Source organism: Dietzia timorensis (assembly GCF_001659785.1).
GTDB lineage: Bacteria > Actinomycetota > Actinomycetes > Mycobacteriales > Mycobacteriaceae > Dietzia > Dietzia timorensis.
In genome coordinates this window covers 1,035,664-1,093,334 of record NZ_CP015961.1, presented here as the reverse complement: position 1 = coordinate 1,093,334, position 57,671 = coordinate 1,035,664, and the positions used below count along the sequence as shown (strand labels likewise).

Below are 57,671 nucleotides of genomic sequence, written 5' to 3'. Positions count from 1 at the left end.
CCATTCGTACGCCCGGTTGATCGCGGTGCCGTAGCCGAGGTTTCCGCCTGTGGGGTAGAACTCGACGTGGTCGTGCGACTCGGCTGCCCGTTGCGGCGAATCGTCGGTCGAGCCGTTGTCGGCGCAGACGACGACCGTCTCGCGCGAGGTCGCTTTTCCGATCGAGTCGATCAGCGCCTCCAGGTGTTTGCCTGGAGAAAAAGTCACGGTAATCACTGCAAGGCGTGGCGTCACGCTTGCCACCATAAAGGGCGGATACCTTATCCTTGGTATTTCACGTTGATCGCCGGGCAATCACACGGCTAGGTCGGCCACGCTCAAGCAAGAAGGAACAGATTCGTCTATGGCACTGTCACGATCCGCCAAAACGATCGGCCGCGGGGCCGCCGCAGTCGCGGCGGTGGTATCCCTGACGGTCACCGGAGTCGGCTGGACGATGGTGCGCAGCCTCGAATCCTCGATCGCCGAGGACAGCTCGCTGAGCTTCCACGGAGACGGCGAGGACGGCGCGGTCGACATCCTTCTCGTGGGCTCCGATACCCGTACCGACGCGCAGGGCAACCCCTTGTCCGAGGAGGATCTGCAGCTGCTGCGTACGGGCGACGAGGCCACGGACAACACGGACACGATCCTGCTCGTGCGCATCCCCAACGACGGATCCTCGGCGACCGTGCTGTCGATCCCGCGCGATACCTACATCAACAACCCCGACCTCGGTCCGACGAAGATCAACGGCGTCTACGGGCAGTCGAAGAACCAAGTACTCGTCGACGGCGGCATCGGTGACGATCCCGAGGAGATGACCGTCAACGACGCCGGAGAGGAGATCATCGACGACTCGAAGGCGGACGACGATCTGCGCCGCGAGGCGATCTCGGCCGGGCGCCAGACGTTGGTCGATTCGGTCCAGGACCTCACCGGCGTGCAGGTCGACCACTACGCGGAGATCGGGCTGCTCGGTTTCGTCCTCCTCACCGACGCCGTCGGCGGCGTCGAGGTGTGCCTCAACGAGCCGGTCGACGAGCCGCTCTCGGGCGCGAATTTCCCCGCCGGGCCGCAGACCATCTCCGGATCGGACGCGCTGAGTTTCGTGCGCCAGCGCCACGACCTGCCCGCGGGCGACCTCGACCGCATCGTCCGCCAGCAGGTGTACATGTCTCAGCTCGCGAGCCGCATCCTGTCCACGGGCACGCTTACCGACCCGGGCAAGCTGCAAGCGCTCAACAGCGCGGTGTCCCGCTCGCTCGTCATCGACCAGAACTGGGATGTCATCGATTTCGCGGTGCAGCTCCAGAACATCTCGGGCGATGACGTGAGCTTCGAGACGATCCCGGTGACCGCCATCGACGCCACCGGCGCCTACGGCGAGTCCGTGGTGACCGTCGACAAGAACGAGGTCCATCGCTTCGTCGCCGGGTTCGGCGGGGTCGACGCCGCGGCCGCCGCGTCCGAGGAGGCGAAGGCCGCCGGGCTCGATGTCGACCCCGGCCAGGTCACGGTCGATGTCGTCAACGCGACGTGGATGGACGGTCTCGCCGACGACGTGCAGCAGGCACTCACCGGTGGGGGCTACGTGCCGGGCGAGCTGCTCAGCGAGCCCGAGTCGGCCACCACGAGCCAGGTCTTCGCAGCGTCGGCGACCTCGGACGAGGCGGAACAGGTCTCCGAGGCACTCGGCGGGCTGCCGATCCAATCGGACTTCAGTCTGCCCCCGGGTGCCGTGCGCGTCGTCATCGCCGAGGATTACACCGGACCGCGCGCCTCGATGGGCGCCGAGGGCGAGCAGGCCGGCGCCGAAGGCGAGGCCCCCGAGGGCGAGAACCCCGATTGGGTCCAGGCCTCCGGCAGCGAGCTCCCGCCGGAGATCGCCGAGCGGCCGAAGTTCGACGCGACCCAGAACGTCCCCTGCGTGAACTAGCGTGTTGCACCTACGCGGGCCGACGGCCGACGTCCGCTAGCGTCCGGCGTCGGTTACCATCGCGTCCATGACGTTTACCGACGATCTCCTCGCCCCGCGCATGGCCGCGGACCCGGCCGCGCCGCTCATCACCCACTACGACGCGGCGGAGGATTCGCGCATCGAATTATCGGTCGTGACGTCGCTGAACTGGGCCGCCAAGATCGCCGGATTCCTCCGCGACGGTATCGGCGCGCTCCCCGGTGACGAGGTCGCGATCGACCTGTCACCGCATTGGCTGGCCGCCGCCATCCCGCTGGGCATCTGGTGGGCCGGGTGCAGCGTGCGACTCGCCGGCTCCGCCGCAGAACAATCCACCCATGACGGCGGAGATGCCGATTCCGAACCGGTCGCCACGATTTGCACGATCGATAGGCTGGGTGCCCACGACGACGCCGACGAACTCTACGTCGCCGGGCTCGACGCGTTCGCGATGGCCCCGCTCGATCTGCCGCCGGGGGTCTCCTCGCTCGTGTCCGAGGCGCGGATCTTCCCCGATTCCTTCGCGCCGTCCCCCGGGGCCGGGGCGCAGCGGCCGCTGAGCTGGATCGACACCTCCGCCGTCATCCAGCGACCTGGTCGGGTGTTGAGCGTGGACCCGGGCACGGCCGAGATGGTCGAGACGGTGGTGGGAACCTTCGCCGCGGGCGGCTCGCTGGTTCTTGCAACGGGTGGTCCGACAGACGACGCCGCCCGGACGTCGTGGCTGGACGACATCCGGGCGGCGGAGAAAGTCGACGACTAAGCGCCGACGGTGACCGGCAGGGGCCTACTTGCCGATGACCTGGCGTGCCATGACCATGCGGCAGATCTGGTTGGTGCCCTCGTAGATCTGCGTGATCTTCGCATCGCGCATCATGCGCTCGACCGGGAAGTCACGGGTGTAGCCTGCGCCGCCGAAGAGCTGAACGGCGTCGGTCGTGACCTGCATGGCCACATCGGAGGCGAAGGTCTTCGACGCGGCAGCCATGAAGCCGAGCTTCTGATTTCCGGGGGCGAAGCCGCGCTCGGCGTTCGCGGCGGCGGTGTAGACCATAAGGCGCGCGGCCTCGATCTTCATCGCCATGTCGGCGAGCATGAACTGGGTGTTCTGGAAGTCCGAGATGGACTGGCCGAACTGCTTGCGGTCCTTGGTGTACTCGATCGCCGCGTCGAGCGCGCCCTGCGCGATACCCAGGGCCTGCGCACCGATGGTCGGACGCGTGTGGTCGAGGGTGCGAAGCGCCGTTTTGAAACCGGTGCCCTCTTCGCCGAGAATGCGGTCACCGGGGATACGGACATCCTCGAAGTAGAGCTCCGCCGTGGGAGAGCCCTTGATGCCGAGCTTCTTCTCGGTCTTGGACACGCCGAAGCCCTCGTCGTCCTTGTTGACGAGGAATGCGGAGATGCCGCTGGCACCCTTCTCGGGATCGGTGACCGCCATGACGGTGTACCAGGTAGATATGCCGCCGTTGGTGATCCATGCCTTGTTGCCGTTGAGGATCCAGTCGTCGCCGTCCTTACGGGCACGGGTGCGCATCGAGCCGGCGTCGGAGCCCGCCTCACGCTCGGACAGCGCGTAAGAGGCCATCTTGCCCTCGGCGATCTCGGGCAGAACCTGCTTCTTCAGGTCCTCGCCGCCATTGAGGATGAGGCCCATCGTTCCGAGCTTGTTCACCGCCGGGATGAGGGAGGAGGAACCGCAGACGCGGGCAACTTCCTCGATGACGATGCACGTGGCGACCGAGTCGGCGCCCTGTCCCCCGTATTCCTCGGGAACGTGGACGGCGTTGAAGCCGGAGGCGTTGAGCGCGTCGAGCGCCTCCTGCGGGAATCGCTCCTGTTCGTCGACGTCCGCGGCGTGCGGCGCGATTTCCTTTTCGGCCAGCGCGCGAATCGCCTCGCGGAGCGCTTCGTGCTCCTCGGCCGGCTGATAGAGATCGAAATCCGGGTTACCAGACACTCTGGTTCCTCCTAATCGAGTTAATGTTCGTTACCTCATGCTAACCGGTGCTCAGCCCAGTAGGCGAAGGCGCAGCGCCTCGTCTTTCTCGTGGACCTTCTGCTCGAGGTCACTCTGGAACGCGCGCATGCTGCGCTGCAATTCGGGGTCCGACGCCGCGAGGATTCGCACGGCGAGAAGTCCCGCGTTGTTCGCGCCGCCGATGGACACGGTCGCCACCGGCACGCCGGCAGGCATCTGCACGATCGACAGCAGCGAGTCCATTCCGTCGAGTTTGGCCAGCGGAACGGGAACGCCGATCACGGGCAGCGGCGTCGCCGCGGCGACCATTCCGGGCAGATGCGCGGCACCGCCGGCGCCTGCGATGATGACCTGCACTCCGCGATCCGCGGCGGTCTCTGCGTAGTCGAGCATCTTCCGGGGCGTGCGGTGCGCGGAGACGACCCCGACCTCGAAGGGCACGTCGAACTCGAGCAACGCCTGTGCCGCGTCTTCCATGACCGGCCAATCCGAATCGCTGCCCATGATGAGCCCCACCCGTGGCCTACGCGCGTTCGGGTCGCGTTCGACCAGCGACTGCTGGCTGAGTTCCTGATGGCTGTTGCTCACAACTGCTCCTTAGCTCGTGCGGGTGAATTCGCCGGCGGGCGCGCCCTCGTGCGGGTCCCAGCCATCGGCCCATGTCGCGGTGGCGAGCCAGTACGAGGCGAGATCGGCGACCGCGCGGGTTTCGCCGAGGGTCTCCGAGCTCACATCGCTTCCCACGACGTTGACGTGGCCGAGTTTGCGGCCCGGCCGCTCTTCCTTGCCGTAGAGGTGCACCTTGACGTGCGGGAAGCGGGCGCCCAGTTGGTGGACGCGCTCGTCCATGCTCATCGCCGGGGTCTGGTCGGCGCCGAGCACGTTGGCCATCACCGTGAGCGGGACGAGCGGGAGCGTTGAACCGAGCGGATAGTCGAGCACGGCGCGCAGGTGCTGCTCGAACTGCGAGGTGATCGCGCCGTCCTGCGTCCAGTGCCCCGAGTTGTGGGGGCGCATGGCGAGCTCGTTGACGAGGATCCCGGGAGTGCCGTCCTGGCCGACGTACTCGAAGAGCTCGACGGCGAGCACCCCGGTCACGCCGAGCTCCCCGGCGATGGTGAGCGCGAGCGCGTGTGCCTGCGTCCGCAGCTCGTCGGTGAGTTCCGGCGCGGGTGCGATGACCGTGTGGCAGATGCCGCCCTGCTGGATGGTCTCCACGACCGGCCACACAGCTCCCTGCCCGAACGGCGAGCGGGCGACGAGAGCGGAGAGCTCGCGGCGCCAGAACACCCGCTGCTCGACCATGAGCGGCACCCCCGCCGCGAGCTGTTCGCTGGTGATCGCGTGGGCGTCCTCCACGCTGGTGAGCATCCACACGCCCTTGCCGTCGTAGCCGCCGCGGCGCGCCTTCAGCACTGCGGTGCCACCGTTCTCGGTGAGGAAGCGGACGGCATCTTCGGGGGACTCCACGGGTGCGAACGCCGGGACCGGCGCTCCGAGCTCGGCGAGACGAGTGCGCATGACGAGCTTGTCCTGCGCGTGCAGCAGCGCCTGCGGCGGCGGTTGCACGTTGACGCCGGACGCCACGAGCTCGGCCAGGTGTTCCTGGGGCACGTGCTCGTGGTCGAAGGTGACGACGTCGCACCCGGCGGCGAACCGCTGCACGTCTTCGAGTGAGTCGAACGAACCGAGTATGACGTCCGGAGTCGACTGCGCCGAGGACTCGCTCTCGGAGGCGGCGAGTACGCGCAGCGACTGCCCCAGTGCGAGCGCGGCGGGCTGGGTCATCCGCGCGAGCTGGCCTCCGCCGATCATTCCCACGACCGGCATCCCCAGGGGATTACGGCGGGCGGCGGACGACTGTGCGGGGGCGTTGGCGGGATCGCTGGAGGAAGTCACGCCGCCCATTTTCGCACGTTCGACCGTCCGCGTGCCGCCACTACCCCGCACGGGCTAACGCATCGGCCTGCGCGCGGGAGCGACGAGCTGATAGAGCACCTCGTGTACTGCGGAAACGCTGGGCAGGTTGGGGAACTCGAAATAGTCGCCGGTCGCCGTTTCGACGATCAATGTGCCCGTCCCGAAGACCCTGTCCGACACCGTGTGCCTGTACTGGACCGCATTGACCCGTCCGAGCGGCATCTCGAAACGATTCTTGCTCACGATTCCCGACCGTCCGACGAGGCGTTGATCGGTGACGAGGAAGACCTGGCTTCGCCAACGCATCCACGGCACGACCGTGAACCGAAGAACGACGAGGAGATAGAGGACCGCGATGGCGACGATGATGGGGGTGAACGTATCCCCGCCGTCATACGTGGGCGCTTGTAGCTCGGCGAAGCCTCCGGCAAGTCCGGCGATTCCCGCCCCGATGACGGCGACGAGGGAAGGGCGCACGAGGCCGCGCCAATGCGGCCTCGTCTCGATGAGGACGTGTTCCGGCGGGCGGTCCGGTCTGAAGGGAAGACGCATCGCGCCCCTAATAACCGCTGCCGCGCCGCACGTGGTGCACGTCGCCCGCCGCGACGACGAACGGCTCTTCGCCCTCGCCGGTGTCGACGACGAGCTGGCCGGAACGGTCGATCCTGGTGGCATTGCCCGTCTTGGTCTCGCCGCCGGGAAGCTCTACCCGTACGTCTTGCCCCACAGTGGAGCAGGCGTCGATGTACTCGTAATACAGCTCGTCGGAGATGACCGATCCCGAACCTCGCTCGCATGCTCGCCACTGATCGTGGCGCACGGCGAGCGCGCGCAATAGCTCCTTCGCCACGACGAGCCGGTCCGCGGGGTCCAGGCCCTGCTTCGCACGCTCGAGATCGATCGAGGTCGCGTGTGGCACCGGCAGCTCCTCGGCACGCAGCGAGACGTTGAGCCCGACGCCGACGACGATCGCGGGCAGCGACATCGAATACACGCCTTCGGCGGGGACCGTCGTCATCTCCACGAGGATGCCGGCGATCTTTCGTGCCTCGGCGCCGTCTTCGACCATGACGTCGTTCGGCCACTTCAGCGACGCCTCGAGCCCCGCGCTGCCCGCGAGCGCATCGCGCACCGCGAGACCGGTGACAAGCGGCAGCCAGCCGAAGAGATCGGGGTGGATCGCCCCCGGGCGAATGAGCACCGACAGCGCGACCTGACTACCGGCCGGGGCCGTCCATTCACGCCCGGAGCGGCCGCGCCCGGCACTCTGGAACTCGGCGATGAGTGCCGATCGGTCCCCGTCTCCGGTCGTTGCGTATTCGAGTAGCGCGGCATTGGTGGACCCGATCTCCTCCACCACCCGGACTTCCGAGTAGTCGGCGAGCGGACCGTCGACGAGAGCCGAACGGAGCTCGGCTTCGCGCAGCGGGGGTCTGGAGATGTCGTTGAACACGCTCCCAGCCTAGTGCTCCTCGGCGACACTCGGAGTGCGATACCGTGCCCCGGAGTGTTCCATTGTGGATCCCTGCCCTTCCGGGCGCGGCGAACGCGGCCCCAACTGGGATTACAGAAAGATAACATTGCCTTGCCGAAGGATTATCGGGCCGAACGTAGAGGTTCGTCTCCACGCCGACGGCGTCAACCGATAGAGTCGACAACATGACGATTGCCTCACAACCGGATGAGGGTGGCAAGGACGCCCCCATTGACATCCACACGACAGCCGGAAAACTGGCGGACCTTCGGCGCCGACTCGACGAGGCCCATGCCCCGATGGGGCAGGCCGCGGTCGACAAGGTCCACGACAAGGGCCTGTTGACGGCCCGCGAGCGGATCGAGAATCTACTCGATCCCGGCTCTTTCGTGGAGATAGACGCGTTGGCCAAGCACCGTTCGCAGAACTTCGGTCTCGCCGAGCGGCGTCCGACCGGCGACGGGGTGGTCACCGGTTACGGCACTATCGACGGCCGCGAGGTGTGCGTGTTCTCGCAGGACGCATCCGTATTCGGTGGCGCACTCGGCGAGGTGTACGGCGAGAAGATCGTCAAGGTCATGGACCTCGCGCTCAAGACCGGCCGGCCGATGATCGGCATCAACCACGGCGCCGGTGCCCGCATCCAGGAGGGCGTGGTCTCCCTCGGCCTCTACGGAGAGATCTTCCACCGCAACGTCCAGTCCTCGGGAGTGATCCCGCAGGTGTCCATCATCATGGGCCCCTCCGCCGGTGGCCACGTCTACTCCCCTGCACTCACCGACTTCACCGTGATGGTCGACGGCACGTCGAACATGTTCGTCACGGGTCCGGACGTCATCAAGACCGTGACCGGGGAACAGGTCACGCAGGAAGAGCTCGGTGGTGCCGCAACGCACATGGCGAAGTCCGGAGTTTCCCACTACACGGCCGAAGACGAACAGGACGCCCTCGACTTCGTGCGTGACCTGCTCGGCTACCTTCCGTCGAACAATCGCGCAGAGGCTCCTCGCTACGATGCCTTCGTGCACGAGGGCACGATCGAGGACGGACTCACCGAGTCCGACCTCGAGCTCGACACCCTCGTCCCGGACTCGTCTAACGCGCCGTACGACATGCACACCGTCATCGACCACATCGTCGACGACGAGGAGTTTCTCGAGATCCAGTCCGGGTACGCCCAGAATGTCGTCGTCGGTTTCGGTCGCGTCGAAGGGCGCTCCATCGGCATCGTCGCCAACCAGCCGACCCAGTACGCGGGCTGCCTCGACATCAAGGCCGCAGAGAAGGCCGCGCGTTTCGTTCGCACCTGCGACGCATTCAACGTTCCCATCGTCACCCTCGTCGACGTGCCCGGCTTCCTGCCCGGCACCGACCAGGAGTTCAACGGCATCATCCGCCGTGGCGCGAAGCTGCTCTACGCCTACGGCGAGGCGACAGTCGGCAAGATCACCGTCATCACGCGCAAGGCCTACGGCGGCGCGTACGACGTGATGGGTTCCAAGCACATGGGTGCCGACGTCAACCTCGCATGGCCGACCGCCGAGATCGCCGTGATGGGCGCCTCCGGCGCCGTCGGGTTCGTGTACCGCAAGCAGCTCAAGGACGCAGAGGCCGCCGGAGAGGACGTCGCCGCCAAGCGCCTCGAGCTCCAGCAGGAGTACGAGGACACCCTGGTCAACCCCTACGTCGCGGCAGAGCGAGGCTACATCGACGCCGTCATCCCGCCGTCACACACTCGCCTCCAGATCGCCCAGGGCCTGCGCCTGCTCGACCGGAAGGTCGTGCCGGTTCCGGCGCGCAAGCACGGGAACATTCCGCTGTGAGCGCGGCGCAGAACTCCCCGCAGCAGCAGGGCCAGGGCGCGGCCTCGCCGTACTTCGAGATCGTGGGCGGCAATCCGACCGCAGAGCAGGTCGGAATCCTCAGCGCCGTGTTCGCGCTCGCCGAGGGCAATGCAGCCGTCGCCGCGCGCAACCCCTCGCCCGGCACCCGTAACGACTGGGGTCTGGCCGCCGAAAAGACCCGTGGCGTGTTCTGGAATTCCACGTCCTCGTTCCTCGACTCGAAGCTGCTCTGACCCGCGCCACATGACCACCGTTTTCGTACTCGCCTCCGCGTCCCCTTCTCGCCTGGGCCTTCTGCGCTCCGGCGGGATTTCGCCGCGTGTGATCCCGTCCGCGCTGGACGAGGATCAGATCGTCTCGCAACTGCCCGCGGACCTTCCCGAGGAGCAGGTAGTCACCGAACTCGCCAGCGCAAAGGCGCATGCGGTCGCCTCCGAGCACGCGACCGCCGTCGCCCGGGAGACCGGCGCCGAGCGCATCTACGTACTCGGCTGCGACTCGATGCTCCTCGCCGACGGCGAATTACTCGGCAAGCCGCACACGGTGGAGCGCGCATGGGAACGGTGGCAGTCGATTCGGGGCAGGTCCGCGCACCTCATCACCGGACACGCGCTGGCGGAGGTCGCCATCGACGGGCCCGGACCACACGCCAATACCGGCGTCGGGCGAGTCATCACCGAATGGTCGACGACCACGGTGCACTTCGGCACGCCCTCCGACCGAGACCTGCGCGCCTACCTGGAGACCGGGGAGCCGCTCGAGTGCGCCGGCGCCTTTACGCTGGAGGCGAAGGGCGCGTGGTTCATCGACGCGATCGAGGGCGACCCCTCGGGCGTGATAGGCGTGTCACTGCCGTTGCTGCGCCGCATGCTGGACCGCGTCGGGGTCTCGGTGTCCGAGCTCTGGAATTCAGAGCACTCGGGCGCGGCTGCCACGAGCGGGCAGCCACCTCCGCCGTCATGACTTTCTCGAAAACCATCGCGCCGGTCGCGATACAAGTAACACTCAAACCTTTTACACTTTCCACGACCATTCAAAGCCAGGAGATTTAACGTGCCGTCCCACGCAAGCAAAACCATCAGCAAGGTCTTGGTCGCCAACCGCGGTGAGATTGCGGTGCGCGTAGTACGCGCCTGCAAGGACGCGGGACTGGCTAGCGTCGCCGTGTACGCCGAGCCGGATGCGAATGCGCCGTTCGTGCAGATCGCCGACGAGGCCTTCGCTCTCGGGGGCCAGACCTCGGCCGAGTCGTACCTGGTGATCGACAAGATCATCGACGCCGCGAAGAAATCCGGCGCGGACGCGATCCACCCCGGCTACGGCTTCCTGTCGGAGAACGCCGACTTCGCGCAGGCAGTGATCGACGCGGGAATCATCTGGATCGGCCCGCCGCCGTCCGCGATTCGCGACCTCGGCGACAAGGTCACCGCCCGCCACATCGCCGAGCGCGCCAACGCGCCGATGGCCGCCGGCACGAAGGACCCGGTATCGGGCGCCGACGAGGTCGTCGAGTTCGCCAAGCAGTACGGCGTGCCCGTCGCGATCAAGGCCGCGTTCGGCGGCGGCGGTCGCGGCATGAAGGTCGCCCACACGATCGAGGAAATCCCGGACCTGTACGAGTCCGCCACGCGTGAGGCGGTCGCCGCGTTCGGCCGCGGCGAGTGCTTCGTCGAGCAGTACCTCGACAAGGCCCGCCACGTCGAGGCCCAGGTTATCGCCGACCAGCACGGCAACGTGATCGTCGCGGGTACGCGCGACTGCTCGCTGCAGCGCCGCTTCCAGAAGCTCGTCGAGGAGGCCCCGGCCCCGTTCCTCACCGATGACCAGCGCAGCCGCATCCACGAGTCGGCGAAGGCGATCTGCCGCGAGGCCGGTTACTACGGCGCGGGTACGGTCGAGTACCTCGTCCAGGGCGACACGGTCTCGTTCCTCGAGGTCAATACCCGCCTCCAGGTCGAGCACCCCGTCACCGAGGAGACCGCGGGCATCGACCTCGTGCTCCAGCAGTTCAAGATCGCCGAGGGCGAGGAGCTCGAGTTCACCGAGGATCCGACCCCGCGCGGCCACGCCTTCGAGTTCCGCATCAACGGCGAGGATGCCGGCCGCGGCTTCCTCCCCGCCCCCGGCAAGATCACGACTTATGTAGAGCCCGCGGGCCCGGGCGTGCGCATGGACTCCGGCGTGCGCGAGGGCGACGAGATCGGCGGCCAGTTCGACTCGATGCTCGCCAAGCTCATCGTGTGGGGAGAGACCCGCGACGCCGCGCTCGCCCGCGCCGCACGCGCGCTCGACGAGTACAAGGTCGAGGGCCTGGCGACGGTCATCCCATTCCACCGCCACATCGTCTCCAACCCTGCGTTCCAGGGCGATGGAAAGTCGTTCGACGTCTACACCAAGTGGATCGAGACCGATTGGAACAACGAGATCGAGCCGTTCTCCGGCGGCGCCCCCGCCGGTGACGACGAGCAGGTAGAGCGCAAGTCCGTGGTCGTCGAGGTCGACGGGCGCCGCGTCGAGGTGACCCTGCCGGGAGACCTCGCCTTCGGTGGCGCGGCCGGCGGAAACATCCGCAAGAAGGCCAAGTCCCGCACCCGCAAGGCCGCTGCCGGCGCCTCGGCCTCCGGCGACGCCGTGACCGCGCCGATGCAGGGCACCGTCGTCAAGGTCGCCGTCGAAGAGGGCCAGGAGGTTGCTGCCGGTGACCTCGTCGCCGTGCTCGAGGCGATGAAGATGGAAAACCCCGTCACCGCCCACAAGGACGGCAAGGTCGAATCCATCTCCGTCGAGGCGGGCGCGGCCGTCTCCCAGGGAACCGCGATCTGCGAGATCAAGTAACCCGGCAAGCGAACCCACGCGCGCAGGCGCCGCGGGCAGGGCCTCACCGCCTCGCCCCCGGCGCCTGCCGCCATTTACCCCACGCACGAATTGAGGCGACGTTGGAACCGATCGAAGTAAACGCGGGCGGCTTCTACCTGCGCGCGCTACGTGTCGACGACAGGATCGACGATACTGCGGCGACCGGTGAGATTCTCGGCCTCACCCCGGAACGAGCGCTCGCGCGCATCGACGAATTCACGCGCGGCTGGGCCGAGGAAACCGAGCTGTCCTGGGCCGTGTGCGCACAGACCGACGTCACGTGCCTGGCGATCATCACCTATGACGTCGGACGCGACGATCTCACCCTGGCCGCCTCCCCCGCCCACGCAGAACCGGACGAGGAATTCGCCGGCCCCTTCGCGGCGATCGAACGATTCGTCGTCGCTACTTACCGGCAGGATGAATAGACGACTCGACGAGCGAGGTGCGTGCCTCCGGGGCGCTGCGCAGTAGCGCGTCGGCCTCGTTGTCGTCGGCAGAGGACTGCGACATCAATTCCGCCACCACGCGCTCGCGGTACAACTGCGCCTCGGCGTCGACCTTTTCCTGCGACCAGCCGAGCTCGGCTCCCATGATCTCGGCGACCCGCTGCGCGCTCTCCGAGCCGCGGTGCGAGTACTCCATCGACACGCGGGTGCGGCGCACGAGGACGTCCTCGACATGCAGAGCGCCCTCTCTGGCGGCGGCGTAGGCGACCTCCGCTTCGAGATACTTTTCCGCGCCGATCAATGGCGCGGCCAGCTGGGGGCGCTCGTCAGCGAGTTTCATGATCTCGCCGGCGAGCGAGCCGTAGCGATCGAGCAACCTGCGTACGACGTCCTCTCCCACCTCCCACTGGCTCGCGAGCAGCGGGATCCGGTTGACGAGCGCGCGGTATCCGCCGGCCCCGAGAAGGGGCAGCTCCGCCGTCACACTCGAGCCGACGTCCTTGCCGACGAATTCGGTGATCGCATCGACGGCATCGGCCGCCATGACCCTGTAGGTGGTGTACTTGCCGCCCGCGACGACGATCATCCCGGGCGCGACCGGCAGCACGGCGTGCTCGCGGGAGAGCTTCGTGGTCGAATCGGAGGTCCCGGACAGCAGCGGGCGCAGCCCCGCGTACACGCCCTGGATGTCGTCGCGGGTGATGGGTTCGGCGAGCACGTTATTGACATGCCCGAGGATGTATTCGATGTCGGCGCTGGTCGCGGCCGGATGAGCGAGATCGAGTTTCCAGTCGGTATCGGTCGTGCCGATAATCCAGTGCGCGCCCCACGGGATGATGAACAACACCGATTTCTCGGTGCGGAGGATGAGCGCGGCCGAGGAGTCGATCTTCTCGCGGGCGACGACGATATGAACGCCCTTCGACGCCCGCACCCGCAGCCCGGAATCGGACCCGGCGAGCGTCTGGAGCTGGTCGGTCCACACTCCCGTCGCATTGATGACCGCGCCCGCACGGGTTTCGATCTCGTCGCCGGTCTCGGTGTCGCGAAGCCGCACTCCACGCACCCGCTCCCCCTCGCGCAAGAACCCGACGACCTCGGTCGAATTGCGCACGATCGCGCCGTAGTGCGCGGCGGTGCGCGCGAGTGTCAGCGTGTGGCGGGCGTCGTCGACCAGCGTGTCCCAGTAGCGGATCCCGCCGACGAGCACGCCGTCGCGCAGGCCCGGCGCGACGCGCATCGCACCGGCCTTGCTGTAGTGCTTCTGCGCGGGGACGCTCTTGGCACCGCCCATGACGTCGTACAACACGAACCCCGCGGCCATGTATGGGCGCTCCCAGATCCTGTGGGTGAGCGGGAAGAGGAATTCCAACGGCTTGACCAGGTGCGGGGCGATGCGACTCATGGACAGTTCGCGCTCGTGCAGTGCCTCGGCAACGAGCCCGAAATCGAGCTGCTCGAGGTAACGCAGCCCGCCGTGGAACATCTTCGACGAGCGCGAGGACGTACCGGCCGCGAAGTCCCGCGCCTCGACAAGCGCGACCCGCAGGCCGCGCGAGGCCGCATCGAGCGCCGCACCGGCTCCGACCACGCCGCCCCCGATGACTAATACGTCGAACTCTTCTGAACGCAGACGTGACCAGGAGTTTTCGCGCTGCACCGGAGAAAGGTCGGCGCTGTCGAACAACGGAGCGGAACCAGATGGCATCGCGTGTATCCCCCAGGGAAGTTGACGGCGCCGCACCCCGCGGCGCTTGCCGGTGGCTAACAGGAAATCGACTCCTGCAAGCACTCACTTCCACGATACGACGATCTGCGCACAGGTTCGAAAGGTTCACCGGAAAACTTGGCGGCGAACCTGGGACCTGGCGGCCCTTTGGGGCGATAGTGTGAGGCACGTGGCAGCCAATTCATACGTCCTCGCACTCGATCAGGGCACGACCTCGTCGCGCGCGATCATCTTCGACCGGGACAGTGTGCCGGTGCGCGGCTCCATCACGCAGCTCGAACACTCGCAGATCTTCCCGCATCCCGGCTGGGTCGAACACGATCCGCTCGAGATCTGGCGCAACGTCCGCTCGGCGATGACCGAGGCGCTCATGCGCTCGGATCTCACGCCGTCGGAGATCTCGGCGATCGGGATCACCAACCAGCGCGAGACGACCGTAGTGTGGGACCGCGCCACCGGCGAGCCGGTCTACAACGCGATCGTCTGGCAGGATGTGCGCACCGGTGAGATCTGCGATCGCCTCTCCGAGACGATCACCGGTGGCGAGGAACGGGTCCGCGAGATCACGGGGCTTCCTATCTCGACCTATTTCTCCGGCCCCAAGGTGCGGTGGATCCTCGACAACGTTCCCGGCGCCCGCGAGCGGGCCGAGGCCGGGGAGCTCGCGTTCGGCACGATCGACTCGTGGCTCGTGTTCCGGCTGACCAGCACGTCGAGCACCAGCGGCGGGCCGGCCGGCTCCGGCGATCCCGACCATATCTGCGATGTCACGAACGCCTCGCGCACCATGCTCATGGACCTGGAGACGCTCGACTGGTCGGAGGAAATGTGCTCGGCGCTCGGGATTCCGGCATCGATGCTGCCGCGGATCGTGCCCTCCTCCGGCGAGCTCGCCACTGTCGCACCGGGGCGGATCTTCGCGGGCACGCCCGTGTGCGGCATCCTCGGCGACCAGCAGGCGGCGATGTTCGGACAAACGTGTTTTGACGCCGGAGAGGCGAAGAACACCTACGGAACGGGCAATTTCCTGCTCCTGTCGACGGGTACCGAACGGCAGCGATCCTCGCACGGCCTCATCACCACCGTCGCCTACCAGCGCGACGGCGAGAACCCCCGCTACGCGCTCGAGGGGTCCATCGCCGTCACCGGTTCGCTCGTGCAATGGCTGCGCGACAATCTCGGCATCATCTCCACCTCCGCGGAGGTGGAAAAGCTCGCCGAATCGGTGGAGGACAACGGGGACTGCTACCTCGTTCCCGCCTTCTCGGGTCTCCTCGCCCCGCGCTGGCGGCCCGACGCACGCGGCGCCCTCGTGGGCCTCACCAGGTTCAATTCCGCCGGACACATCGCCCGCGCGGCGCTCGAGGCGACCGCTTATCAGACCCGCGAGGTCGTCGAGGCGATGGTCGCCGACGCGGGGCACGCCGCCTCCGAGATGCGCGTGGATGGCGGGATGGTCTTCAACGAGCTGCTCATGCAGTTCCAGGCGGATATCTGCGACCTGGAGGTTGTGCGCCCGCAGATCACCGAGACGACCGCGCTCGGCGCCGCCTACGCGGCGGGTCTCGCGGCCGGGGTGTGGGACTCGACCGACGAGCTGCGCGGGCTGTGGCGCGAGGACAAGCGTTGGACTCCGCAGATGGACGACGAAAATCGCACGCGGCTGTGGGACCGCTGGAACAAGGCGGTCGAGCGCACCTTCGACTGGGCGTAGGCCGCCGAGAGGGCGCGTGGGCGCCATTCCTGCCGTGCCCTACCCTGCGATGGCTTCGCTTTTCGGCGCACAACACCGCGCCCGGCCGGAAACACACACGCTGGAGTACGTGTTTCCGGCCGGGCGCGGTGTTTCATCGTTTTATGACGCCGGGCTAGTCCAGATCGTCGTGGCGCATGAGGTGGCGCGCGGCCTCGGTCACCGATCCCGACATCGAGGGATATACGGAGAACGAGGCGGCGATGTCGGACACGGTGAGCTGGTTGCGCACGGCGACCGAGATCGGCAGGATCAGCTCCGAGGCGGTCGGTGCGACTACGACACCGCCGATCACGACACCCGAGGCCGGGCGGCAGAAGAGCTTGACGAATCCGCGACGCACCGAGCGCATCTTCGCGCGCGGGTTACCCGAGAGCGGGAACACCTCGACGCGGGCAGGGACCTCGCCGGATTCGATCTGTGCGTGCGAGATACCGACGGTGGCGATCTCCGGGCGGGTGAACACCGCGGAGGCGACCGTGCGCAGCTTGATCGGGCTCACTCCCTCGCCGAGCGCGTGGTACATGGCGATGCGCCCCTGCATCGCGGCGACCGAGGCCAGCGGGAAAAGGTCGGTGCAATCGCCCGCGGCGTAGATGTTGGGCGCCGAGGTACGGGAGACACGGTCGACGGGGATGTGCCCGCTCTTGAGCGGCTTGATCCCCACGTTCTCAAGGCCGAGATCCTGGGTGTTCGGGATCGAGCCGACGCACATCAGCGCGTGCGATCCCTTCACGGTGCGCCCGTCGGACAACCGCACGATGATCCCGTCCTCGTGGTGTTCGACGACGTCGGCGCGGGCATGCTTGACCAGCGAGACGCCCCGCTCGGAGAGCGCCTCCTCGAGCACCAATGCGGCATCGGCGTCCTCGTGCGGGAGCACACGGTCACGGCTCGAGACCATCGTCACCTTGACGCCGACCTCCGTGAACGCGGAGACGAACTCGGCGCCCGTCACACCCGAGCCGACGACGACGAGGTGAGAGGGCAGCTCGGTGAGGTCGTACACCTGCCGCCAGGTGAGGATGCGCTCGCCGTCCGGCTGCGCGTCGGGCAGCACGCGGGGGCTCGAACCGGTGGCGAGGAGGATCATGTCCGCGTCGAGCCTGAGCTGCTTGCCCGAGTCGAGGGTGACCTCGACCTCGTGCGCCGCCAGACCCGGCTGGTTGTCGACGATCCGGCCCTTGCCCGACAGCAGCCGGACTCCCTCGCGCTGCAGCTGCGAGCGGATATCGGCGGACTGCGCCTGCGCGAGAGAGCGGACGCGGGAGTTCACGTGGTCGAGGCGGTATGCGGCGGGATCGAACTTCATCTCCACGCCCATTTCGTTGGCGCGGCGCATGTCGGTGCGCACGCCGGTGGCAGCGATGAAGGTCTTCGACGGGACGCAGTCGAACAACACGCAGGCACCGCCCAGCCCGTCGGAATCGACAACCGTGACGTCCGCTCCGTACTGGGCGCCGGCCAGCGCGGCCTCGTAGCCCGCGGGCCCTCCCCCGAGAATGACAATTCGTGTGGACACCGGGGTACCTCCCAAGGTTGTAGCCGACAGGTTCGACGCGCGCATACCCGCGGCGGCTTGAGATTGGCCACCGCGTCCGGTCCACGCGATCGGTCGGGCCGCGGGGGATCGCCCCGTGCCCGGATGAGTTCGTATGCGCCACCGGCAGGCGGCGCTACGGCGTTTCCGCCGCAGTTTCCCACAGAGTCGAAGCGGATTCGAATACGCTCTGCTCTCGGCTCCCCAATTTAGTCGAAGAACCTGTGTCGGTGTGACGGCGTGCCTTCCGTTAGTCTTGGCGACGTGCCGATGTATGCCGCGTACGGAATGAACATGGACCCGGACCACATGTCCGCGAAGGCTCCGCGCTCCCCCATTGCGGGAACGGGGTGGCTGCGCGGCTGGCGGCTGACGTTCGCCGGGGGCAGCGTGGACGGCCCCGGTCCGCACTCCGAACAGGGCGCCCTGGCATCGGTGGTCGAGGACCCGGATTCGCAGGTGTTCGTCGTGCTCTACGACGTCACCGAGGATGACGTCGCCCTACTCGATCGCTGGGAGGGCACCGATTCGATCCGGCCTACGCGACTGCGGTCCCGTGTACACCGGCTACCGAACCTGCCCGCCGGTCCGCCGGTCGATGCGCAGGTCTCGGAATTCTCGGTCTCCGACGTCACACCCGGTCCTTCCGGAACCACCGGAGGCGAGCTCTCCGAGGAGGAGTACGCGCCGCAGGGCGAGGACGTCGTCGCGTGGTTCTACGTGATGGACGCCTACGAGGGCGGCCTGCCGCTGGCCGCGTACCTCGGGCAGCTCGCCGATGCCGCCGAGTCCGCGGGGGCACCCGCCGACTACGTCCACGAGCTGCGCACCCGTCCCTGCCAGGCGGGCGGCGCGGACTGACGAGCTCGCTAACCAGCTCTAGCCGAGAGGCGAGAGACTGACTAGCGCGGGCCGAAGAGCCGGTCACCGGCGTCGCCGAGGCCGGGGACGATGAACGCATCGGAATTGAGGCGCTCGTCGATCGACGCCGTGACGAGCGAGACCGGCAGCCCAGATTCTTGAAGTGCAGCGATACCCTCGGGCGCGCACAACACGCAGACTGCGGTGATGTGCTTGGCGCCTCGGCTGACGAGTTCCTCGCAGGTCGCGATAAGCGAACCGCCCGTGGCCAGCATCGGGTCGAGGACGAAGATCTGCTTGGCGTCGAGGTCCTTGGGGAGCGAAGCGAGATAGGCCTCGGGCACGTGCGATTCCTCGTTGCGGGCCATGCCCACGAAACCGATCGACGCTTCCGGCACGAGTCGCAACGCGGCATCGAGAATGCCGAGCCCCGCACGGAGCACGGGCACGAACAGCACGTTGCGGTGGACGTAGGTGCCGGTCGTCTCGGTCACCGGGGTTGTCACCGGCACCGTATCGAATTCGAGGTTCGTGAGCGCTTCGTAGCTGAGCATCTGCCCGAGCTGCTCCATCGCGGAGCGGAATTGGGCGGTGTCCGACGAAGCGTCTCGGACGATCCGGAGGCGGTCGGCGACGAGGGGATGTGTGATGACGTTTGGTTCCACGCAGCCAAGTTTCGCATGCCAGAGCCCAATTGATGATTTCTTTCGTAACGGGGAACCGAATGAGCCTCGGGTGACGTCGTGTGGAGTGACGCCGAATTCGCGGTGTTCAGTCCACCGAGCCACACGCGCGCTGCGCGCCTGGCTTACACAAGGAGGTTCCTCGGTGCTCGAACAATTTGGCCAGGACCCGGTGCCCGCCGGCGGCTCCTCGCCGTTGCCGGAGTCTGCACCTCACTCCTTCACACCCGCCCAGACCTCGGGGACGACGGCGGTGGATCCGTGGGAGCTCGAACGTGTGGGCGCGGAGCTCGAGAACGCCTCCGCCTTGGTGAGCGATGGGCTTGCCGCATACGAGTCGATCCCCATGGACGTACTCGCGGTGGCGCTCGGGCCGGTGGGAGGGGAGTTTCTTGCGGCGTTCGATGCGGCGACGACCAGGCACAGGCATCTGCTCGCCCACACCGGCCGCTGCGTCGGCGCAGCGGGCCAGTTGTGCAGGGCCTGCGCCAACGCGTTCGAGGGTGTGGACGATTCCGCTGCCGGCTCGCTCAACGCGGCAGACGCCGCCGGGACCGGGGAGATGAAGGTATGAGCGCGCTCGCCGCTCCCCTCGGGGCGCTCGCGGGGCCACTCGTAGAAGCGCAACAGCTTCTCGGCGCGGTCGATGCCACCGCGCCTCCGGCGTCCCAGGTCATGCCTGGTGTTGGTTCCACGATCGATGCGGCGGCCGCGGTGTTGCCCGCGGCGATCAACTTCGCCGAGGTCGCCTGGGAGGGGGCGGCGTCCCTCGGCGCGCAGGAATCGCTGGCCACCGCCGCGACCACGCTCGCCGAGCTCGGCTCGTCGGGCGCGGAGATCGGGACGCTCACGTCGGTTGCCGCGCAGATCGCCATTCGTGGCGCTATCGAGGTCGCGGGTATAGCGCAGCGTTGCGCCACGCAGGCGGCGGTTCTCATGCCCGGTGCCCTCACCCCTGCCGGGCAGGTGGCGATTCTCGGTGTGGTTTCGGAGGCGATCTCGGCCGCGCTCGTCGTCGTTCAGCGCGTCAAGGACGAGCTCTCCGGACCGACGGCACGCATGTGGGCCATCGCGGCGGAACTCGGTACAGCACCGCGTGCAGTGCTCCCCGGGATGGCGGGCGCTGCCGCGCCCACGCCTGCGGCGTCCGGCGAAAGCGAAGACTCTGGCTCGGGCGCAAGTGTCGTGATGGGTGCGGGAGGGAGCGGTACTGCACACGAGTCCGACGAATCTTCAGACGGAGGCGAGTCGGGCTCGGTGGACGGCGCGTCAGTCACGCTGCCGTCGGGCTCTGAGGTCGATGCCCCGAACGAGCAAGCCGCTCAGGCCGTTTCCTCCGCGCTCAGCCAGCAGGGTGTTCCCTACTCCTGGGGAGGCACTACTCCCGGAGTCGGATTCGACTGCAGCGGCCTGGTGCAATGGGCGTACGGCGAGGCGGGCGTCGAGATTCCACGCGTGGCGATTGACCAGGCAGTTGGGGATCAGGTGAGCCAAGATGAGCTCCTGCCCGGAGACCTGGCGGTGTGGGACGGCCACGTGGCCATGTACATCGGTGATGGCCAGATCGTCGAGGCCGGGGACCCGGTGAGCGTGTCGTCGGTGCGCACGGACAATATCGGTATGCAGTTCCTCGGTTTCTACCGGCCGACGAGCGAGTAGCCGGTGGAGACCAAGGAGCAGAAGCACCTCGCTGCCGATGCGGCCCTCGCGCGGGACTTCGACTACGAATGCGCGATCTCGGGCATCCGGATCACCTTGGGCCCCGGCTGTGTGCCGATAGCCCTCTACGTACCGCCGGATGTCTTCGGGCGGCGTATGGACGATGTCGCGCGAATCCTGGTCACCGCATTCGCCGACGCATCGGCGGCGTGCCAGAGCGACCTCGGCTCGTCGATGGGCGACACCGAAGACACCGAAGACCTGGACGACTTCGACGATCCGGTTGACGGAGTCGGATGGCCAGATGCCGCAGAGGGCCCGTTGGAAAATGCCCCGGGGCGTCTCGACGTGGAGGAATGCCTCGGCAGGCTCCATACCGTGGCCAACTGTCTCACCCGCTCGCACCACGAATTATTGACCAGCACGTCCATGGGCACCGACCCCTCGAGCCTGGTGCACGCGACTGCGAATTCCTCGGGAGCGATCACCGCCTTGACGCTGTCTCCTCTCCTTGCCTCCGAGGGCATTGTCGCGGCGCAGAGGGCCATCGTCTCCGCAGCGGCGGCGGCGATTACGACAGCCAATGACTCGCGTGCGTCGGTCATCGAGGACGCGCTCGGAACTGTTCTCATGAATTCCTTGGCACAGAAGTGGAATTGACGCGCCACCGCTGCGGGACATCGCCGGGACCATGACGATAAGGTGTAACCCATGGCTTCGGACATCGTTCCCATTTTTCTCGGTCTCCCCTCTGGAGACGTCACTACGCTGTGGGCGCCGGAATGGCGTGAAGACGGCGAGACCTGGGAAGCGTTCCTGGGCGACGAGGACGATCTTTTCGGCTTCTCCACCACTGCCGATCTCATCGCCTTCGTCCGCTCGGGCAAGCAGCACGACCTCGACGATCACCCTTCGTGGGGCGCAGCCTCCAAGGGCGAAGCCCTGTCTTTCGAGGCGGACGAGGACCACAGCTTCGATCTCGTCGGAGTTGCCGAGCTGCTGAGCAATAAGCCCACGGAGTCGAGCGTCGACGAAATCGACGAGTCGTTCTCCATCGCCCGGTCGATCGGCGAGGTCTGTGAGCTCAGCACGGTTATCAAGTTCTTCGACGGTAACCCGATCCTGGCGCGCGTCACCGGCGGCTACGACAACTTCGCCGACCGTGAAGGGCTCAAGGACTGGAAGCAGATCCGAAAGATCGTCTCGAAGCAGTGGGACGACGTGCTCGACGCGATCGATGATGTCCTCACCGCTCCCGAGGTGGACTCCGAGGCCTCACGCAAGGCCGCCGCTGAGCTCAAGAAAGCCACCGAGGCGCGCGAGGAGAAGGAAAAGGAGCGCAAGGAGAAGGCGGCGGCTCTGATCGATTCGGATTACCCTTCGGATTCGGTGTGGGTAAAGGCGGGCATCGACCCCGTCCGCATCGTCCTTCCCGAAGGGGATTACCTCACGCTCCGTTGTTACCTCGGCGAACGTCCTGTCTTTCTCGGCGACCGGGATTCGGTGTTCGCGTTCCCCAATTCCCGGGCGCTCGGTCGTTACCTCGCCGATAACGACGACGACACGCTCTCCCGGGTCGAAACCTACGAGCTCATCAAGGCCGCAGCGGTCGACGGTTCACTCAACGTTGTTGTTACCGGCGCCAACACCTACGTGCTCGACGGACTGTCCCAGGACATCCTCGTCGGACCGGCCGAGGTCGATGCCGATCAGCTCGATCTCGCGGTCGAGCTCGTCCTCGATCTATCGACGTACCTTTCGGACGAGGGCCTTGCAGGCCCGGTGAGAAAGGGTGGCCCACTGCGGCGTTACGTCAATTTCGTGCTCTCGCCGAACGACACCACGCTCCTTGAACCCGAGGGCCCATTCGATGAGGAATTCGCCGACTGGCGCGACCTCGTCGATAATGTTGACGACGTGCTCACAACCCCCGAGGCGGAGTGAGCAATCCCACATCTTGATACATCAACTTCCATAGCGCCCCCGGAGTTGCGGCAAAGCTGCAGTTCCGGGGGCGTCTCATTGGAGAAAAATACCAAATCAGCAAGGGTCTCCTAAGCCTTTTTAGGCGCTCTTAATGACCCTGAAAAGTGGCCCCCAACTGTGTGTTTTGCACCGCTGAGGACTATGGTTTGCATATACCTACATCGCTGCCACTTTGTGTGCGCGGTAGAGGGGGACGCGAGTCTATGAAAGTTCTTAGAACTTCGTCTCGCCCGCCCCGACACCGCTTGAGATAACGGAGGCGCCACAACCCCATGACCAGTCAGGCTCAAGCTCACCCGCCGCAGGCGCGTGACAGAAAGCTCTCCATTTACAAGGGCGATCCGGGGATGTGGTCCTGGGTTCTGCACCGCATTACCGGTGTCGCGCTGTTCTTCTATCTCTTCGTGCACGTGCTCGACACGTCGATGGTCACCTTCAGCCCGGAGACCTACAACGCGATCATCGATACGTACAAGACGCCGATCGTCGGCCTGCTCGAGATCGGCCTTGTGGCCCTGGTCCTCTTCCACGCGTTCAACGGCGTGCGGATCATCCTCGTGGACTTCTGGTCGAAGGGCGTGAAGTACCAGCGCCAGATGCTCTGGATCGCGCTCGGCCTGTGGGTCGTCGTGTTCGCAGGCTTCGCGTCCCGTCAGCTCTTCCTCCTCTTCTCGCACCTGTAAAGGAGAACGACAATCATGGCAGAAGCACCAGTTCTCCAGACGTCGTACGATCGCCCCGCATCGCTTGCTCAGCCGCGTTCCCCGCGTCTCCGCAACGGCGGGAACTTCGAGCGCAACGCGTGGCTGTTCATGCGCATTTCCGGCGCGGCGCTCGTCGTGCTCGTCATCGGCCACCTGACGATCGGCCTGCTCATCGGTGACGGCGTTCACCGGATCGACTTCAACTATGTCCAGGAGCGGTGGCAGACGCCGTTCTGGGGCACGTGGGACATCCTCATGCTCTGGCTCGCGCAGCTGCACGGCGCGAACGGCGTCCGCGTGGTCATCGCGGACTACGCACGCAAGGACACCACGCGCTTCTGGCTCAACCTGCTGTTGGCCTGTGCGACCGTGCTCATCCTCGCACTCGGTACCTACGCGCTGTTCGGTATGGCCTACCACGTCTAGGACGTCGGTCCTTCCCAACCAGCAGCCACATAATTCATATTTTTGCGAAAGCGAGAAGTCTTCAGGCCATGACTGAACGTCCAGTACACAATCACCAGTACGACGTCGTAATCGTCGGCGCCGGCGGCGCAGGTATGCGTGCCGCGATCGAGTCGGGTCCGCGCGTGCGTACCGCCGTGCTCACCAAGCTCTACCCCACCCGCTCCCACACCGGCGCCGCGCAGGGCGGTATGTGCGCAGCCCTCGCCAATGTCGAGGAAGACAACTGGGAGTGGCACACCTTCGACACCGTCAAGGGCGGCGACTACCTCGTCGATCAGGATGCTGCGGAGATCATGGCGAAGGAAGCCATCACCGCCGTCATCGACCTCGAGAACATGGGTCTGCCGTTCAACCGCACGCCCGAGGGCAAGATCGACCAGCGTCGCTTCGGTGGCCACACGCGTGACCACGGCAAGGCCCCGGTGCGCCGCGCCTGCTACGCCGCGGACCGTACTGGCCACATGATCCTGCAGACGCTGTACCAGAACTGCGTCAAGCACGACGTGGAGTTCTTCAACGAGTTCTACGTCCTCGACGTGTGCATCACCGAGACCGAGGACGGCCCGGTGGCGACGGGCGCAGTGGCCTACGAGCTGGCCACGGGCGATCTTCACGTCTTCCACTCGAAGGCCGTGGTTTTCGCCACCGGCGGTTCGGGACGCATGTACAAGACCACCTCGAACGCGCACACCCTCACCGGTGACGGCATGGCCGTGGTCTTCCGCAAGGGATTCCCGCTCGAGGACATGGAGTTCCACCAGTTCCACCCGACAGGGCTTGCCGGCCTCGGCATCCTCATCTCCGAGGCAGTCCGCGGTGAGGGCGGCATCCTCCGTAACGTCGACGGTGAGCGCTTCATGGAGCGCTACGCCCCGACGATCAAGGACCTCGCCCCCCGCGATATCGTCGCCCGCTCGATGGTTCAGGAAGTGCGCGAGGGACGCGGCGCCGGCCCGAACAAGGATTACGTCTACATCGACGTCACCCACCTCGGCGAGGACGTTCTCAACGAGAAGCTCCCCGACATCACCGAGTTCTCCCGCACGTACCTCGGCGTGGACCCGGTCACCGAGCTCGTGCCCGTGTTCCCGACCTGCCACTACGTCATGGGCGGCATCCCGACCAACGTCGCCGGCGAGGTGCTTCGCAACGCCGATGATGTCGTGCCCGGCATGTACGCCGCCGGCGAGTGCGCCTGCGTGTCCGTGCACGGTTCCAACCGTCTCGGCACCAACTCGCTGCTCGACATCAACGTCTTCGGCAAGCGCTCGGGCATCGCCGCCGCAGAGTTCGCGCGGACCCACGACTTCGTCGAGCTCCCCGATACCCCGGAGAAGATGGTCGCCGAGTGGCTCGATCAGATGCTCTCGGATCACGGCAACGAGAACGCGGCCAATATCCGCTTCGAGCTCCAGGCGATGATGGACGACAAGGCGTCTGTGTTCCGCACCGAGGAGTCACTCACCGAGGCGCGCGAAGAGATTCACAAGCTCAAGAAGCGCTACAACCACGTGGTCGTCTCCGATAAGGGACGGCGCTTCAACACCGAACTTCTCGAGGCGATCGAGCTCGGCTTCCTGCTGGAGCTCGCCGAGGTCACCGTCATCGGTGCCCTCAACCGCGAGGAGTCGCGCGGCGGCCACGCCCGCGAGGACTTCCAAAAGCGTGACGACGAGAAGTTCATGAAGCACACCATGGCTACCAAGAAGGACGGACTCGATCTCCTGTCCGAGATCGAGCTCACGTGGAAGCCGGTCGTGCAGACCCGTTACGAGCCGATGGAGCGTAAGTACTAATGACTGCTACAGCTGAAAAGCCGACCACCCAGTCTTCCTCGGACACCAACGCACCCGTGCCCGAGGGTTCGACGATGATCACCCTGCGGATCATGCGTTTCAACCCGGAGGACGAGACGAAGAACGGTTGGCAGGAGTTCTCGGTGCCGGCGCTGCCGACCGACCGCCTGCTCAATCTCCTCCTCTACACCAAGAACTACCTCGATGGTTCTCTCGCCTTCCGCCGCTCCTGCGCACACGGTGTGTGCGGCTCGGACGCGATGCGCGTCAACGGGGTCAACCGCCTCGCCTGCAAGGTGCTGATGAAGGACATGCTGCCCAAGGACGGCTCCTCCATCACCATCACGGTCGAGCCGATTCGCGGCCTGCCGGTCGAGAAGGACCTGTATGTCGACATGGAGCCCTTCTTCAAGGCGTACCGCGACATCAAGCCATACCTCATCACCAGCGGCAACCAGCCGTCGAACGAGCACATCCAGTCGGCAACCGACCGTGCGCGCTTCGACGACACCACCAAGTGCATCCTCTGCGCCTGCTGCACCACCAGCTGCCCGGTGTTCTGGAACGACGGCTCGTACTTCGGTCCCGCCGCGATCGTCAACGCGCACCGCTTCATCTTCGACTCCCGTGACGAAGGTGCCGCCGAGCGCCTGGAGATCCTCAACGACGCCGAGGGCGTGTGGCGCTGCCGCACGACCTTCAACTGCACCGACGCCTGCCCTCGCGGCATCCAGGTGACCCAGGCGATCCAGGAGGTCAAGCGCGCGCTGCTGTTCGCACGGTAGCCGCCGCTCCACTTCGCCCGAAACCGCAATCCAATCGCGGTATGACGGCGGACGTTCCCGCCCGCAATGGAGAATCTTCTCCGCTGCGGGCGGGTTTCGCATTTGCGGCGTTCCCCTCCCCTCGCCGGCGGGGACGCGGTTTCGCCGGTCGCCTCCCGCGAAAAGCTGCGGGGCGACTAATATGTCCAGAATGCCATGCGTGACCGTCTTGAGAGGCGACGAGATCACCGACTACTCCGATGATCGTGGTAATCGGATCATCGGGACTCCGGCCGTCGTCCAACCGCAGACCCAGGTGGTGTTCGGCTCCGACAACTGCACCGTGCGTTTCGGCGAGGATGTCAATTGGATGACCCACATCTACTTCAACGATGAGGGCGGCAGCGTCGAGATCGACGACGGAGCGCAGTGCATAGGCCAGCTCGAGCTCGGGCGCGAATGCACGGTGCGTATCGGCAAGCGCCTCAACGTGACCGGGATGTTCAGTGTGGTCACCGAGGACGGATGCACGGTCGAAGTCGGCGACAACTGCCTGTTCGCGGACAAGGCCACCATCCGCGCGTACGACCACCACCCCATCTTCGATCTCGACACACGCGAACGCATCAATATCGCCCGCGACGTTTCCATCGGCTCCGACGTCTGGCTCGGCTACGGGGTCCAGCTCATGGGCGGTGCCCGCGTCGGGCACGGCTCGGTGGTCGGGACGATGTCGATCGTCACCGCGTCGAACCCGATCGGCGACCACTGCCTCGCGGTGGGACAGCCGGCAACGGTCAAGCGCGAACGGATCGCGTGGGCCAAGAATGGTCGCCCTCCGGCGTCACACATGGATCCCGGCGCGCATACCGCCTGTTAGAAATGCCCCATCCTGCGTCGATCCCGAACCCGCGCGAGCGGCTCGTCCATAGTAGCGGGGCCACTACCGTATATCGGGCTGCGAGGACTTAGGGTGTTTCTCATGCCGATTCGCCCCACGCTCCGTACCCACCGGGCAATTGCGCTCTCCGCCGTCATGGGGCTGGGGGTTGCCACAGCACCTGTTCTTGCCGCGCCAGGCGCCGTCGCGCCGGCTTACGCGCAGGACGTCGGCGCCGATCCTATGGCTGAGCAGACGATCCAGCCGGGAGTGGCCGGACTCGACCCGTCGGTCGACATCACGGAAGCTCCGGATCCGCAGCCGCTGCCGACCGAGCCGAACTTCCAGTACTTCTCCACCCCGCGCGATCTCACGGGGTGCCCGTACACCCAGACCCCGCCGCCGCCGGTGGACGAGTCGGAGGTGCCACAGCCGGGTCAGCGCGCGCCTGAGGCGCCGCCGATCCCGGACGAGCCCGCCGGCGGCGAGAAGCTCGGTGGCTGCGAGCCGGTCGCCGAGCAGGATTTCGTCGTGCCGCCGGACATCACGGCCTCGGGGTGGATCGTCGCGGACGCGGATTCGCGCAAGGTGCTGGCCGCCCAGGATCCGCACGGCCGCTACCGGCCCGCATCGATCATCAAGACGTTGCTTGCGTTGGTCGTGCTCGACCACCTCGATCTCGACAAGGTCGTCACGCTCACCGACGAAGATCTCGAGGGCGCCGAGGGCACTCTCGTCGGCCTGGGAGCGGGCGGCGAGTACTCGCTGCGCACTATTTTCTCCGGGCTGCTTCTCATCTCGGGCAACGACGCCGCGTACGCGCTCGCCAATCAGCTCGGCGGCGAGGAACGCACGCTCGAGCTCATGCGCGAGAAGTGCGAGGAGCTCGGCTGCACGGACACGAACCCGACCTCGATCTCCGGGCTGGACAAGCCGGGGAACATGACCTCGGCCTACGACATGTCCCTGATGTTCTCCGCCGCGCTGAAGAACGACGTGTACCGGGACATCGTCACCACCGAGCGGATCGGCTTCCCCGGCTATCCCGCGGGGCCGGCCGCGGCGCCACCGAACCCTGACGACCCGCCGGCGGACGAGCCCGGCGCGACCGACGACGCCGGCAACGTCGACAACGGAGACGGGAGCATGACGACCCCGGACGGGGAGCTCGTGCGCAAGGGATTCGTCGTCTACAACGACAACCGCCTTCTCGAGGAATATCCGGGAACGATCGGCGGTAAGACCGGGTTCACCGACGACGCGCGCCAGACGTTCGTCGCCGGCGCCGAGCGTGATGGCCGCAAGCTCGTCGTCGTGCTCATGGACGGCACGTCCACCCCGAAGACAAGCTTCGAGCAGGCGCAGGAGCTCCTCGACGCGGGCTTCGCCACTGCGCCCGATACCGAGGGCATCGGCGAGCTCGTCGGCAGCTCCGATGACGCCGCGCAGGCTGCCGGTGCTCACTCGGACGGCACCCCCAAGGAGCCCGGCAACGACGACTCCGACGGGATCCTCGCGACCATCTCCGATCGCGTTCCCGTCGCGGCGTGGTTCGGCATCGCCGCGCTGCTCGCCGTGTGTCTTCTGTTCGTGCGTGCGGGGCGCAAGCGCTGACCCCGCAGTGCCCCTGGCACAATCGATAGCCGTGACGATCATCGCGGCAGCAGACGGTTCGGCCCTCGGCAATCCCGGCCCGGCGGGGTGGGGTTGGTATATCGATTCCGACAGGTGGGCATGCGGCGGCTGGAAGCGCGGCACCAATAACCAGGGAGAGCTCGTCGCGGTGCTCGACCTGCTACGACAGACGCGCGATCTCGACGAACCGCTCGAGATCCTCTGCGACTCGCAATATGTGATCAACTCCGTCACCAAGTGGATGCACGGCTGGAAGCGCAAGGGGTGGAAGAAGGCAGACGGTAAGCCGGTGCTCAATGTCGAGATCATGCGCGCGCTCGACGCGGAGCTCGCCGCCGCGAAGTCCTCCGGCCGTGAGGTCTCGTTCCGCTGGGTCAAGGGCCACGCGGGGCACGAGCTCAACGAGAAGGCCGACCGCCTCGCCAATGGTGCCGCGCAGAGCTACGCGGGTGGCTCCTCCCCCGACTCTGGCCCCGGGTTCCCCGGCGCCTCCGCTTCCGCGGGCAAGGGCACCGACCCGGCGGACGCAGCAAAAGATTCGGGTATGACGCCGGACGTCGCTTCCCCCCGCACCTCCGCACTTTCGCGCTCCTCCGCCCGTGGCACCACCGCCGACGACGATTCGCCGAGCCTTTTCGACCTCCCCTCCGGCGACGAACCCGCCACCACCGCTGCCGCCCCTTCGGCCGCAGTGGGGCCGGCTGCCGCGGACGCGGTGTCCTCGGTGCGGCAGACGCGCTCGGCGTGGCATTCGGGCGGCGCCGCGCCGCTCCACGCCGACTTCCGGAAAATCGGCGAGCCTTCTCTGCACGGCGAAGAGGCGCACGCATGGGCCGCAGGACGTTCGTGCGTCATGGTCTCGCGCGAAGACGGTGCGCTCGAGGTGTGGGTCCTCGAAGGCAAGAGCTGGGAGCTGGCGACGCTCGCCGCGGGCGCCTAAGCGCTGTCGTCGTCCTATATCCGTTCGGCGCGGACGCATATAGGATGGCCACGATTCCCGAGTTTAAGCGGGCCGTACAACACACCACGGCGTTGATCGGAGGGCTGACGATGGACGCGATCACCCCGCACGGCAAGATCAGTGCAGCAGACATCGCCGACATTCTCCAGTCTCACCTCACGCTGCTCGTCGGCTGGAGAGCACTGCCATGAAAACGGGGCCAAGCTGGCTGTTTGCACTGTTCTTCGCCGCGTTCGTCGTCTATACCGACGACTACGTTATCGCCGGACTGCTCCCGGAGATGGCCGCAGATCTCGATGTCACAACCGCCGGCGCCGGACAACTGGTTACGGTGTTCTCACTCACGGTCGCCGTGGCCGCTCCCCTTGCCGCCGTGTTGTTCGCGAACGTCCCTCGCCGAAGGTTGTTCACCGGGGCGCTGATCGTTTTCGCGCTCGCGAATCTTTGCGCGGCCGCCACGCCGTCGTACGCAGTTCTGTTGGTTCTACGGGTACTCGCCGCATTGGCCGCAGCGAGCATGACGCCGGCGCTGTTCGCCTACGCAGCGGCGAATGCACCTCCGGAACGAGTCGGCCGTTTTATCGCCGTCGTGGCGCTGGGGGTCACCGGCTCGATTGCCGCAGGAGTTCCCATCGGGACGTGGATTGGTGGCAGTCTCGGTTGGCGTGCGACGTTTGCGACCATGGCGGTGGCAGGACTATGCGCACTGTTTTCGCTGCTCGCCACACTTCCACGAGGCGAGCTCGTGGAAGCGGCGCCTACCCTCGGCGAGCAGTTCGGCACGCTCACCCGATTCCCGATCGTCATGGGGCTGCTCGCGAACGCCGCACTGATGACGGGGTCGATGATGCTTCTCACCTACCTCGCGCCGTATCTCACCGAAACCACCACGGGAGGAGTCAGCGAGCGGGCCGTGAGTTTCGCCTTCGCCGGTCTCGCGGGCATCGCGGGGATCTGGCTCGGCGGACTCGCCTCGGATCGGTGGGGACCGGATCGCACGCTCATCGTGGGGATCGGCGTCTTCTTTCTCACCATGCTCGTCCTCTGGGCATTGTGGTTCGCGCGCCCGGCACCGCTCCCACTCGTGCTCACATTCACCGCGATATGGGGAGGCATGGCGTTCTGGAACTCGCCCGCGATCCAGGCGCGCCTGCACGCGCTCGCAGGACCGGTGGCGCCACAGGCATTGGCACTGAACACTTCGGGCACGTACCTCGGCGTCGCCGCCGGTGGCGCAGCCGGCGGCATACTTCTCGGCACAGTGGGTGTCGGAGCGCTCCCACCGGTCGCCGCGGGGTTCGGAGTGCTAGCGCTCGGACTCATTGCCCTGGCCAGCCGGAGTGCAGCGCGTACCGCGAAATAGCGGAACGGGCGCGCCGACCGTCCCCGGCGGCGCGCCCGAATTTTTTGGGCCGCGCTTAGTTTCCCTTGGGTGCGACGAGGCCGAGGCGCTCGTAGGTCTGCGCGAGAACCGGGCCGGCCACCTCGCGGGCGCGACGCGCGCCGTCATCCAGAATTCGTTCGAGCTCCGCCCGGTCGGCGAGGAACTCCTCGAATTTGTCGCGGAACGGCACGACGAACGCCTCGACCGCGTCCGCGGTATCGCCCTTGAGCGCGCCGTACTGGGCACCCGAGGCCTGGTATCGCTCGACGAGGGTGTCGATCGGCGTATCGGTGAGCTCGGACTGGATGACGAGGAGATTCGATACGCCCGGCTTGTTCTCCGGGTCGAAGCGAATCTCGCCGTCGTTGTCCGTCACGGCGCTCTTGATCCGTTTGGCCGTCGTCTTCGGATCGTCGAGTAGGTTGATCAAGCCCTTGGGGTTGGATCCCGATTTGCTCATCTTTGCCGACGGGTCCTGCAGGTCGAAGATCTTCGCCGAGTTCGGCAGGATCTTCGGCTCGGGCACCACGAACGTCTTCTTGAACCGCGAATTGAACCGCTGGGCGAGGTTGCGCGCGAGCTCCAGGTGCTGGCGCTGGTCCTCGCCCACAGGCACGAGCTGCGGGCGGTAGAGAAGAATGTCGGCGGCCATGAGCATCGGGTAGGCGTACAGCCCGGCGGTCGTGTTGTCCTGCCCCTGCTTGGCCGATTTGTCCTTGAACTGCGTCATCCGGCGGGCCTCGCCGTCGCCGGTGATGCACTGCATGACCCAGCCGAGCTCCGCATGCTCAGGCACGTGGGACTGCAGGAACATCACCGAACGCTGGGGATCGATTCCGGCGGCGAGCAGCTGCGCAGCGCCTCGGTACACGCGCTCGCGAAGCTCCTTCGGATCCCAGCCGGGGATTGTGATCGAGTGCAGATCCGGGATGAAGTAGAACGCGTCGTAATCGTCCTGCAGACCAACCCACTGTCGCACCGCACCGAGGTAGTTGCCGAGGTGGTACGAATCGCCCGTGGGCTGGATGCCCGACAGGACGCGCTGTTTCTTCGCAGGCGCGGTGGTTGGTTCAGTCATGGTGTCCATTCTTTCACGCCCGCCCGCTTGCGCGAGAACGCGCTGTCTAGTTCTATTTTTCAATCAGATTTGGTGCGTCGATCATCGGACTGGCGGCCAAGGCGGATCGTCGACGTGCTTACTCGGCCCGGACGGGGCGCCTCGGTTCCACGCCCAGACGAAAAGCAACACGAACATGACGAGCACGGGGAATGAGACCGGCAGGGTGATCACGAGTGCCAAGCCGAGTAGTCCCAGAGCGAGAAGCCATGCGTCGGACTCGTCGACATCCGCGTCGCCTACTGCCCCGGGGTCTCCGTCTGCCGCGAACGCGCTCGACGGGCCGAGCAAGAGAAGCGCACCTACGACAACAACGACTCCACAACAAATGAACATTCCCCGGAGGGCGAATGAGGCTCTGCATGATCGGTGCATGTTTGTCCGATGCACCAGGCCCCTTCAGAAGTTCCCTTCGAGCTACGCGTTCGGTGCGCGGCTGGTGTCACCTACTTGTAGTCGACGACCACAGGTGCGTGGTCGGACCAGCGCTCGTCGTACGCCTTCGCCGCGTCGACGCGGTCGGCGACCGCTCGGGATGCGAGCCCGGCCGTGGCCATGTGGTAGTCGATGCGCCAACCGGCGTTGTTGTCGAAGGCCTTGCCTCGCTGGGACCACCACGAGTACGGGCCGATCTCGTCTGGGCGGCGCGAGCGGACGACATCCACCCAGCCCGTGCCCTCGCCGAGCACCCCGGTGAGCCATTCGCGCTCTTCCGGAAGGAAGCCGGAGGTCTTGTGGTTGTTCTTGTGGTTCTTCAGGTCCGCTTCCTGGTGGGCGATGTTCCAGTCGCCACACACGAGCATCTCCGGGCTCTTACCCGCCGCGCTATCCTTCGCGCGGCCTTCGAGGAACGGCCAGAACGTCGCCATGAAGCGTTCCTTCTCGTCCTGTTTCGGCGTGCCGGTGGAACCGGAAGGGAGGTAGAGGCTCGCGATGCGGACCTTCTCGCCCTTCTTCGCACCCGGGTACACCGCTTCGATGAAGCGGCCGGAATCGGCGAACTCGGGATCGCCGTAGCCGATAGTGACATCCTCGGGCTCGGCGCGAGAGAGAATCCCCACGCCCGCGCGCCCCTTGGTAGCGGCGGGAGCGATGATGAGGTGCCAGCCATCCTCCAGCGCCGGCTCGAGCGCCTTGGTCGCCTGCTCCTCGGTAGCGCGGACCTCCTGCATGCAGACCACGTCGACGTCAGCGGACTGCAGCCAGCTGAGCATGCCGGGGTTGCGCTCGTTGCGCTGTTTGACGGCAGCGCGGATTCCGTTGACGTTGACCGATGCGACCTTGAGACTCATGGCCACCACCCTAGCGACCGGGCCCGACGATCGGCATCGCAGACCGCACCGCTAGCAGGGCGAGAGGTACTCGAATCGATCGCTGAGAATGCGGGCGTTCCCGCCGCCGCGGCGCGCGGCGTCGCACACCGCTGCAGCATCGAAGCCGTAGTCGATGAGCACCGGGTACACGTTTCCGCCCTGATAGAAGCCGCGTAGCGAGGGGCAGGCGCCGGGCATCAAGTACATCGAATCACCGGGCACCATCGCCAGCGCCGCCGAGATCTGCCCGGCGGGATCGGGCGTATTATCGAGGATCGACGCCGTGATCAACACATAGCGGCCGTCGCACGGCAGCGAGGACACCTCCTCGGCTCCCCCTGCCACCGGCACCGAAGTGAGTGCGCCGGGGAACGGTGCGGGCGCCGAAGCCTCGGGCTGATTCGTGCCGCCGGATTCGCTTGCACCGGTAGAAGCGGCGGGCAACGTCTCGCCCTGCGCCTCGAGCGCGGCCTCGCGCCCGGGTACCTCAATATCCGTGAGTTCGAAGTGCTCCGTTCCGGGGGCGGCCTCCACGCTCTCGTCGCGGAACGTCCACCACAGCAGCCCTGCTGCGAGGACCACGACGATCAGCGTGGCAAGCACGGAAATGAGCACAGTCACCGGCGTCGAACTGCGAGTAGCGCTGGATCGTTCGCCGACCATCGCCTGGTGGCCGTACGGATGCTGCGGCCCCCGCTGCGGCGCCGCATTCCGGTTCTGGCTCCAGTACTCCCGCGTGCCGCCCCCGCGTCCGCGTCCATTGACATCGTTGTGCATTTATCGTTCGACCTCTACGTGATGCCTCTCGGCCAGACCAGGCCAAGTTGATGCATCAATCATCACGTATTCGGCGACATTTAGCCAGTGAAATCAAGCGAAATCCCCCGGCGCGATTCTGCCAGTTCAGCGCTCGTCGGGCAGCGCCTCCACCTCGGACACTCGCCCGGTCGGTGCCGCGTCCGCCGACGAACCCTGCACGGCGCTTCGCGCCTTTCGTGCCTGGATGACGGCGGGCACCGCGATCGCCAGGCCGCCGAGGGCTAGGCCGATGGCGGCCACTGCCGGCGCCCTGTAGCCCCAGCCTGCGGCGATGACCACACCTCCGAGCCACGCGCCGAGCGCGTTCGCCGTATTGAGCGCCGAGTGATTGAGCGCCGCGGCGAGCGTTTGCCCGCGGCCGGCCCACTGCATCAGGCGCGTTTGGAGCGCGGGGATCACGGCCGAGGAGGACAGGCCCACGAGGAAGAGCGCGATCACCGCCGTCACCGCGTTGGTGGTGGCGAGGTAGAACACCGCGAGCATGCCGGCCATGACGGCGATGCCGTAGAGGACGGTGCGTTCGAGGTTGCGGTCTGCGAGCGCGCCGCCGATGAGTCCGCCGATCACCATGCCGACGCCGTACACGGCAAGCACCGCAGGCATCGCCTCGCGCGGAACACCGGAGACCTCCACCATCGTCCACTGGATGTAGGAGTAGATGGCGAAGAGCCCGCCGAAGCCGACTGCGCCCATCGCGAGCGTGTACAGAACCTGCGGCTGGCGCAGCGCGGAGAGTTCGTCCTTCACCGACACCGTTTCGAGCGAGGCCGGGTTCGGGACAAAGACGGCGATCGAAACGAATGTCAGGGCTCCGATAGCGGCGACCACACCGAACGCCCACTCCCAGCCGACGGCGTCACCCAAAAACGTCGCGCCGGGCACGCCGACCACGTTGGCGACGGACAGGCCGAGGATCACCAGAGACACGGCTCGCGCCTCTCGCCCCTTCCCCGCCATCGCCGCGGCGACGAGGCATGCCGCGCCGAAATAAGCCCCATGCGGCACTCCCGCGAGGAACCGAGCCACGATTAGCAGGTTGAGCGACGGCGCCAGCGCGGAAAGACCGTTCCCGAGAATGAACAGGGCGACCAGCACAAGTAGCAGGTACTTACGCCGCATTCGCGCTGCCGCGATCGTGAGCAGCGGCGCGCCGATGACCACTCCGAGCGCGTAGGCGGAAATCACCACACCTGTGGCGGCCTCGGTGGTGCCGAATCCGTCGGCGATGGATCGCAGCAGGCCCATGGACGCGAATTCGGTCACGCCTATGCCGAAACCACCCATCGCCAACGACGCGATCGCGATGGCGAGACGGGCGGGCGACAGGGCACGGGAAGTCGTTTGGGTTTCGGTCACCCGGCAACGCTAGGACTGCACGTCGGGGCTTCGCTAGCCGCTCCGATCCACCCCACCCGATCAGACCACCCGACTGTGACGGCGGTCATCGAGATCCTTCAGAATCATCCCTATTTCGGTCCGTATTGACCAGGCTGGCCCCATTGTTGGTCGGCGGCGTTTCGACGTTTCCCGCGGGACAGCAGCACGGCGGCGAGCACCGCGAGCGCAGCCAGTATCGCGGTGATCCCTCCGCCCACAATGAGCCATATATTCGTGCCCTCATCGTCTTCCGCGGCAGCCGTCGCCGCATCGTCGTCGTTCTCGGAGCTACCTCCGGCCGCTGAATCGGGCTGCCCCGTACCACTGGATGACGGTGGGGCGTCCGAGGGCTCGGGGCCGGGCTCTTCGACGGGGCGCCAATCGGGGCCCTCGCCCGGTTCCCCATGTGCGGCGACTGCGAATTCGAAGGGCTGTTCCACGCCGCCGGGTTCCTGAGACTTAACGTTCATCGAAATAGCTACGTAGTGCGTGCCGGCGAGGGCACGATCCTTGCCGTACTCATTTTCGTAACGGTTGTTGTAGTCGATACTTCGATCGACGACGACATTTTCTGTCTTCTCCTCATCGTAGAAAGGCAAAGTCTCGTCGGCGACGTCATTACGCATCGGACCGAAGATTCCGATTCCCATATTCTCGTTCGTGTCCCGCACCGAGGGAAGCGCCTTGAACGTCACTTGTGGTCGCTGCCCCCATTCGACGGGGAAGCTGTAGTAGCGAGTCTCGCCAGGGACCATCGAGTCCGAATACGTTCCCTCCGTGATCGGCGCTGCATTGCCGAAGCTGTTGCCTCCGGAAACCGGTCGCGGTTCGGCGAACGGAAGGTCGGGCAGTTCTTGCTCGTTCCCACTACTGCCGGCTGGCAGTGCCGCAACCTCCTCGTCGGAAAGCGCGGGCTCGAACTGGACCGACACCTCGACCGGAATACTCTCTGGGCGAGTGTTGCCGCCCAAATCCAGGGAACTGAACTGCGCCTGCACCGACCACTCGTCCATGGCGCATCCGTCGACCTTGTCGCCATCGATGTATAGGCTCGCTGACTCCGCCGAGGTGAACCCACCCGCCTGGGTGGAGCCGTATGTCGATCGATCCCTACCGGTGCAGTCCGAGTCGCTCTCGTTTACGCCGTCGAGCCGGGCGCCGACGCCCTGTCCGCCTCGAGCGCTGTTTTCGTTGATCACCGGCAGTGGAGTCACCGCGACGCGCGCATGCATGCCTTCGGGTACCGCGACGCGGAAGAACTGCTCCTTGGCGTCGCTCGCAGATCCGGCGTGGGTGGTGACCTCGGTCTGATAGAGCCCTTCGCCGAGATACTTCGCGTCTTCGGGATCGTCGGCAAATTCGAACTGGGTGCCGGCCGTTTCGTACGACTCCATCGCGCGTTGGGTGAGGAACTTGAGCGATTCGGTGAGCGCGGCCGCGTCATCAGCCTGGCGGTAAGAGCCACTGGTTTCCCCCGCGATACATTCGAGTTCCTCGCGGGTGGCCTCGTCCGCTTTGAACCCGACGACGTGCACGGCAAGGCCGATGCCCTCGCCCGCTAACTCCTTCGCCACCTCGCACGGCGGCGGAGGAGCGCACGTGTCGATTCCGTCAGACACCAGGATGATCGAGCGCTCGCCCTCGCCGGACAGCTCGCCCCCGGCTGCACGGAGAGCGTTGCCGATCGGCGTATAGCCCTGTGCCTGCAGACCGTCGATCTCGCCCTTCAACCCTTCTTTGTCCACGCGGCCGACGGGAGCGAGCGTGCGGATGTCCTCGCAGCCGCGCTCGTGGTTCTCCGGGGCATCGTTGACCTGCGTGCCGTAAGCGAGCATCCCGACGTTCGCGGTGTCGGGAAGGGAGTCCACGAGCTCGGTCGCGGCGCGCTTGGCCACGTCCATCCGGGTACCGCCTTCGTCGGGCTCGAGCATCGACGACGACGCATCCATGACGATCGCCGCCTGCGCATCCTCACCCGAGGCGCCCTCCTGACCACCCTGCGCCGATGCCATCGGCGCAAAAGCAGCCACCCATGCCAGGACTACCGCCCCGACGACGCCGGCAGCGATCGCGGGACGAGCGGGGCTCGCGGCACGTCCGGCGTCATACCGCGATTTTTCCGTGCTTCCTACACGGCGGACAAGAAACGCATTCGGCATTACGCAAGCTCCTCACACAAACATTAAGCGGGAGCTTAGATATCTAATGCCAACACCGAACCAACTTCGCGTTAACGGGCACTAACAAGGTGCGAGGCGGGGCCGCGCGATGGGTCCGCGCGATGGGTCGCGTGGACGGACTACTCGGCGAGCTCGGGCGGGAAACCTCCGGTGGCGATCGGTCCCCACGAATCGACGGTGACGCGGACGAGGCACTTGCCTTGCTTGGCCATCGCCTCCTTGTACTCGTCCCAGTCGGGATGTTCGCCGGAGATCGAACGGAAGTACTCGACGAACCCCTCGAGCGCCTCGGGCAGATCGAGCACCTCGGCGGTGCCGTCGACGTGGACGTACGGATCGTTCCAGTCCTCCGACATGACACACAGGCTGACGGCGGGGTCGCGGCGAATGTTGGTGGCCTTGGCGCGCTGCGGATAGGTAGAGATGAGCAGCCTGCCCGAATCGTCGATGCCGCACGACACCGGCGAGGACTGCAGTCCCCCGGAGGCGCGGTGGGTGATGAGAACGGCACGGTGGGCGCCGCGAAGGAACGCGGTGAGTTGGTCGCGGTCTGGCCTGTCTGCGGTGGCGAATTTCGGCATGCCCTGACTCTATGCCCGAAATGCGGACTGCCGCCCCTGCTCCGAATCCGGTCTCGGATTCGGGGGGCGGCAGAAGTATGTGCGGTCGTGCAGCCGGCGCGGCCGCACGAGAGACCCGTTAGCGGAACGCGGCCTGCAGGTTCTCGTCGATCGCGGCGAGGAACTCCTCGGTGGTGAGGTAATCCTGGTCGCCCTCGGCGAGGAGCGCGAGGTCCTTGGTCATCTTGCCCGACTCGACGGTCTTGATGACGACGTCCTCGAGCTTGCCGGCGAACTCGCGCACCTCCGGGGTGTTATCGAGCTTGCCACGGTGATCGAGTCCGCGGGTCCACGCGAAGATCGAGGCGATCGGGTTCGTGGAGGTCGGCTTGCCCTGCTGGTGCTGGCGGAAGTGGCGCGTGACGGTGCCGTGGGCGGCCTCCGCCTCACACGTCTGCCCGTCCGGCGTGAGGAGAACCGACGTCATCAGGCCGAGCGAGCCGAAGCCCTGCGCGACGATGTCGGACTGGACGTCGCCGTCGTAGTTCTTGCAGGCCCACACGTAGCCGCCCTCCCACTTGAGCGCGGAGGCGACCATGTCGTCGATGAGGCGGTGCTCGTAGGTGAGGCCGGCCGCATCGAACTCGGCCTTGAACTCACGATCGAACACATCCTGGAAGATGTCCTTGAACTGGCCGTCGTAGGCCTTGAGGATCGTGTTCTTCGTGGACAGGTACACCGGGTAGTTGCGCTGCAGACCGTAGTTGAACGAAGCGCGCGCGAAGTCCTCGATGGACTTGTTGAAGTTGTACATGCCCATGACGACGCCACCGTCCTCGGGCAGCTTGACGACCTCGTGCTCGATCGGCTCGCTGCCGTCGTCCGGGGTGTAGGTAATGGTGACCGTACCGGCGCCGGGCGCCTTGAAGTCGGTGGCGCGGTACTGATCGCCGAACGCGTGACGACCGACGATAATTGGCTTGGTCCAGCCCGGAACCAGGCGGGGAATGTTGTCGATAATGATCGGCGCGCGGAAAATCGTGCCGCCGAGAATGTTACGGATCGTGCCGTTCGGCGAGCGGTACATCCGGCTGAGGCCGAACTCCTCCACGCGCGCCTCGTCCGGCGTGATGGTCGCGCACTTGACGCCCGCGCCGTGCTTCTTGATCGCATTCGCCGCGTCGACCGTGATCTGGTCGTCCGTGGCGTCCCGGCTCTCAATGCCCAAGTCGTAATATTCGAGGTTGAGGTCGAGGTAAGGGTGAATCAGCTTGTCCTTGATGAACTTCCAGATGATACGAGTCATCTCGTCGCCATCGAGCTCGACAACGGTTCCTTCAACCTTGATTTTGGACATTAAGTCTCGCTTTCCACTCGTACACGCCTGGGTGTCGGCGTTAACGGCCCGCGGGTCGGGGCCTCATGAGTCACAAATAACGTTTACATGACGCTTCCCTCAGTTTACGCATGATCCATTTTACGCACTGCGGGCAGATCGCCTCCCCATTGAGATTTACCAGGATTGGCTGACCCATGCCGATTTCTTTTCGTTCCGGGGTCCGATCAGGGGCCGACGTTGCGGCGCGGTCGGGCTGGCCTTAACATGGCCGGTAGGTCATGAGACTCAGCGCAAAGCCCCGGCTTGCTGAGCGGCAACCCTCCACCGCGGTGGGGTGCCCCGGGAGACGACCAGGCTCTACCTGCCCGGGCGAGCGCCGCGTTATCTGCGGCACACTCGCGAGAATTCGGGTATCGGTGGTAGCAAGCGCGGGTCCGCATGTAGACACGCCAGAGCACTCGGCCATACGCCTGATCAGGCAAATTGCCGAGCGGTACCCTCTGGAGAGTCGGCGCGGGCGGGCCCCACCGTATAAGGATGACGAGAAAGGGGCCACGGCCATGACATACGACAATTCAAACGAGAACTGGGGTTTCGAGACCCGCCAGATCCACACGGGCCAGCCCGTGGATTCCGATACCGGCGCACGGGCGCTGCCGCTTTACCAGACCACGAGCTTCGTGTTCAAGGACGCGCAGCAGGCTGCAGCGCGCTTCGCGCTGGAGGAGCTCGGCCCGATCTACACGCGCATCACCAACCCGACGACGGCGGTCGCCGAGGATCGTATCGCCTCCCTCGAAGGCGGCGTCGCTGCGCTGCTGTTCGCGTCGGGCCAGGCCGCCGAGACGGCCGCGATCCAGACGATCACGCAGGCCGGCGGCCACGTCGTCGCCTCGCCGCGACTCTACGGCGGCACCGAGACACTGTTGCGCCACACCCTGCCCAAGTACGGGATCACCACGACGTTCGTCGACGACCCCGATGACCCGCTCGCCTGGGAGCGTGCGATCCAGCCGAACACGCGCGTGTTCTATGCCGAGTCGATCTCCAACCCGCTCAATGACGTGCTCGACATCCCGGCCATCGCGCGCGTGGCGCACGAGAACCAGATCCCGCTCGTCGTCGACAACACCGTCGCCTCGCCGTACCTGATCCGCCCGATCGAACTCGGCGCGGATGTCGTCGTCGAATCGGCGACCAAGTACCTCGGCGGCCACGGCACCTCGATCGCCGGCGTGCTCGTCGACGGCGGCAATTTCGACTGGCGCGCACAGCGGGACGGTGAAGACCTCTACCCCAGCTTCACCCAACCCGACCCGGCCTACCACGGCGCCGTGTATGCCGACCTCGGTGCTCCGGCACTCGCACTCAAGGCGCGCGTCACCCTCCTGCGAGACACCGGCGCCGCGGCGAGCCCGTTCAACGCGTGGACGCTCACCCAGGGGCTGGAGACGCTCTCCCTACGCGTCGAGCGCCACAACGCCAACGCCCAGGTCGTCGCCGAATGGCTCGAGTCGCGCTCGGACGTCGCGAAGGTCAATTACGCCGGGCTCGAATCGTCGAAGTGGCACGGCATCCAGAAGGAGATCTCACCCAAGGGTGCAGGTGCGATCGTCACCTTTGACCTCGCCCTCCCCGATGGCTTGGACGCCGAGCAGACCAAACAGAAGGCGTGGGCGTTCATCGATGCACTGAAACTGCACTCGTGCCTGGTGAACATCGGCGACGTTCGTTCGCTCGTGTGCCACCCGGCGTCGACGACGCACTCGCAGCTTTCCGAGGACGCGCTGTCGGCCGTCGGCGTCTCCACCGCGACGATTCGGCTCTCGGTCGGTATCGAGGACGTCAACGACATCCTCGCCGACCTCGAACTCGGCTTCGCCACCTTGTAACGAGTCTGAGCACAGCAACGCACGCATCAACACGAAAAAGAGACCGCTTCGCCTTGTCCACTCCCGATGTGTCACCGAGCTCGCCGCCCGTCGCCCTCCCGGGCGAGAACGGCGAGCTCGGCCATATCTCGATCGGCGAACTCGAGCTGATCTCAGGTGTCGTACTGCCCGGCGTCACCATTGCTCTACAGGCGTGGGGACGGCTTAACGAAGACCGGTCGAACGCGGTGCTCATCGAGCACGCGCTCACCGGAGATTCGCACGTCTCCGGGCCGGTCGATCCGCTGCACCCGACACCCGGGTGGTGGAACGGCCTGCTCGGTCCCGGGCTGCCGCTGGACACGGACAAATACTGCTTTATCTCTACAAACGTCTTGGGTGGGTGCCGAGGCACCACGGGGCCGAGCTCGCTGCACCCGGACGGCCACTACTGGGGCGCCCGCTTCCCTGCCGTCGCCGTCCGCGACATGGTCGCGGCGGAGCTCGCCTTGTGCGACATCCTCGGGATAGATCAGCTCGCCGCCGTCATCGGCGGATCCATGGGCGGAGCCAGGACCCTCGAGTGGATGGTCGGGCACCCCGAAAGGATGCGCGCGGCGTGCGTATTCGCGGTCGGCGCGCGGGCAAGCGCGGACCAGATCGGCATCCAGACCGCGCAGATCATGGCGATCACCTCGGACCCGAATTGGCAGGCCGGCGGGTATCACGGCACCGGCCAGGTGCCGGTTCAGGGACTTGGGATCGCGCGCCGGATCGCGCACCTGACCTACCGCAGCGAGGAAGAGCTCGACGAGCGATTCGAAAATCGCGCCCAGCCCGGCGAGGAACCGCGCGGCGCCGCGTTCGGACCGGCGGGCCGCTACGCGGTGCAGTCCTACCTCGACCACCAGGCCGCGAAGCTCGTCACGCGATTCGACGCGTGCACCTATGTGCTGCTCTCCGATGCGCTCAACCGCCACGATGTGGGCCTCGATCGCGGCGGCGTCGACGCGGCGCTTACCGGCTGCCACGTGCCGTGCGTCATCGGCGGAGTGACGTCGGACCGCCTATACCCGCTCCGCCAACAGGAGCAACTCGCCGACCTCCTCCCCGGCGCCGACCCGCTGGCGGTGATTCCCTCGGACGCCGGGCACGACGGCTTCCTCACCGAGAAGGACGTAGTAGGGCCGCTGCTTACGCGCACGCTAGAACTCGCGGAGTCCTGATCCCGCCGCCGGTCTCGAGCCTCCCGCGACTGCTACCCGGTACCGAGTGAATCAACCGACAGCGACAGCCAGATGACCAGCACGCCGACCACCGCGAGAAATGCGACGTCGAAGGCCTTCGAGCGGACGATGAGCAGGCCCGCCTTCGTGTGGGGCAGCGCAGCCCGCAACACCGCGGCGAGTAGGGCGACCACGCCGAGCGCGAAGGCCCCGCGGCGCCAACGGTCGAAGACCATGAGAAGCAGCGAGATGACGATGCCTGCGAGGATGATCGCCAGTGGCCATTCCGCGCGAAGGCGGCTCCGCGAAAATCGCCGGGGGCGGCGGATCGGCGCCCGGTGACGCGGCCCGACGGCACTGCTGGGCCGGGACCTCCCGGCGCTGCCGGCCGCGCTGTTGTTCGGCACCGACTACCACCCTTCGTCGTGGATCCGCTCGCGCCACCCGTACCTGGCCGCGGGCTTGAATGCTTGCCCTTCAGGGTAGGCCGTCGGAAGAGCCACGCCCAACGTGTACCCAATGGGCACGCCAAATAGCTTGCTGACCTCCGTCTGCGCATCGTTGAGTGTCGTCGTCCACGCGGTGACGAGGCCGCGGCCACGCGCCGCGAGCGCATAGCTCCACGCCGCCGGAAGGAGCGAAGACCACAACGATGCCTGGTTATCGGGTGTATCGGTGGGAGCTTCGACGAACCCCAGAACCACTGTGGGGAGACGACCGAAATTGTCCGCGAGGTGCATCGCGCTGCGCACGTCGGCGGGAAGATCCTCCTGGGGCACGCCGGCCAGGGCGTGGTCGTACCTTCCGTGCCAGAGACCGCGATAGATCTCGCCGAGCGCGGCGATGGACGCGCCGTTCTGCACGACGATCCAGTGCGCCTTGAGAGTTCCTGCGCCGGTCGGGGCCTGCGCGGCGATCCGGAGGCAGTCGTGGACATCCTCGCGGGCGACCGGGAGATCCAATCGAAGCCGTAGCCGGACCGACCTGGTTGTTGTCAACACAGCGACGAGGTCGTGGTTCCCGGGCGGATCCTGTTCGTTCATACCCCGTACTCTGCCGCATCGGAGGCGCCCGATGCGGCAGAGCGCTCACCCCGATGAGGAAACTCTCACGTCGCAAAGTGAAACGTACCCGCCTCCAGTTCCCGATAGTTCGGGAAGACCCTATGTGCACGAACCGCAATAGAATTGATGGATGGGATCCGCAGACGTGAGACTCGACCGGGCCGACGTACGAGAAGTCGGAGGCAAAGCGATCGGGCTACTCCGACTAGACGCCGCGGGACTCGACGTGCCGCCGTGGCGCGCACTCGATGCCGCGTACGGCCAGACACACCTGGGCCGCGTGCGGTCCCGTGCAGACTCTGGGTCCGCTGGTGGCTCTCTGCGGGAGCTGGCATTGAGCGAACCACTCGACGCGGACACCGAGGCGCGCATCGCGGCGATACTCGATGAACTGGACTGCGAGTTCGTGGCCGTGCGTTCCTCGGGCCTGGCCGAAGACGGCTCGGACGAATCCCTCGCCGGCCGCTTCGAGACCGTGCTCGGCGTGCGCGCAAACGATCCGCGCGCGGTAGAGGACGCGGTTCGTAGGTGCTGGGCCTCGGCGCTTCCGGATGTCGCTGCCTCGGCTGCCGAAGGGCCGGCCGCCGCGGGCACGCCGATGGCCGTCGTCATCCAGAAGATGGTCGATCCATACGCTGCGGGGGTTGCGTTCACGCTCGACGAGCGGGTGCTCGTGAGCGCGGCATACGGGCTCGGCGAGGGGGTCGTCTCCGGCGCCGTCGACGCCGACTCCGCGGTGCTCGACGTCGCCGGCGAGGTACTTACCGAGCGCATCGGAGCAAAGGAATCGGCGTTCCGCCGCGTCGGCGGTGAGGTCCACGAGCTGGAGGTCGGCCCCGCCGCGCGCGCCGAGTCCGCGCTCTCCCGCGAGCAGTACCGCACGCTCGGGCAGACGCTTTCGCGGATTGCCGAGGCCATCGGGCCGCGGCAGGACGTCGAGTTCGCTTTCGATGACGCCGGGCTACACATCCTGCAATGCCGCCCGGTGACCGCGTCGACGCCGATTCCCGACCTGCCCGTGCCCGTCGGGATCGACGACCTCGTCTCAGCCGAACGGGTCGGCGCCGGCGAGGCGCGCCTGTGGGACAACTCGAACATTCTCGAAAGCTTCAACGGCCCCACCTCACCGCTGACCTTCTCGACCGCGTCGAACGTGTACCGCCACGTCTACGACGGTTATGCACGTTCGCTGCGGGTGCCGCGCGCCCAGCTCGAGCAGGTCGCCGAGTGGACCCCGCACCTGCTCGGACAGTTCTACGGACGCGTGTACTACGACCTGTTGCACTGGTATCGGATGGTCGGAATCGCGCCCGGATACGCGCTCAACCGGCGCGTGCTCGAGGTCGCGCTCGGCGTCGGCGAGCCGCTGGATGCGAAGATCGCGCGCACCCTCGCACCGTTCACGTTCCGCACACCCGCCCATAAACTCGTCTCCCGCGCGATCACCACCGCGACCTATGTTCGCAGGATCGCCACGGTCGAGTCGTTCGTCGACGATTTCCTCCGTGACTTCGACGCCATCTACGCCCGCTTCGACGCGCTCGACTACGACGAGATGGAAGGGACGGAGGTTCTCGCTCGCTTCGAGGAACTCGAGAGCGAACTGCTGCGTCGGTGGGGGCCGGTGATGGTGCTCGACGCGGCACTTCTCACGTTGTCCGGACTGTTGTTCGCGCTGACCAAGCTCTTTTTGCCGAAGGCGCCCGAATGGTTCGGATTCGCGGTGATCGCGCCCGGCGAGGATATCGAGTCCGCCGAGCCCGCCCACGCCCTTGCGGACATGGCCGCGCTCCTCGACGACGAGACGGTGGCCGAGCGCATCCGCCGCGGCGATCCCGGCGAGGTATATGCGTGGATCCGGGACCACGGCCCGGAGAAGTTGCGCCTCGCGGCCGAGAAATACATCGACAACTACGGCTACCGCAGCCTCGATGAGCTCAAGCTAGAGATCCCCGACCTCCGCGAGGACCCGTCGATGCTCGTCGTCCTGTTGCGAGCGGCGATGGCCGGCGGCGCCCCGAATCGAGGAGAAGACGCCGAGGCCTACCTCGACGCGAATCTGCACGGCGTGCGCCGCCGCGTCTACGAGGCGCTACGCCGCAAGACCTCCGCGGGTGCCGCCGCGCGCGAGCGCCTGCGCTTCGCACGCACTCGCGCATTCGGGATGGTCAAGCGCATGGTTCGCGCCATGGGCCGCGACCTCGCCGCCCGCGGGGTCCTCGGAGAATTCGAGGATGTGTTCTTCCTGACTCTGGACGAGCTTCGCGCGCAACTTCGTGGCGGCACCACTTCTGACGGCGGAGAAGCCGCGCGCGCATCAGTGGAGCGGCGCCGGGAGGCTCTACATCTGTCGCGCTCGGTTGCGGGCCCAGCGCGGTTCTGGACCTCGGGTCCGGTGAGCGGCCGCGGCGAGCTCGCCGAGCTCGGCTTCGTTCCGCGGTCGGGGCTACCGGCGGCGGAGGCCGGCGACGAGCTCACCGGCGTGGCCTCGTCCTCGGGCGTTGCCGAGGGCACGGTGGTTGTCGTCGATTCGCCGGCCGATATCCGCGAGGGCATCCTCGTCGGCTACCGCACCGATCCGGGCTGGGCGGCGGCGCTGCCCGCGGCACAGGCACTTCTCATCGAGCGCGGATCGCCGCTCACCCACGTCGCGATCATCGCGCGCGAGCTGGGCATTCCCACGGTCGTGCAGATCGAGAACCTCACCTCGCTGCTGCGCGACGGGATGCGAGTGCGCGTGGACGCTACCGCGGGCACGGTTACCGTTCTCGGCGGCGCCGAGGAATCGGACGCAGAGCAGGATGAGGAGGCGAAGCGATGACGGCCACCTCGACTCCTCGTTCGACGGGCAGGGAAGAACGGCGTCGGTGGGCGGATATCGACATCGCCCGCGTTGTCGGCTGGGTTGATGAGCCGGGCAGCTCCGCCGTCATACGTGCATTGACAGATGGCGGCGAATGGGACTGCCTCGGCTACGACGAGGCGGCTTCCCGGGTACGCGAGCTCGGCGATGCGATCGCGTACTGGCTGGCCTCGAACGGCTACGGCGCCGATACGCCGGTCGCCGTGATCGCGCCTACGGCCGTCGACACGGTGATCGCCTACTGGGCGGTACTCGACTCCGGCGCTGCGCTCGTGCCGCTGTCGCCTCCCGGGCTCGGCGAGGCGGACGCGGCCGCAGAGAAGATCGCCGGGATCCTGGAGGTCTCCGGCGCACCGCTCGTGCTGGCGAGCGACGACTTCTCCCCGCTCGCCGAGCGGGCCCGGGAGCTCGCCGGTTCGAGGGCGCACATCGTCTCCCCCGCTGCGTTGGCCGCGCGGGCCGGGCGGGTCGGCGATTCCGGAGCGGACCGGGATCGCGGCGAGATCGCGCTCCTGCAATTCACCTCCGGGTCGACGGGTTCGCCGCGAGGTGTGGTGATCAGCTGGGAGGCGCTCGCGCACAACCTCGACATGATCGCAGGTCACGTAGACTTCGAGGCCGGCGACGGGTTCTGCTCGTGGCTGCCGATGTTCCACGACATGGGACTGGTGGGGATCGTGCTGCTGGCGGTGTCGACCAGGTCACGACTGGAGCTGATGCGCCCGGACCAGTTCATTCGATGGCCCGAACGCTATGTGGAGATGCTCTCGCGATGCCAGCACTCGGCGAGCCCGTCCTTCGGCCTGGGCTACGCGGCATACCGCCTGCGCGGGCGCGAACTTCCCGATGTGGATTTATCGGGGTTCAAGTCGTTGGTCATCGGTTCCGAGCCGCTGCGCGCTGCGGACATCTCCGGGTTCCTCGAGCGGTTCGGCGAGCTGGGGTTCACCGTCGCTCAGATTCGGCCCGCTTACGGGCTCGCCGAATCGACGCTCATGTCGTGCGGGACGCGGCTCGGCGAGACGATGCGGGCTCTCGCGCTCTCTCCGGCTACGGAGATCGGCCGGCCCGCGGCAATCTCCGACGAATGGTCCGCCACAGACGGTTCGTTGCCCGGCGCCGACGCCGTCACCTGGTCGTTCTGCGTGGGCGCACCAGACGCCGACGCGCCGGTGACCATCTGCGATCCCGATGGTGCGCCGCTGCCTGCGGGCACGGTCGGCGAGATCTGCGTCGCCGGGCCGTCGATCGCGGACGGCTATGTCCAGGCCTTGGACGGGCCGGTCGACCCCGAGAGGACTCGGTTCGACCGCGGAGTGCTGCGCACAGGCGATGCGGGGTTCTTCCACGAGGGCGGACTGTACGTTCTCGGGCGTATCGGTACCTCGCTGAAGACGCGTGGGCGCACCGTGTTCATGGAGGACCTCGACGCTGCGGTCGCCCACGCGACCGGGCTCCCCGGCGGACGGGTCGCCGCCGCGGCCGCGCCGCAGGCCGGTGGGCCGAAGGTACTCCTGGCTCTCGAGACGCCGCGCGCCGAGCAATCCGAGTCCGCGCGCACCGTGTTGCGCGCGCTGTGCGGGGACCGCGAGGTCGAGGTGCGCGAGGTTTCGCGCGGGTTCATCCCCCGAACCTCCAGCGGCAAGCCGCGCCGCCACGAACTCATCCGGCTCCTCGCCGGCTCGGCGGATGGTGACAGCAGTCCCGCGAACGGCGACCACGACGACCGAAGGGGCCCTTCCGCTACTCCTGCAGTGGGCTCGGGGGAGGACGCGCGCGACTACGCCGGCCCCGACATCCTCGCCCTGTGGGAGACGGTCGCGCCGCGCGTCGACGTTCCCGCCGCCGCGGGCGTTCTCCACGAGGGTTCGCTCGCCGAGGGCTTCGGCAACGCGCGCAGCGACGTCGACTTCCTCGTCGTCATCCCCGGCGATCCGTCCACTCCGACGATGCCGACCGTTCTGTTCGAGGCGGGCCGCCGGGTCGAGGTGCGCACGCGCTCGGAGTCCGAGATCCACGCGCAATTCGATCGGCTTGCCGTCGAGGCGGCCGCCGCGGACGATCCCGACCCCGAGGTCCCGGGCGAGGATATTCTCAATCGCTGCCAGCGGCTCGCGGGGTCCAAGCTGGTGCGCGCGTCCGCCGTCATAGACGGTGTGTCCCTTCCCCACACACGTGAGCTGGCGGGAGTCCTCGGTAAGTGGTGGCGGGTGCGGGCGGAGTCGTGCCGCGCCCGGGCCGTGGCCGCTCGGGCATTCGGCAATGCCGCCGGCGAAGCGGGCTGGATGCGCGAGGCCGGTGTGCAGGCGCTCAAGGCGGAGCTCGCCGGCAAGGGCGAGACGTACCTGGAATCCAAGTGGCTCGCCGAGCAGCTGCGCCGCGCAGGTGACTCCGCGGCGGCCGAGCTGCTGGGAGCAACGGGAGGCGCGTCGACCGGCTTTGCCGTGCGGTGGGCCGAGCTCGCCGACGAGCGCCTGGGCACGCGCGCGCCGTCGCCGGCGCAGCTTCGCATCGAGCGCGCGCCGGAGGTGACCACGTGGATCATCGGTTCGCGGGCGCACGTCGTCCGCGGGCGCGAAGATGTGTTCGTTCTGACGTCGGAGTTCGCGGATGCCTGGCGGCGCGTTGTTCCCGGGCGATCCCTGGCTTGGCATCTAGACGGTGACTCGGCACGTGCGGACGTGCTGGAATGGGCGCTCGACCTGGGGCTGGTGCGGCTTTCGGTGCGCGCCGGGCAGGAGTGGCGCGAGGTGCGGCCCGCGATGTCGATGGTCGCCGAGGCGAAGGCGGTGAGCCCTCCAGTGGTGAGCGCCGTGCCCGCGCTGACGCTGGCCGGCGCGACCACCGCGAACTCGCGGGTTCCGTTCGTCCGGTCCGCGTTGCGCGCCGAGGATTTCGCCGCGTGCGGGATGGCTCTCGTGTGGTCGCTGATGGTGACCGAGAACGCGCGCGAGGACCTCGACGGCGCGCTGCGCAGCGAGCAATGGGGCGTCGCGTCGGCCGCCGCGGCGCGCGTGGTGCTGTTGTCCTCGCGACTCGTGCTCACCAGCTGCGGGGTGTACCCGCTGCCGGCAGACGTGCAGCCAGCGCGTTCACTGCGCACGCTCTGCCCGCCGAGCCCGCAGCTCGATTCCCTCGCGGGCACGGTCGACGATCTACTCGGAGAGCTCACGTCGGCGGAGGCGATCCGCGCCGATCCGGCGGGCCTCACCGCGCGGATCGACGAGCTCGTCCGGGCCGTGCGCGAACTCGCGATCGGCGCCGGTTTCCCCTCGTCCTTCGACGGCCCCGCGCAGTGGAACGCAACCCTGAAGATCGCCTACGACTGGCTGCGGCTCGGCGGATACCTCGACGCGACGCTGCCGCTCGACGAAGCCAGAGACCTCGTCGAATCCGGCGGCCAACAACCGCACGCCGGCATCGACACGACTGAAGGAGACATCCCATGACCGACGCCGCCCAGGCACGCAAGCGGGCCCTCGACGTCGTCGAGGCGATGGCACCGAACCCGCCGGTCGGCGGTCTACAGCCGGAACTTCGTCTCATCGACGATCTCGGCTTCGACTCGCTCCGCCTCGTCGAGCTGACGATGGCGCTCGAGGACGCACTCGAACTCGACCCCATCCCCCAGGCCAGGCTCGCCGGGGTGATGACGGTGGATGCAGTGCAGGATCTCGCGGCAGAGATGAAGGGCTCCGGATCATGAGCGGCGGCGCAGTACTGGTTACCGGCGCGGCGGGGCTGGTCGGCGCGGAAGTGTGCGCGCGAATGGCACGGCAGGGGCGGCGCGTGCTCGCGATGGTGCACAGCACACCCGATATCCGTACGGTCGACGGGCCGCTCCACGCGGCCCGCGTCCGCGTCGTCTCCGGAGACGTCACGGCCGCCGGTCTCGGCCTCGACCCGACCGACTCGCTGGTGCGGCAGGTCGACACTGTCGTCCACTGCGCGGCGACCACCAACTTCTCCGAGCCCGACGAGGTATACCGGCGTCTCAATATCGGCGGCACCGAGAACGCCGTCGCCTTCGCCCAGCGCGCCTCGGCGCGGCTCGTGCACGTGTCGACGGCGTACGTGTGCGGCAAGCTCGACGAGCAAGCCGGCCCGGGGGCGACGTTCGGCGAATCCGAACTCGACCGGGGGCAACGTTTCAACAACGGCTACGAGGCCTCGAAGCTCGAGGCCGAACGGATTGTGCTGGACGCCGAGCGCGGCGGCCTGCCCGTCGCCATCGTGCGCCCCGGGATCGTATGTGGGCACAGCGAGGACGGCCGCATCACCGACCGCCGAAACCTCTACCTCGTACTCAAGCTCATCACCGAGGGCAAGCTCCGCACCCTTCCCGGGCGCTACGGCGCGACGCTCGCGCTCGCCCCTGTGGACATGGTCGCCGACGTCATCGCGCACGTCGTCGCCGACGGCATTACCGGCCGTACCTTCCACGCGGTCGGACGGGACGCGCTCAGCCTGCGCGATGTCTCGGATGTAATCTCCGAGTATCCCTGCTTCGACATCAACCGCTTCGTGCCGCCCGCCGGTTTCGACCCCGGCGAGCTCGACCGTCGCGAGCGCGCCTACTTCGACCGCGTCGCCCGCGACTACACCGACTACTTCGTCCGGACCGTCCGCTTCGACACCACGGCCACGAGGGAGTTGCTCGCCGCCCATGACGCCGCGCTTCCAGCAAGCGGGAGGGAGCTTCTTCGCGCGATCTTCGACGATTGCCTTCGGGTGGGCTTCCTCGCCGACGGCCTGCGCTCGGTTGACGAGGCCGTGGCGAGCGTCGCTGCAGGCGACGCGGGAGGACGCCGATGAGTACCGAAAACACCGCACGGACACCCGCGAGCCTGCTCGGGTCCTGGACGCGTTCACCGGATAAGGCCGAGATCTTCGCCCGCGACACGTGGTATCTCGAGGCCTCCGAGCAGCTGGCCGAACGAACCGAGGACGCTGCCGCCGAGGGCGCCCGCACGGCCGTGCTCCTCATCAAGCCCGACGGGGTGTGCGCCGGCGCGGCACCGGCAGCGGTCGACTGGCTACTCGAGGCCGGCTACACGATTCACGACGCCGCGGCACTCGAGCTCGGCCGCAACGACATTCGCGCGCTGTGGCTGCACCAGTGGAATATCGCCTCGGCCGAGCGGCGGGGATTGGCCGACGTCATCCGCTCGTTGTCGCCCTCGCTGGTCCTCGTTCTCGGACGAGACCGCACCGACGGGGACATCCCTACATCCGTCGAGCTCACCTCCGCGAAGGGACCGACCGACCCGACCAAGCGCGTGCCCGGCGAGCTCCGCCACGCGCTGCCGACCGACTCGTACCTGCTCAATTTCGTCCACACCCCGGACGAACCCGCCGACGTATTACGCGAGCTGGGAATTTATTTCGACACCGCGCGCAGGGCGCAGGCATTCGAACGGATCCTGTCGCGCCACGACTCCGCGGCCACCGCGCGTACCCTTGCCGCCGAGCTCACCAACAAGCACCGAAAGCCCACTATCAATGTAGAGAACTCCCGGATAGCGCTCATCGCTCGCTCGCACCGCGGGGAAACCACCGAGGACACCGCGCGCCGGCTCCTCGCCTCGCCGGCCGAGCTCGATCCGCTCACCGCCTGGCATGTCCTCGTGGCGGGGGCGGGATCGCTGCCCATGCGCACCCCGCACGGCGACGTCACTCTCGCCAATCCCGGCGCCGCTGCGTGGCGAACCGGGACGGCCGAGCCGCTGCATACGCGCACCCTCGACCGTCGGCTCGTCCACCGCCGGTCGCGCGCCGAGACGTTCGTGTCCACCATGGCCGAACCGCGCCGCGACGACCAGGGGCGCCTCGTCGTTCCCGTCGGCGCGCAGGTCTCCCGCGCCCACCCCGTGCACGGCGATCACCTCGGCGCCCAATCCGGGCGAGTCGACCTGCTCCAGCTGATGGAGACCTGCCGGCAGGGCGCCATCGCAAGCGCTCACGTCAACTATGGTGCGCCGCTGGGGCACGCGTTCATCGTGCGCCGATTCAGCGGTACCTTCGACGGCGATGCCCCGCGACATTCGGGGCGACCGCTGGAAATCACCATCGATATCGCCTCCGAACGCGAACGTGCCGCGCCCGGCAGAGACGGCACGGTCACTGGACTCGATGTGGACTTCACGGTGTTCGGCCCCGAACGCGCTCGCCTCGCGACGTTCTCCGGTTCCTACACGTGGCTGTCGCAGGCGGACTACCAGGCGCTTCGGTCAGCAGCCCGCGAGTTCTCGGGCTTCGCCGGCGATCCGGTCGCGCTCGCGCCGTGCACGCCGATCACAGCGAAGGAAATCCTCCGCGAGGTCGCGGCGAATGCCGTCATCTCCCCCGGCGGCCTGCAGCTGGTCGTGGACCCGTCCCACCCGGTGCACTTCGACCACTCCCTCGACCACGTTCCCGGCATGCTCCAGCTCGAAGGCGCACGCCAGTCCGCGCTGCTCACCGTGCCCGCCGGCGAACGCGATCACTGGCATATGACGTCGATCGATGCGGATTTCCGTGGCTTCGGCGAGCTCGAGAGCGAAGTCGAGCTCGACACGTCGTCCCAGGACGCGCCGACCGGCGCCACGCTCGGGGCGCGCGTTCTCCTACGCCAACGGGGTCGGATGATCTCCGATGTGCTCGTGGGCTTGCGTCGTCCCGATATCGGCGAGACGGGGCCTGGTAGCCGATGACGCCGCTAGGTGTGGCCGGGGCGACCGCGGTGTTTTTCCGCGAGCGCTTTCCCGCCTACTACATCCTCTACGCCGTCCTATGGTCCTCGGCGGCGACGTCCGCCGCGCGGGAGCTCGCCGATTTCGACGTCGACGCCGCCGATGCCGGGCGCTTCGCTGCGCAGACGGTCGCGCTGCTGGCGGCGCTCATCTCGCTGCGCCTACTCGACGATCTCAAGGATCTTCCCGGCGACCGAGCGGCGCACCCGCAGCGCCCGCTCCCCTCCGGTCGCGCCACCCCGGCCGAGTTCGGCGCGGCCGCGGGCTTCTTCGCCGCGGCGGCGCTTGCACTCGCCTATCTGTCCGCGGGCGTCGTGGGCGCGGCGGCCCTCGCGGTGGTCCTCGCCTACGGAATCGCGTTGTGGCCGCTCGGCCGCGCGATACCGCACCTGGAGCGTCGGCCGCTCCTGGAGATGGCGTTGACGTACCCGGTGCAGGTCCTGGCCACGGTATTTCTCCTGGCCTCGACGTACCAGCGACTGGAACCCGGCGCGGCCACCCCGCAGATCATTTGGGTGTTCGTGTTCTTCGCCGGCGCCTTCCTGCAGTTCGAGGTCGCGCGCAAGTCCGCCTCCGCCGAGGGGTCGGCCGCCGGTGACTATTCGGACGTGCTCGGCGTGCGCGGCGCGGCGGCGCTGTCCGCGGCGTTCTCGGTCCTCGCAGTGTTCGGAGCGATCATCCTCGCTCATCCCTGGGACACCGCGCCGGTGTTCAACGTCGCAGGATGGCTCCTTCCGTTGACGCTGATCATCCCGTTCGATTCCCTGTGGAACTACGCGCGCGGCGAGCGGGACCGGCCGAGCACGGCCTCGTCTGCGCTCTTCCTCGTCCTGCTCTACCTCTGTGTTTCCCTGCTCGTGCTCATCGGCTGAGCCTGACCACCGCTAGCCGGAAGGATCCGTGATCAACATGGCCGCATTCCCGAAACGCCCCGCCGACGTCCCCTGGGCTCCGGGGCGCCTCCCCGGGATCGGCCATGCGCGCCAGCTCATCACCGATCCGCTCCCGTTCGTCCGCTCCCTGCCGACGTACGGTCCCGTGGTCAAGGTCGGGCTGGGGCCGCGCCCGCTCTACATGGCCACGACGATCGAACTGGTGCGGGATGTCGGCCTCGGCCGGGCCGGCGAATTCCACCGCGACAATCTCATCGAGCCTGTCGCCCCGTTCACGGGCCGTTCGCTGGTCACGCTCAGCGGGTCCGATCACCGTCGCCGGCGCCGTCTCATCGCGCCGGCCTTCCACCGCAACCGCATCGCTGTGTACGCGGAGTCCTATGCCGAGATCGCCGAGCAGTGGCTGGGCACGCTTCCCGTCGGTACGCCGTTCGAGGCCACGCCTTACGTGGATAAGCTCGCGATCGACACGCTCATGGCCTCGCTCATTCGCGCCGACGTCGGCGCCGACGCGCGCTCGGTCCTCAGCTCGAAGTCCCCCGAACTTCTCGCCGAGGCCTCGATCCGCACAATTCTCCCCGTCGCGGTCGCCGAGCTGCGCCGCGGCGCCCACCGCCGCTTCCTCGACACCTCGGACCGCATGCGCGCGGAGGCGAAGAACGTCGTCGCGGAGTACCGCCGCCACGGCGACGACCGCGGCGATCTGCTCTCGACGCTGGTCAATCATGTCGACCCGGGGACGGGTGAGTTCCTCGGTGACGAGGACATCGTCGACGAGCTCGTCGGTTTCGTCATGGGCGGCATCGAATCGCCGGCGGGCATGCTCCTGGCGTTCCTGCACGAGCTCACCCACTCGCCGTCCGCGCGGTCGGAGGTCATCGACGAGATCGATGACGTCGTGGGGTCCGGGCCCGTCGAGGCTCACCACGCCACCTCGCTGCCGGCCACGCGCCGCGCCCTCATGGAGACGATGCGCCTGTGGACCTCGTGGATCACGCTGCTCGATGCGCGCGGCGAGATCCGTCTCGGCGATCTCACGCTCGGAGGCGGCGTCCAGATCGGGATGAGCCCGCAAGCGATCCACCACGATCCGCGCAACTTCCCCCGACCCGCCGCGTTCGAGCCGCACCGCTGGCTCCCGGGCCACGAGTCCGAGGCACGCGATACCGCCGCGATCCCCTTCGGCGTCGGCGTGCGCAACTGCCCAGCCGACCTGTATTCGTGGTCGGCACTCACAATCCAGGCCGCCGCGATCCTGCAGAACTTCGTCCCGGTCGCCCAGGACGACGGCGCCCCACGCACCGCAGTCGGCTACACCACCAAGGGCGTCGGGATCCGCCCGAACAGCGTGCGGATCAGTCTGTTTCCGCGAGGCGCTCGGCCCGCTCGATAACGTTCGTCATCAGGAAGGCACGGGTCAGCGGACCCACACCTCCGGGGTTGGGGCTGACGGCGCCCGCCACATCCCACACGTCGGGTGCGAGATCTCCTGCAAGCTTACCGTCGACGCGCGAGACGCCCACGTCGAGGAGCGCGGCGCCCGGCTTCACCATGTCCGCGGTGATCATGTGCGGCACGCCGGCCGCGGCGATAACGATGTCGGCGTTGCGGGTGTGCGCCGCGAGGTCCTTCGTGCCGGTGTGGCACAGCGTCACTGTGGCGTTCTCGCTGCGACGGGTGAGCATCAGTCCGATCGGCCGCCCGACGGTGAGCCCGCGACCGACGACCACGACCTCGGCGCCGGCGATCTCGACGTCGAAGCGGCGCAGCAGCGCCAGGCAGCCATTCGGGGTGCACGGCAGCGGCGCGTCCTGTCCGATGACGAGACGGCCGAGGTTCGTCGGGTGCAGCCCGTCGGCGTCCTTATCCGGGGCGATGCGCTCGAGAATCGCGTTCTCGTCGAGGTGCTTCGGCAGCGGGAGTTGCACGATGTAGCCGGTGCACTCGGGGTCGGCGTTGAGCCTGTCGATCTCGGCCTCGAGCTGGGACTGCGTGGTGTCCTCGGGTAGGTCGACGCGGATCGATTTGATCCCGATCTGCTCGCAGTCGCGGTGCTTCATCTTCACATACGACGCGCTTCCCGGATCGTCTCCGACGAGCACGGTTGCCAGACCGGGCACGATGCCCTTTTCCGCCAGCGCCGCTGCGCGCTTGGTCAGGTCGGCGACGATCTCGTCGCGGGTTAGCTTGCCGTCCAGTTTGATCGCAGTCACGCCGCCAATTATTGCAGGTTCGATTCTCTAGCTCGATTTTCCACGGGTGAGTTTGTGGGTTGTTTGGTTTGAGACATGCGAGCGTCGGCAGTGGGCTGGCGCGTCGCCGTGGCTTCCCCGGACCCTGACCTGCTGCGATCGATGACCGCGACCAGCGGGTGGTGGCCGAAATGCTACTTCTTTGCCTGGATTGCCTGCTGCGGGCCACGCTGCGCATGGCGTGGTCTGCGGCGTGTTCGACCAGGTTGATCCGGGCAACGAGCTCGCGGAGGCGTCGACGCGCAGCTTAGACGCAATTTCAGCCATCGGGACACGACCGGCAAACGAGCACGCCCGCGACAGGATAGAACCAACAATGACGGTGCCGGAAGTCTTCACTTGCATGACGCCTTTGTCATGAACAACTTTTTAGCATAAGCAACCCGAAACTATTCGAATTAGTCATCCTTTCCATCTTCCACGCGCAGCACAATCCCAAAAACCGTGAAGAATCAAAGCTAAAGGCGTGAACCGAATTGGTTAGGAATTAACTTAGACGTAAATGCCTATTTATAGATGTTACTTAGGGTTTGTCGAGGGAAGGTATCCCAGTTTGAACAATCGCGCTAAGGAGTGCTTATGTCGTCAAAGCTTGCTATACGCGCAACTGCCCTGACCCTTGCCGTGGCTGCCCCGCTAACCTATGTGCCTGCGGCGAACGCCGCTACTGAACCGTCTGTCGATTAGAAGCAGATCCATTCCTTGGTCTCCTCAGTATCGGCAGATCCTGAATCTGGAAGCATCGCTTTTGATGGAGAGAACGCTCTCGCGGCCGGAGTCAAGCCCGAGCTCGTCGCTTT

Annotated in this window: 51 protein-coding genes and 1 riboswitch (1 of these 52 running past the window's edge); of the genes, 31 read left to right on the top strand and 20 right to left on the bottom strand. The window is 66.9% G+C overall.

The window, feature by feature from the left end; all coding sequences use genetic code 11:
- Positions 1-246 carry the beginning of a glycosyltransferase family 2 protein gene (locus BJL86_RS05030; RefSeq protein ID WP_067477864.1) on the bottom strand. 651 nt of this gene lie to the left of the window's left edge, so only the first 246 of its 897 coding nucleotides appear in the window; the start codon lies at positions 244-246; its stop codon lies off the left edge, out of view.
- Between the two features lie 97 nt (positions 247-343).
- Between BJL86_RS05030 and BJL86_RS05025 the strand changes: the two genes are divergently transcribed.
- Complete coding sequence (locus BJL86_RS05025; protein WP_067477868.1) at positions 344-1,918, top strand: LCP family protein; 1,575 nt, start codon at positions 344-346, stop codon at positions 1,916-1,918.
- Between the two features lie 67 nt (positions 1,919-1,985).
- Positions 1,986-2,702, top strand: a complete 717-nt coding sequence (locus tag BJL86_RS05020) for a TIGR03089 family protein (RefSeq protein WP_067477871.1) — start codon at positions 1,986-1,988, stop codon at positions 2,700-2,702.
- Between the two features lie 24 nt (positions 2,703-2,726).
- On the opposite strand, the gene BJL86_RS05015 is transcribed toward BJL86_RS05020, so the two are convergent.
- Genes BJL86_RS05015 through BJL86_RS04995 form a run of 5 tightly spaced genes read right to left on the bottom strand, consistent with a single transcriptional unit; the run spans position 2,727 to position 7,293 of the window.
- Positions 2,727-3,899, bottom strand: coding sequence for an acyl-CoA dehydrogenase (locus BJL86_RS05015; RefSeq protein ID WP_067477874.1), 1,173 nt, complete (start codon positions 3,897-3,899; stop codon positions 2,727-2,729).
- 51 nt (positions 3,900-3,950) lie between these two features.
- Positions 3,951-4,472, bottom strand: a complete 522-nt coding sequence (purE, locus tag BJL86_RS05010) for a 5-(carboxyamino)imidazole ribonucleotide mutase (RefSeq protein ID WP_257787302.1) — start codon at positions 4,470-4,472, stop codon at positions 3,951-3,953.
- A gap of 45 nt (positions 4,473-4,517) precedes the next feature.
- Positions 4,518-5,828, bottom strand: a complete 1,311-nt coding sequence (locus BJL86_RS05005) for a 5-(carboxyamino)imidazole ribonucleotide synthase (protein WP_197487652.1) — start codon at positions 5,826-5,828, stop codon at positions 4,518-4,520.
- Positions 5,829-5,873: 45 nt separating this feature from the next.
- Entirely contained in the window at positions 5,874-6,392 is a 519-nt protein-coding gene (locus BJL86_RS05000) for a PH domain-containing protein (protein WP_067477877.1), read from the bottom strand.
- A gap of 7 nt (positions 6,393-6,399) precedes the next feature.
- Positions 6,400-7,293, bottom strand: coding sequence for a biotin--[acetyl-CoA-carboxylase] ligase (locus tag BJL86_RS04995; RefSeq protein ID WP_067477879.1), 894 nt, complete (start codon positions 7,291-7,293; stop codon positions 6,400-6,402).
- A 206-nt stretch (positions 7,294-7,499) separates the two neighbouring features.
- Between BJL86_RS04995 and BJL86_RS04990 the strand changes: the two genes are divergently transcribed.
- From BJL86_RS04990 to BJL86_RS04970, 5 genes are all read left to right on the top strand, one after another.
- Positions 7,500-9,137: an acyl-CoA carboxylase subunit beta gene (locus BJL86_RS04990; protein WP_067477882.1), complete on the top strand. Its 1,638-nt coding sequence runs from the start codon at positions 7,500-7,502 to the stop codon at positions 9,135-9,137.
- A complete protein-coding gene (locus BJL86_RS04985) occupies positions 9,134-9,391 on the top strand; it encodes an acyl-CoA carboxylase subunit epsilon (protein WP_067477885.1) in 258 nt (85 codons plus the stop codon). The genes BJL86_RS04990 and BJL86_RS04985 overlap by 4 nt, the downstream gene beginning before the upstream one ends.
- Before the next feature lie 10 nt (positions 9,392-9,401).
- The gene (locus BJL86_RS04980) at positions 9,402-10,121 is read left to right on the top strand and encodes a Maf family protein (RefSeq protein WP_067477888.1); all 720 of its coding nucleotides are present in this window, start codon (positions 9,402-9,404) and stop codon (positions 10,119-10,121) included.
- A gap of 90 nt (positions 10,122-10,211) precedes the next feature.
- Positions 10,212-11,993 carry an acetyl/propionyl/methylcrotonyl-CoA carboxylase subunit alpha gene (locus BJL86_RS04975; RefSeq protein WP_067477891.1) on the top strand — a complete coding sequence of 594 codons (1,782 nt, stop codon included), beginning with the start codon at positions 10,212-10,214 and terminating at the stop codon, positions 11,991-11,993.
- Between the two features lie 101 nt (positions 11,994-12,094).
- Positions 12,095-12,442 carry a hypothetical protein gene (locus tag BJL86_RS04970; RefSeq protein ID WP_075844859.1) on the top strand — a complete coding sequence of 116 codons (348 nt, stop codon included), beginning with the start codon at positions 12,095-12,097 and terminating at the stop codon, positions 12,440-12,442.
- Here BJL86_RS04970 and BJL86_RS04965 read toward each other — a convergent pair.
- On the bottom strand, positions 12,420-14,171 hold the full coding sequence (locus tag BJL86_RS04965; protein WP_067477896.1) for a glycerol-3-phosphate dehydrogenase/oxidase: 1,752 nt from the start codon (positions 14,169-14,171) through the stop codon (positions 12,420-12,422). The two genes, BJL86_RS04970 and BJL86_RS04965, sit on opposite strands and share 23 nt — an antisense overlap.
- Positions 14,172-14,361: 190 nt before the next feature.
- On the opposite strand from BJL86_RS04965, the gene glpK reads away from it, so the two are divergent.
- Positions 14,362-15,906, top strand: coding sequence for a glycerol kinase GlpK (gene glpK / locus BJL86_RS04960; protein ID WP_067477898.1), 1,545 nt, complete (start codon positions 14,362-14,364; stop codon positions 15,904-15,906).
- Positions 15,907-16,060: 154 nt separating this feature from the next.
- On the opposite strand, the gene BJL86_RS04955 is transcribed toward glpK, so the two are convergent.
- Positions 16,061-17,512, bottom strand: coding sequence for an NAD(P)H-quinone dehydrogenase (locus tag BJL86_RS04955; protein ID WP_197487653.1), 1,452 nt, complete (start codon positions 17,510-17,512; stop codon positions 16,061-16,063).
- A gap of 237 nt (positions 17,513-17,749) precedes the next feature.
- Between BJL86_RS04955 and BJL86_RS04950 the strand changes: the two genes are divergently transcribed.
- Positions 17,750-18,346 carry a gamma-glutamylcyclotransferase family protein gene (locus BJL86_RS04950; protein WP_067477904.1) on the top strand — a complete coding sequence of 199 codons (597 nt, stop codon included), beginning with the start codon at positions 17,750-17,752 and terminating at the stop codon, positions 18,344-18,346.
- 41 nt (positions 18,347-18,387) lie between these two features.
- On the opposite strand, the gene upp is transcribed toward BJL86_RS04950, so the two are convergent.
- Positions 18,388-19,011: a uracil phosphoribosyltransferase gene (gene upp, locus BJL86_RS04945; RefSeq protein ID WP_067477907.1), complete on the bottom strand. Its 624-nt coding sequence runs from the start codon at positions 19,009-19,011 to the stop codon at positions 18,388-18,390.
- A 163-nt stretch (positions 19,012-19,174) separates the two neighbouring features.
- Here upp and BJL86_RS04940 point away from each other — a divergent pair, with 163 nt between their 5' ends.
- The 13 genes from BJL86_RS04940 to BJL86_RS04885 all read left to right on the top strand — a co-directional run bounded on the left by BJL86_RS04940 (position 19,175) and on the right by BJL86_RS04885 (position 31,245).
- Positions 19,175-19,603, top strand: a complete 429-nt coding sequence (locus tag BJL86_RS04940) for a type VII secretion target (protein WP_067477910.1) — start codon at positions 19,175-19,177, stop codon at positions 19,601-19,603.
- Complete coding sequence (locus tag BJL86_RS04935) at positions 19,600-20,688, top strand: C40 family peptidase (protein ID WP_067477912.1); 1,089 nt, start codon at positions 19,600-19,602, stop codon at positions 20,686-20,688. Before BJL86_RS04940 ends, BJL86_RS04935 begins: the two co-directional genes overlap by 4 nt.
- Positions 20,689-20,691: 3 nt before the next feature.
- A complete protein-coding gene (locus BJL86_RS04930) occupies positions 20,692-21,348 on the top strand; it encodes a hypothetical protein (RefSeq protein ID WP_067477915.1) in 657 nt (218 codons plus the stop codon).
- Positions 21,349-21,399: 51 nt separating this feature from the next.
- The gene (locus BJL86_RS04925; RefSeq protein WP_067477918.1) at positions 21,400-22,632 is read left to right on the top strand and encodes a hypothetical protein; all 1,233 of its coding nucleotides are present in this window, start codon (positions 21,400-21,402) and stop codon (positions 22,630-22,632) included.
- Between the two features lie 314 nt (positions 22,633-22,946).
- The gene (sdhC, locus tag BJL86_RS04920) at positions 22,947-23,357 is read left to right on the top strand and encodes a succinate dehydrogenase, cytochrome b556 subunit (RefSeq protein WP_075844858.1); all 411 of its coding nucleotides are present in this window, start codon (positions 22,947-22,949) and stop codon (positions 23,355-23,357) included.
- A 15-nt stretch (positions 23,358-23,372) separates the two neighbouring features.
- Complete coding sequence (locus BJL86_RS04915) at positions 23,373-23,804, top strand: succinate dehydrogenase hydrophobic membrane anchor subunit (protein ID WP_067477923.1); 432 nt, start codon at positions 23,373-23,375, stop codon at positions 23,802-23,804.
- 68 nt (positions 23,805-23,872) lie between these two features.
- Positions 23,873-25,642 (top strand): succinate dehydrogenase flavoprotein subunit, encoded by a 1,770-nt coding sequence (gene sdhA / locus BJL86_RS04910; RefSeq protein WP_067477926.1) that lies wholly within the window; start codon positions 23,873-23,875, stop codon positions 25,640-25,642.
- Positions 25,642-26,427, top strand: coding sequence for a succinate dehydrogenase iron-sulfur subunit (locus tag BJL86_RS04905; RefSeq protein ID WP_067477929.1), 786 nt, complete (start codon positions 25,642-25,644; stop codon positions 26,425-26,427). Before sdhA ends, BJL86_RS04905 begins: the two co-directional genes overlap by 1 nt.
- Positions 26,428-26,626: 199 nt before the next feature.
- Complete coding sequence (locus tag BJL86_RS04900; RefSeq protein WP_067477931.1) at positions 26,627-27,286, top strand: acyltransferase; 660 nt, start codon at positions 26,627-26,629, stop codon at positions 27,284-27,286.
- A gap of 102 nt (positions 27,287-27,388) precedes the next feature.
- Entirely contained in the window at positions 27,389-28,900 is a 1,512-nt protein-coding gene (locus tag BJL86_RS17735) for a serine hydrolase (protein WP_156515447.1), read from the top strand.
- A 31-nt stretch (positions 28,901-28,931) separates the two neighbouring features.
- On the top strand, positions 28,932-29,861 hold the full coding sequence (locus tag BJL86_RS17525; RefSeq protein WP_082908714.1) for a ribonuclease H family protein: 930 nt from the start codon (positions 28,932-28,934) through the stop codon (positions 29,859-29,861).
- Positions 29,862-29,905: 44 nt separating this feature from the next.
- Positions 29,906-30,073, top strand: coding sequence for a hypothetical protein (locus tag BJL86_RS17070; protein ID WP_156515448.1), 168 nt, complete (start codon positions 29,906-29,908; stop codon positions 30,071-30,073).
- Positions 30,070-31,245, top strand: a complete 1,176-nt coding sequence (locus BJL86_RS04885) for an MFS transporter (protein ID WP_075844856.1) — start codon at positions 30,070-30,072, stop codon at positions 31,243-31,245. Before BJL86_RS17070 ends, BJL86_RS04885 begins: the two co-directional genes overlap by 4 nt.
- A gap of 55 nt (positions 31,246-31,300) precedes the next feature.
- Here the strand turns inward: BJL86_RS04885 and trpS are convergent, their stop codons facing one another.
- The 8 genes from trpS to BJL86_RS04845 all read right to left on the bottom strand — a co-directional run bounded on the left by trpS (position 31,301) and on the right by BJL86_RS04845 (position 39,989).
- On the bottom strand, positions 31,301-32,353 hold the full coding sequence (gene trpS / locus BJL86_RS04880) for a tryptophan--tRNA ligase (RefSeq protein ID WP_075844855.1): 1,053 nt from the start codon (positions 32,351-32,353) through the stop codon (positions 31,301-31,303).
- 72 nt (positions 32,354-32,425) lie between these two features.
- Entirely contained in the window at positions 32,426-32,674 is a 249-nt protein-coding gene (locus tag BJL86_RS04875) for a hypothetical protein (RefSeq protein WP_067477937.1), read from the bottom strand.
- 155 nt (positions 32,675-32,829) lie between these two features.
- Complete coding sequence (locus tag BJL86_RS04870) at positions 32,830-33,675, bottom strand: exodeoxyribonuclease III (RefSeq protein WP_067477940.1); 846 nt, start codon at positions 33,673-33,675, stop codon at positions 32,830-32,832.
- A gap of 51 nt (positions 33,676-33,726) precedes the next feature.
- Complete coding sequence (locus tag BJL86_RS04865) at positions 33,727-34,473, bottom strand: hypothetical protein (protein ID WP_067477943.1); 747 nt, start codon at positions 34,471-34,473, stop codon at positions 33,727-33,729.
- A 126-nt stretch (positions 34,474-34,599) separates the two neighbouring features.
- A complete protein-coding gene (locus BJL86_RS04860) occupies positions 34,600-35,871 on the bottom strand; it encodes an MFS transporter (protein WP_067477945.1) in 1,272 nt (423 codons plus the stop codon).
- Between the two features lie 110 nt (positions 35,872-35,981).
- Positions 35,982-38,051, bottom strand: a complete 2,070-nt coding sequence (locus tag BJL86_RS04855; RefSeq protein WP_067477948.1) for a vWA domain-containing protein — start codon at positions 38,049-38,051, stop codon at positions 35,982-35,984.
- Positions 38,052-38,191: 140 nt separating this feature from the next.
- Positions 38,192-38,653, bottom strand: coding sequence for a PPOX class F420-dependent oxidoreductase (locus BJL86_RS04850; protein WP_067477951.1), 462 nt, complete (start codon positions 38,651-38,653; stop codon positions 38,192-38,194).
- Positions 38,654-38,771: 118 nt separating this feature from the next.
- Positions 38,772-39,989 (bottom strand): NADP-dependent isocitrate dehydrogenase, encoded by a 1,218-nt coding sequence (locus tag BJL86_RS04845; protein WP_067477954.1) that lies wholly within the window; start codon positions 39,987-39,989, stop codon positions 38,772-38,774.
- A 256-nt stretch (positions 39,990-40,245) separates the two neighbouring features.
- A riboswitch (SAM riboswitch) is annotated at positions 40,246-40,406 on the top strand.
- A 125-nt stretch (positions 40,407-40,531) separates the two neighbouring features.
- Here BJL86_RS04845 and BJL86_RS04840 point away from each other — a divergent pair.
- The gene (locus tag BJL86_RS04840; protein WP_067477957.1) at positions 40,532-41,863 is read left to right on the top strand and encodes an O-acetylhomoserine aminocarboxypropyltransferase/cysteine synthase family protein; all 1,332 of its coding nucleotides are present in this window, start codon (positions 40,532-40,534) and stop codon (positions 41,861-41,863) included.
- Between the two features lie 53 nt (positions 41,864-41,916).
- Entirely contained in the window at positions 41,917-43,068 is a 1,152-nt protein-coding gene (metX, locus tag BJL86_RS04835; protein ID WP_067477961.1) for a homoserine O-acetyltransferase MetX, read from the top strand.
- Between the two features lie 32 nt (positions 43,069-43,100).
- Here the strand turns inward: metX and BJL86_RS17520 are convergent, their stop codons facing one another.
- Complete coding sequence (locus BJL86_RS17520) at positions 43,101-43,475, bottom strand: DUF3017 domain-containing protein (RefSeq protein WP_231887305.1); 375 nt, start codon at positions 43,473-43,475, stop codon at positions 43,101-43,103.
- A 3-nt stretch (positions 43,476-43,478) separates the two neighbouring features.
- Positions 43,479-44,111 carry a nitroreductase family protein gene (locus BJL86_RS04825; protein ID WP_067477963.1) on the bottom strand — a complete coding sequence of 211 codons (633 nt, stop codon included), beginning with the start codon at positions 44,109-44,111 and terminating at the stop codon, positions 43,479-43,481.
- Between the two features lie 151 nt (positions 44,112-44,262).
- Here BJL86_RS04825 and BJL86_RS04820 point away from each other — a divergent pair, with 151 nt between their 5' ends.
- The 7 genes from BJL86_RS04820 to BJL86_RS04790 are packed head-to-tail and all read left to right on the top strand — an operon-like array spanning position 44,263 to position 56,012.
- Complete coding sequence (locus BJL86_RS04820; RefSeq protein ID WP_067477966.1) at positions 44,263-46,953, top strand: PEP/pyruvate-binding domain-containing protein; 2,691 nt, start codon at positions 44,263-44,265, stop codon at positions 46,951-46,953.
- Entirely contained in the window at positions 46,950-50,444 is a 3,495-nt protein-coding gene (locus tag BJL86_RS04815) for a DUF6001 family protein (protein ID WP_067477968.1), read from the top strand. The genes BJL86_RS04820 and BJL86_RS04815 overlap by 4 nt, the downstream gene beginning before the upstream one ends.
- Positions 50,441-50,701 (top strand): phosphopantetheine-binding protein, encoded by a 261-nt coding sequence (locus tag BJL86_RS04810; protein WP_067477971.1) that lies wholly within the window; start codon positions 50,441-50,443, stop codon positions 50,699-50,701. The genes BJL86_RS04815 and BJL86_RS04810 overlap by 4 nt, the downstream gene beginning before the upstream one ends.
- On the top strand, positions 50,698-51,810 hold the full coding sequence (locus BJL86_RS04805) for an SDR family oxidoreductase (RefSeq protein WP_067477974.1): 1,113 nt from the start codon (positions 50,698-50,700) through the stop codon (positions 51,808-51,810). Before BJL86_RS04810 ends, BJL86_RS04805 begins: the two co-directional genes overlap by 4 nt.
- A complete protein-coding gene (locus tag BJL86_RS04800; protein ID WP_067477978.1) occupies positions 51,807-53,687 on the top strand; it encodes an AfsA-related hotdog domain-containing protein in 1,881 nt (626 codons plus the stop codon). Before BJL86_RS04805 ends, BJL86_RS04800 begins: the two co-directional genes overlap by 4 nt.
- Positions 53,684-54,598 (top strand): UbiA family prenyltransferase, encoded by a 915-nt coding sequence (locus BJL86_RS04795; protein ID WP_156515449.1) that lies wholly within the window; start codon positions 53,684-53,686, stop codon positions 54,596-54,598. The genes BJL86_RS04800 and BJL86_RS04795 overlap by 4 nt, the downstream gene beginning before the upstream one ends.
- A 37-nt stretch (positions 54,599-54,635) precedes the next feature.
- A complete protein-coding gene (locus BJL86_RS04790) occupies positions 54,636-56,012 on the top strand; it encodes a cytochrome P450 (protein WP_156515450.1) in 1,377 nt (458 codons plus the stop codon).
- On the opposite strand, the gene BJL86_RS04785 is transcribed toward BJL86_RS04790, so the two are convergent.
- Positions 55,975-56,832 carry a bifunctional methylenetetrahydrofolate dehydrogenase/methenyltetrahydrofolate cyclohydrolase gene (locus tag BJL86_RS04785; protein ID WP_197487654.1) on the bottom strand — a complete coding sequence of 286 codons (858 nt, stop codon included), beginning with the start codon at positions 56,830-56,832 and terminating at the stop codon, positions 55,975-55,977. The genes BJL86_RS04790 and BJL86_RS04785 overlap by 38 nt on opposite strands.
- Positions 56,833-57,671: the final 839 nt, after the last annotated feature.

Excerpts from the sequence above, each read along its gene's own strand:
- BJL86_RS05025 (WP_067477868.1), top strand. The coding sequence starts at position 344 with ATGGCACTGTCACGATCCGCCAAAACGATCGGCCGCGGGGCCGCCGCA.
- BJL86_RS05020 (WP_067477871.1), top strand. The coding sequence starts at position 1,986 with ATGACGTTTACCGACGATCTCCTCGCCCCGCGCATGGCCGCGGACCCG.
- BJL86_RS05005 (WP_197487652.1), bottom strand. The coding sequence starts at position 5,828 with ATGGGCGGCGTGACTTCCTCCAGCGATCCCGCCAACGCCCCCGCACAG.
- BJL86_RS05000 (WP_067477877.1), bottom strand. The coding sequence starts at position 6,392 with ATGCGTCTTCCCTTCAGACCGGACCGCCCGCCGGAACACGTCCTCATC.
- BJL86_RS04990 (WP_067477882.1), top strand. The coding sequence starts at position 7,500 with ATGACGATTGCCTCACAACCGGATGAGGGTGGCAAGGACGCCCCCATT.
- BJL86_RS04980 (WP_067477888.1), top strand. The coding sequence starts at position 9,402 with ATGACCACCGTTTTCGTACTCGCCTCCGCGTCCCCTTCTCGCCTGGGC.
- BJL86_RS04965 (WP_067477896.1), bottom strand. The coding sequence starts at position 14,171 with ATGCCATCTGGTTCCGCTCCGTTGTTCGACAGCGCCGACCTTTCTCCG.
- BJL86_RS04955 (WP_197487653.1), bottom strand. The coding sequence starts at position 17,512 with ATGCGCGCGTCGAACCTGTCGGCTACAACCTTGGGAGGTACCCCGGTG.
- BJL86_RS04935 (WP_067477912.1), top strand. The coding sequence starts at position 19,600 with ATGAGCGCGCTCGCCGCTCCCCTCGGGGCGCTCGCGGGGCCACTCGTA.
- BJL86_RS04925 (WP_067477918.1), top strand. The coding sequence starts at position 21,400 with ATGGCTTCGGACATCGTTCCCATTTTTCTCGGTCTCCCCTCTGGAGAC.
- sdhC (WP_075844858.1), top strand. The coding sequence starts at position 22,947 with ATGACCAGTCAGGCTCAAGCTCACCCGCCGCAGGCGCGTGACAGAAAG.
- BJL86_RS04915 (WP_067477923.1), top strand. The coding sequence starts at position 23,373 with ATGGCAGAAGCACCAGTTCTCCAGACGTCGTACGATCGCCCCGCATCG.
- sdhA (WP_067477926.1), top strand. The coding sequence starts at position 23,873 with ATGACTGAACGTCCAGTACACAATCACCAGTACGACGTCGTAATCGTC.
- BJL86_RS04905 (WP_067477929.1), top strand. The coding sequence starts at position 25,642 with ATGACTGCTACAGCTGAAAAGCCGACCACCCAGTCTTCCTCGGACACC.
- BJL86_RS17735 (WP_156515447.1), top strand. The coding sequence starts at position 27,389 with ATGCCGATTCGCCCCACGCTCCGTACCCACCGGGCAATTGCGCTCTCC.
- BJL86_RS17070 (WP_156515448.1), top strand. The coding sequence starts at position 29,906 with ATGGCCACGATTCCCGAGTTTAAGCGGGCCGTACAACACACCACGGCG.
- BJL86_RS04885 (WP_075844856.1), top strand. The coding sequence starts at position 30,070 with ATGAAAACGGGGCCAAGCTGGCTGTTTGCACTGTTCTTCGCCGCGTTC.
- trpS (WP_075844855.1), bottom strand. The coding sequence starts at position 32,353 with ATGGACACCATGACTGAACCAACCACCGCGCCTGCGAAGAAACAGCGC.
- BJL86_RS04870 (WP_067477940.1), bottom strand. The coding sequence starts at position 33,675 with ATGAGTCTCAAGGTCGCATCGGTCAACGTCAACGGAATCCGCGCTGCC.
- BJL86_RS04865 (WP_067477943.1), bottom strand. The coding sequence starts at position 34,473 with ATGCACAACGATGTCAATGGACGCGGACGCGGGGGCGGCACGCGGGAG.
- BJL86_RS04855 (WP_067477948.1), bottom strand. The coding sequence starts at position 38,051 with ATGCCGAATGCGTTTCTTGTCCGCCGTGTAGGAAGCACGGAAAAATCG.
- BJL86_RS04850 (WP_067477951.1), bottom strand. The coding sequence starts at position 38,653 with ATGCCGAAATTCGCCACCGCAGACAGGCCAGACCGCGACCAACTCACC.
- BJL86_RS04845 (WP_067477954.1), bottom strand. The coding sequence starts at position 39,989 with ATGTCCAAAATCAAGGTTGAAGGAACCGTTGTCGAGCTCGATGGCGAC.
- BJL86_RS04840 (WP_067477957.1), top strand. The coding sequence starts at position 40,532 with ATGACATACGACAATTCAAACGAGAACTGGGGTTTCGAGACCCGCCAG.
- BJL86_RS04825 (WP_067477963.1), bottom strand. The coding sequence starts at position 44,111 with ATGAACGAACAGGATCCGCCCGGGAACCACGACCTCGTCGCTGTGTTG.
- BJL86_RS04820 (WP_067477966.1), top strand. The coding sequence starts at position 44,263 with ATGGGATCCGCAGACGTGAGACTCGACCGGGCCGACGTACGAGAAGTC.
- BJL86_RS04815 (WP_067477968.1), top strand. The coding sequence starts at position 46,950 with ATGACGGCCACCTCGACTCCTCGTTCGACGGGCAGGGAAGAACGGCGT.
- BJL86_RS04810 (WP_067477971.1), top strand. The coding sequence starts at position 50,441 with ATGACCGACGCCGCCCAGGCACGCAAGCGGGCCCTCGACGTCGTCGAG.
- BJL86_RS04805 (WP_067477974.1), top strand. The coding sequence starts at position 50,698 with ATGAGCGGCGGCGCAGTACTGGTTACCGGCGCGGCGGGGCTGGTCGGC.
- BJL86_RS04800 (WP_067477978.1), top strand. The coding sequence starts at position 51,807 with ATGAGTACCGAAAACACCGCACGGACACCCGCGAGCCTGCTCGGGTCC.
- BJL86_RS04795 (WP_156515449.1), top strand. The coding sequence starts at position 53,684 with ATGACGCCGCTAGGTGTGGCCGGGGCGACCGCGGTGTTTTTCCGCGAG.
- BJL86_RS04790 (WP_156515450.1), top strand. The coding sequence starts at position 54,636 with ATGGCCGCATTCCCGAAACGCCCCGCCGACGTCCCCTGGGCTCCGGGG.